Raw genomic sequence first — 56563 nt, forward strand, 5'->3', positions numbered from 1 at the left:
GATCATGGCCATCGTCGACGGCCGGGGCACCTGGCTCGAGCTGCTGCGGCTGTGGGGCGTCACGCTGGCCACGAACCTGCTCGGCGGCTGGGTCACGGTCGGGCTGATCGCCTTGGCGTTCCCCCAGCTCCACCCGGACCTGGCCGAGACCGCCCACCATTTCCTCGAGATCGGCCTGAGCTGGCAGGGCGCCGCCTTGGCCCTGCTGGCGGGGACGGCCATCACCCTGATGACCCGGATGCAGGCCGGCGCCGAGGACGCACCCACGAGGGTGGCGGCCGCCGTGGCCGGCGCCGTGGTGCTCGGCGGCGGCTCGCTGTTCCACTCGGTGCTGGACTCGGTGATCATGTTCGGCGCCATCCACTCCGGGGCCGCGGGCATCGACTACCTCGACTGGTTGGGGTGGATCTGGTGGGTCATCCCCCTGAACATCCTCGGCGGGCTGCTCCTGACCACGGGGCCGCGCGTGCTGCGCTCGGTGGAGGCGAGGGACTGAGCCGCTCCCCCGACGACGACGAAGCCCCGCGGGGATCACGCGGCAGGTCCTCCTGCGGCGTGTTCGGCGCCACCGCCCGACGCCTGTCCAACACCACCGGACTCCGATCATCGAAACCACCCGTATGCCCGGCCCGCTCCCACGCCCGGTGATGCAGCACCTCGAACAACCCCGACTGAAGCGCCCTGGGTTTCGTTCCGATCCAACTGAAGGAGAATCGGAACATGCCCAAGAAGTACACCCCCGAGCTGCGTGAGCGCGCTGTGCGGATGGTCCTCGAGCGCCAAGTGGCCGAGGGAGGCCCTCGCTCACACTCGATCCGGGCTGTGGCCCCGCAGCTCGGCGTCGGCGAGGAGACCCTGCGCATGTGGTGCAACCGCCACGGCCACGAGATCACCCAGGCGCCGGCGGGAGAAGATCTGCAGCAGGAGAACAAGCGCCTCAAACGTGAGCTCGCTGAAGCCAGGCGCGCGAACGAGATCCTCAAAGCCGCCTAGGCTTTTTTCGCCAGGGAACTCGACCGCCCCACGACGAGATGATCGCGTTCATCGACGAACACCGCGATCAATTCGGGGTCGAGGCCATCTGTCGCACCCTGCGTGCGACGGAATGTGGGTTCATCACCTCCCGCGGCTACCGCGCCGCGAAGACACGACCCAGGTCTTCGAGAACGCTGCGGGACGGGATCCTCGTGGAGGAACTCCGCCGGATCCACGCGGAGAACTACAGCGTCTACGGTGTCCGAAAGATGCACCACGCGATGCGCCGCGCCGGGTGGGAGATCGGCCGGGACCAGGTCGCCCGACTGATGAAGCTCGCCGGCGTGGAAGGGGTGCGGCGCGGACGCACGCCGATCACCACGAGGCCGGCAGATGAGCCGGATGCTCGTCCTGACCTCGTGGAGCGCTGCTTCACCGCCCAGCGGCCGAACCAGCTGTGGGTCGCTGACATCACCTACGTCAGGATCCTGGGCGGGTTCTGCTATGTCGCTTTCATCACCGACGTCTACTCCCGGCGCATCGTGGGATGGGCGGTCTCGGGCAACCTTCACACCGCGGGGCTGCCGTTGCTCGCCCTCGAGCACGCCCTCGTGAGCACGGGAGCCAGCCGTGGCCGGCAGGGCCTGGTGCACCACAGTGACAGGGGCAGCCAGGGTGGATTCAATCGGTCGTCGCAACACCCCCAGAATCATTGGAGGTATGGGCGATGGCCAGCAAGGACTGGGCGAGGAAGATCAGTGACGTGCCGGAGGGGACACGGCGGCAGTGGAGAGCGGATCGGGCCTTGCGGGCCCCGATGCGTTCTCCTGGCAGGCCGCAGCCCTCACGGGAGGTCCAACGCCAGTTCTGGCGGGTGATCGCCACTGGCGTCACCACGGTCGAGGCGTCCCTGAGTGTGGGCGTGTCCTGGCCCGTCGGGGCGCGCTGGTTCCGTCACGCTGGCGGGATGACCCCACTACCCCTGGTCGAGCCCACCGGCCGGTACCTGTCCTTCGCTGAGCGTGAGGAGATCGCGATCCTCCACGCCCAGGGCCACGGGGTGCGCCAGATCGGGCGTGCCCTGGGACGTGACCCGGGCACGATCAGTCGTGAGCTGCGCCGCAACTGCGCCACACGTTCCGGGGGGAAGGAGTACCGGGCCACGGTGGCGCAGTGGAAGGCCCAGCAGGCGGCCAGGCGCCCCAAGCCGGCGAAACTGGCCACGAACCAGCGGCTGCACGACTACGTCCAGGCACGGCTGAACGGGGTGGTTCTGGGCCCCGATGGCGTGGCCGTGCCAGGACCGGTCGGGCCCGGGTTCAAGGGGCGGAAGATGAAACCGCGCCGGGCGGACCGGCGGTGGTCTACGGCGTGGAGTCCTGAGCAGATCAGCCACCGGCTGCGCGTGGAGTTCCCGGATGATGAGTCCATGCGGATCTCTCATGAAGCGATCTACCAGTCGCTGTTCATCCAGGGGCGTGGGGCGCTCAAGCATGAGCTCGTCGCGTGCCTGCGTACCGGGCGGGCTCTGCGCGAGCCGCGGGCACGCACCCGGAACAAGCCCCAGGGCCACGTCACCGAGGACGTGGTGTTCAGCAAGCGCCCACCCGAGGCCGCTGATCGTGCTGTGCCCGGGCACTGGGAAGGGGACCTGATCATCGGGACCGGGCGTTCAGCGATCGGGACTCTGGCCGAGCGCAAGAGCCGGGCCACGATCCTGGTCCACTTGCCCCGCCTGCAGGGATGGGGTGAGCAGCCGCCGGTGAAGAACGGGCCCTCGCTGGGCGGGTACGGGGCCGAGGCGATGACCGCGGCCCTGATCAAGGCGATGGCGGACGTGCCGGAGCAGCTGCGGCAGAGCCTGACGTGGGACCGGGGCAAGGAGCTGGCCGGGCATGCCAGGTTCACGATGGACACGGGCACGAAGGTGTTCTTCGCCGACCCGCACTCACCATGGCAGCGGCCGACGAACGAGAACACGAACGGGGTGCTGCGGCAGTACTTCCCCAAGGGCACGGACCTGTCGAGGTGGTCGGCCCAGGACCTCGCAGCAGTCGCGTACACGCTGAACAACAGGCCCAGGAAGGTCCTGGACTGGAAGACGCCAGCGGAGGTCTTCGCCGAGCAGCTACGCTCGCTCACGACGAACGGTGTTGCAACGACCGGTTGAACCCGCCCAGTACGTCAGCTTGGCATATTCAGACGCGCTCATCACCGCCGGGGTGAGCGCTTCGGTGGGCACCGTGGGCGACTCTTACGACAACGCCCTGGCCGAGACCGTGAACGGGCTCTACAAGGCCGAGCTCATCCACGCCAAGCGGATCTGGGAGTCCGTCGAGGCGGTCGAGCTGGCCACCATGGGGTGGGTGCACTGGTGGAACACGCAGCGTCTCCACGAAGCGCTCGGCTACCGCACTCCAGTGGAGGTCGAGGCGGCCTACACTCACGACCAGGATTCAGCGCCCGTTGCGTCCTGACCTCGGAACGAAACCCAGGGCGCTTCAAAACGACCGTTTGTGCCTCAGGCCAGCCGCGGGGGAGGCGACATCTCTGGCGCACCCCAGGGGAACCTCGTTGAGGACTCGGCCATACGGGCCCGGATCAGGTCTGGGTTGTGGGTGGGGAGCGGGCCGGGCAGGTCGGACATGGTGACCGGCACCGCGTCGACCACGTCCGCGGGGGTGGTGCTGGTCCACTGACATTCGGTGATGACGGCACCGATGTCAGAGTCCAGGTAGGGCGGTTGACGAGTGAAGGCTCCGGCATTGAGGACGTAGACCGTGCCGGCCTGCACGGGAGCGGTGCCGTCGGGGCGGCGTCCGTAGGAGTAGAACAGGCGCCGGTCGCTCGCGGCGCCTGCCCGCTCTCCGGGGTAGAAGCAGGCGTTGAGGAACTGCGGGCAGTCCGGTGCCCGGAGGGCGTAGGCGATGGCCCAGGTGGGGTCCTCAGTGGCGAACACGGCGGTGCGCTTGGACCAGTCGTCGGGGCTGTGGTCCAGCGGCGCGCGGGGTTCGAGGCGGAGCAGGCCGGAAGTGCCCGACCCGTGGAGCAGGTGGCGCCCGTCAGCGGTCCACTGGGCCAGGCGTGTCCAGGCCGGGCTGCCCTGAGTGGGTGCCGGCCAATGCCCTGAGGTCACGAAGGTCTCCCTCTGTCCGACTGGTCTGGCGGTTCGCACTGCCGCTGGCGGAGCGCCCACTCCTTACAGAGCCGAACCATCACCTCCGTGCATGTCAAGGTTCCAGGCGCTCTGGGGCGTATGTAGAGATGCAGCGAAGATTTCACACGACACGCGGTGAACCCTTCTCGGAGCAAAACCTTCAGCGGGGTCTGTGAAATGTACCCCTCGGCCGCCGAGAGAGTCATCAACGCCCAGGGTCAGTACATCTAGGGCATGTCTGACAATCGTTTTGACCATGCGAGCACAGCATTCAGGACCACAGCGGCCCTGTAGATGATCGCGTACTTGTCATACCGGGTCGCCAGACCCCGCCACTGCTTCAGGTGAGCGTACTGACGCTCGATGACGTTGCGGCCCTTGTAGGCGTCCGCGTCGAGGCTGACGGGGCGCCCGCCGCGGGCACCGCGCCGTCTGCGGTGGCCCTGCTGGTCGGCCGGTTCGGGGATGACCGCTTTGATCCCGCGGGCACGTAGGTGGGTGCGGATCGCCCGGGAGGAGTACGCCTTATCGCCCAGCACGGCCTCGGGGCGGGTCCGGGGCCGCCCTACTGGCCGGGTCACGCGCAGCTGCTCCAGAAGAGGAAGCAGCATCGGGGAGTCCCCTGCCTGGCCGGGGGTGATCAGGCTGACCAGCGGCAGCCCGGTCCCATCGACGAGCTGATGGATCTTCGTGCTCAGCCCGCCACGGGAGCGCCCGATGCCGTGATCGGCCGGCTCCTCACGCGGATTCTTGTAGTTCGATCCATCCCCCTGTGTGGCGGGTGATGTTCGTCGCGTGCTGGTGGGCGCGGGCGATCGTGGAGTCCACCGAGACCGACCAATCGATCAGGCCTTCGGCGTCAGCGGCGGCGGTCAGCGTGGCCAGCACCGTGTCCCAAGTTGAGTCCCTGATAGTGGTGTAACCCTCCCCGGCCGCCAACACCGTCCCCAGCATGGACGCGGTCACCGTGGGAGCCTTCGAGTGAACCTTCCACAGCACTCTCGAAAGGGACATCACCACGATGACCGCTCCTCACATTGTCGACCCTGAACGCCTGCTACGCGAAGCGATCGGCGAAGCCTCGCCGGACTTGTTGCGCCACCTGCTGCAGACCGTGATCAACGCCCTGCTCAGCGCTGACGCAGACGCGGTCTGCGGCGCCGAGTACGGCACCGCTTCTGATACCCGCACCGCACAGCGCAACGGGTACCGCCACCGGCCCCTCGACACCCGCGCCGGCACGATCGACGTGGCCATCCCGAAACTGCGCGCCGGCACGTACTTCCCAGAGTGGCTGCTCGAGCGACGCAAGCGGGCCGAGTCCGCGTTGATCACGGTCGTCGCCGACTGCTACCTCGCTGGGGTCTCCACCCGACGCATGGACAAGCTCGTGCGCCAGCTGGGCATCGACTCGCTCTCGAAGTCCCAGGTCAGCCGGATGGCCGCCGAGCTGGACGAGCACATCGACGCGTTCCGGCACCGCCCGCTGGGGGATGCCGGCCCGTTCGTGTTCCTCGCCGCGGACGCCCTGACCATGAAGGTTCGCGAGGGTGGTCGGGTGATCAACGCGGTGGCCATGGTCGCCACCGGCGTCAACGCTGACGGGCGACGTGAGGTACTCGGGCTGCGGGTGGCCACCACGGAGTCAGGCGCGGCGTGGAACGAGTTCTTCGCTGATCTGGTCGCCCGCGGCCTTCACGGGGTGAGACTGGTGACTTCGGACTCCCACCGTGGCCTGGTCGAAGCCATCGCGGCGAACCTGCCCGGGGCCGTGTGGCAGCGGTGCCGCACGCACTATGCCGCGAACCTGATGGCGGTGACCCCGAAGGCCATGTGGCCGGCGGTGAAGGCCATGCTCCACAGCGTCTACGACCAGCCTGACGGGCCCGCGGTGCACGCCCAGTTCGACCGGCTCTTGGACTACGTGGCCGAGCGGTTGCCCGCCGTGGCTGGGCACCTCGATGCTGCTCGGGAGGACATCCTCGCGTTCATCTCGTTCCCGAAGGACGTGTGGTCCCAGATCTGGTCGAACAACCCTGCCGAGCGCCTGAATCGGGAGATCCGGCGCCGCACGGACGCGGTGGGCATCTTCCCGAACCGGGATGCCGTGGTGCGGCTCGTGGGGGCCGTGTTGGCTGAGCAGACGGATGAGTGGGCCGAGGGCCGCCGGTACCTCGGTCTCGAGCTGCTGGCCCGCTGCCGCGAGCCCCTCACGCAAGAACCGGGCACCGTGATGGGCACGGAGGTGATGCCGGCCCTGGCCTGATTCTCATGCCTCGAAGACGGTTACACCACTTCCAGGGACTTGACCGTGTCCCAGGTGCCTTTCTCGGCCAAGCGCCGATGCCAGGTCCACACGGTCTGCCAGGGCCCGTAGACCTCGGGCAGATCCCTCCAAGCGATTCCGCACCGGTACCGGTAGATGATCGCCTCCACCATGGTGCGGGCGTCGGCGAACGGCCTGCCGGCGCGGCCGGTCCGGGTCGGGAGCATCGGGGCGATCAACTCCCATTGGGCGTCGGAGAGCATCTGGAACCGGGACATGTCCCCAGGGTCTCAGCTGACTCGTGCATCTATTCTCAGACACGCCCTAGCCGACCACCCTGACCGCTGCGTCGCGGACATGTCCCAGGCGCGCGCCTGACAGTGCGCTCATGCCGGGAAGGCGATTCTGAGGCCGTGCCACCTGCCGCTCGACTTCCGCCTCAGGCACCGGGTGCAGAGGAGTCACCTCTCGTGGTCGACGGCGGGCTATCAGTCGGGGATGCTCTCGCGTGCAGCCTTGCGAATCTGTGCTGAAGCGTGCTGCGAGGCAAAGGTCAGCAGTTGAGAAACAGCTGGCGGGCGTGAAGCAGGAACTGGTGACAGCTGATCGTTAGTGCCGGGAGGCTGAGGATGAGTCGTTGGCGGCCGTGCATCCGGTGAGCAGGAAAGCACCGACCACGACGGTGATTGCAGCGGTTTTCGTTCCGCCGTACTTCGGGAATGGCCTGAAGTTTTTCATGGGATTCCTTCCCGTGTCTGCCCGTGGTGCCAATTGGCCTTACTACCCCATAGGGGTAGTGCCTACCTGCGTGACGCGGAAGCGCCCCCGCCCGGAACGAGCCCGGGAGGGGCACTGCGTTCAGTCGTGCTTGCTGATTTCCGGTTCATGTTCGGCAATGTGCTCGGTCTCGATCTGGAAGGTCGAGTGATGGATGGAGACCTCGAAGTGTCCTGCGACGCAATCTTTGATCTCGTGGAGCGTCTGCGCGGCACGACCGTCGGTGAAACACTCGTCCTCGACGACGACGTGGGCGGTCAGGATCGGCAGGCCGGTCGCCACAGTGGAGGCGTGCAGGTCATGGACATCTTTGACATGGTCAAGTTCGAGGATGTGCGAACGCACCTTGTCGAGGTCGAGGCCCTTGGGAGTGAACTCCATAAGGACGCCAGTGGTCTCGCGCATGAGCTTGAACGCGCGAGGCACGATCAATGCGGCGATAAGCAGTCCGGCGATGGCATCGGCCTGCATGAACCCGGTCGTGGCGATGACGATCGCCGCGATGATCACTCCGAGCGACCCGAGGGCATCATTGAGAACTTCGAGGAACGCGGCACGCATGTTGAAGTTCGAGCCGCGGCTGGAGGCGAGGATGGTGATGGCGATGATGTTCGCGACCAGGCCGATGATGCCGAATATCAGCAGTTCGCTTGCGGGCACCTCCGGCGGCTCGAACAGTCGCCGGATGCCTTCGATGGCGGCGTAGGTGCCCACCGCCAGCAGCAGTGCCGACTGTCCGAGGGCTGCGATCACTTCGATACGCCGGAACCCCCAGGTGCGCTTGGAGTTGGCGGGCTTGAGCATCAGCGTCGCGGCGATCAGTGCGACCAGCAGCCCGGAGGCATCGGTAATGGCATGGGCGGTGTCGGTCAGCAGTGCGAGGCTGCCGGTGATGATCGAGCCGATGGCCTGGGCGACGACGATCGTCGCGGTGATCGAGAATGCGATCCAGAGTTTCTTGCGGAAATCTCCGGGGTGACCGGTCTCGCTGGCGGCGGGGCCGTGATTGTGTCCTGCGCCCATGACTACTTCTTGTCCGTATCTGTCGCGTGGTGGGTATGTGGGAGTCGCAGGTGCGTGCAGAGCAGGGTCTGCGTGCCGGTGGCATCGAGGAGGCGTTCGGCAGCGGCGATGAGGGTACGCAGGAGCTCGGACTGTGCCAGCGAGTACCAGGTGGAGCGCCCTTCCGGGCGCATCGTCGCCAGGCCGCACTCGACGAGGAAGCCGACATGCTTGCTCACCGTGGACTGGGCCAGGCCCATGTGCTCGACCAGGTCCCGGACCCGGTGCTCCCCGGAGGCGAGGTGCTGCACGATCGCTAACCTCGTCGGCTCCGCAAATGCCTGGAACAGGTGGGCGTACGCTACTGTCGCCACTTCGTCGAGGGTTGCCCCCTCCTCTTGAATCATCGTCATAGGGCGATCATATCGCGCTAGAGCGATATTGTCGAGTGTGATCTGTTGCTCCGACACGGAATGAAGCTCAGGGGTCCCGTCGCACCCGAGGATGGGCTACCTGGGGGATGGTCGGTCGCATAGCTGCAGTGGGGAGCTACGTCAGCTGACCATCGGCCCCGGTGGAGAGCAGGCGGGGTGGGGAGCCGATGTCGATGAGTCGGGTGAAGTAGTCCTGTGCGCAGGTGGCGACGACCCCCACCTGCGGGTGGCTCCTCCTCTGCCCTGGCCAGGTCAGCGCCACGGTCACCCGTGGGGCATCCTCGATGGGCAGATAGACCACCTCCGGCGCGCGGTGATTGTGCGTTGTCGCCTCTGCAGTGATGCCGATGGCGTCGCCGACAGCGATGCGGGTTAACCACTCGTCCGTGTTCGCCACCGAGATCGTGCGCGGCATGCGAGCAGTCGTACTCCACAGCTCCCCGGTGGCCGTCGGAGCGGTCGCCCAGACCGCCACCGGCCCGTCAGCGAGATCGGCTAGGGTCACCGACTCCTGCCGGGCACGCGAGTCGGTACTCGTCACCGATGCAACCAGGCGTTCGGTGAACAGCGGTAACCGCTCCAAACCCGGACCAATGGCACGTTTGGGTGAAGAAGAGCGGATGAGTGCGGCATCGATCGCCCCCGTCGCGCAGGGCCCAGATCGGGTCCGTCGGGCGACTGTATTCGATGAGCTCAGCGTGCCCACGCTTCCATTCCTGGAACAGAGGCAAGGTGTGACGGCCAAAGCCGGCCCAGGCGCAACGGCACCAGGATGCGCAGTGAGGCCGTGGTGCGATCTTCCAGGTGAAAAGGTAGGTTTGAATCCGGTTCCGAGAAGGGCACATGGGCCTGGGTCCGACGATCAGACTCTGTTGTGAGCCGCGGCCCGCCCTCGCCCTCGCAACGTTCAAGTGAGTAGATCCTGGAACGGCCGAACTTCAGACGGATGCCGTAGCCGCCGTTGGGTCCGTCAGGCAGAAACTCTGCCCCCAATTCTTCGAGGGCGGCCCGCACACGCTCCTGCTTCTTCTCCGACAAGTCGTGTCGCCCCTTCTCGAAGTCGCGCAACTCTTCCTTGGTCACGTTGGCTTCGCGGGCGATATATTGGGCGCTCACCTTCACGAGGATGCGCGCGGCGCGTGTCATGTCACCGTTGAAGATGTGCTGGCTCTCCATCACTCGCCTCCTGCGACGTGTGTCCTATTGGGCTCAGCGGGAAGTGGAGGTGCCTACGGGATTCGAACCCGTGTAAACGGTTTTGCAGGCCGCTGCCTATCCTCTCGGCCAAGGCACCAAGTCGCCGGCGAAGTCAGTCGCCCGGCGTGAGGCCAGCAACCAGGTTGAAGGCGCCGGTGAGAATGTTCAGCGACACGACCCCGACGACATCAGAGATCTCACGGTCGCTGTACCCGTATCCCCGAAGCTCGTCAATCTGCTCGTCGGTGATCGACGTAGGCTCACGGTAGACCTGGAGGCCGAGCGCGATCATCGCCGCGACCGGGCTGGTCATCGCCGTACCCTGCTGGGCGAGTGCGATCTCGTCATCGCTGACCCCGAGCGATCGTGCCGCGCTGATGTGCGAGGCCAGGCACATTCCGCATCCCTGCTTCGACTGCACGGCGATCGAAACGAGCTCGCTGACTTTACGGTCGAGCTTGGCGCGACGCATGGCTTTGCTCAGGTCGAGATAACCGCCGAGCACCGCCGGGGAGTGCGCCATCGTCGAGACCATGTCTCCGACCTGGCCGTGCCGCTCGACGAGATCGCCGAGCAAGTCTCGTGAGGCCCCCACTGCGGTCTCAGGGGTTAATCGGGAAAAACGGGGCATGATGCCTCCTCTGTCAGTTCGGTCGCAAGTTCGAGGTGGGAGAACCTGCACGAGTGCGTTCCTGCTGCTGATGTTCGGCATGGAAGATCGCAGCCTCAGCCAGCGCCCCGGCATGCACACCGTTCAATAGGTAGAAGTCGCGGGACTCGCGTCGCTGCCGACTCACGATCCCGGCCGACTCCAGGCGGTGAAGCTCGTGGGAGGTCTGGTCGACGGGAAGGTCGACGATGTCCGCCAGATGATTGGCAGAGACCTCGATGTCGCGAATGGCGAGGATCATCTTCACACTCACCGGATTCGCCAGCAACGCGAAGACTCCGACCGCCGCATTCAGATGCGGTGTGTCATACGTGGCGTGCACGTGCTCAACCTTCTTCATAGTCATCAATACTACCCCATACCCCTATAGGGTATCAAGGGTTATTCAATCGATGTGACGGACTCGGAAACGCGTGGCCGGGTGCGGCGGATCGGGGTGAGGCCAGAGGCGACGGGTCCGCGCAGGAGCACGTGTCCAGTCGGGAGGGTCAACCGCGTCCAACGGCCGGCGGTTGAGATCGTGGCCCCGTTTCCTCGGCTGAGGAACCCGAAGACGTAGGCGGCGAACGCAACGCCTTGTGGCAGCGATGCGAGTGCCGTGTCCGGGGTACCCCAAACCGTGCCCCGGATCTTGCGGACGACATCGTCGCCGGGTTTGTCGGGAAGTGCTTGGGCGACGGCCTCGATGCCGGCACGGGCGCTGCGCATCAGCGTCAGGCTGGACACATCCGCAATAAGTCTCCACCCGTGTTGCGGGGGTTCGACGCTGGTCCAGGCGGGTGCCAGCGCGGTTTCCGGCAACGCCAGGGTCAGGGGGTCGGCGGTCGCGGTCAGGGTGTCGACGGTGACGTCGCACTGCAGCTCGGGGTCGGAGCGGAGCGTGCGAAGGACGAGGATCGTAGGAGTGCGGTCGAGCGGACCACGGGGCGTTAGCGCGGCTGCGCTCATGCGCAGCAGCCCGGCCGCGGCCTGCAAGCGCACGCCATGGGCACCGGCCTGCGCGGCCCGCTTAGCGAAGGTGAGCGCGTCGCGGGCGGACGGCGCGTCGGCAAGGAGCAAGCGCGCTGGCATCCTGAGGGTTTGTGCCCGCCGTGTCCTGGAACGCGGTGATCGGGGTCCGGGTTCAGGAGCGAACGAGCCGGTTGATGGCGTCGGTGGCTTCCTGGATCTTCTCGACGGCCGCCTCGTCGCTGAGCTTGGCGGCATCAAGCACGCAGTGCTTGAGATGGTCGTCGAGCAGACCAGTCGCAACCCCCTGGAGGGCACGGGTCAGAGCGGAGACCTGGGTGAGGATGTCGATGCAGTACTTCTCCTCATCGATCATCTTCGCGATCCCACGCGCCTGTCCTTCGATGCGCTTCATGCGGCCGAGATAGCGCTCCTTGTCGCTGATGTAGCCGTGCTGGTGGGAATCGGTATCGACAGACATGGGCATGTCCTTACTTCTGGCGCTCCAGGACGGAACGCGTGCTGGCTTCGGGTGTGAGGTCGATGCGCCGCAGCAGCTGGGCGTTGAGCGCGACAACCACGGTGGAGGCTGACATCAGGATCGCGCCGATCGACATTGGCAGGACGAATCCCACCGGTGCCAGGATACCGGCCGCCAACGGCACCGAAAGAAGGTTGTAGCCGGCGGCCCACCACAGGTTCTGCTTCATCTTGCCGTATGCGCGTCGCGACAGCTGGATGATCGAGAGCACGCTGCGTGGGTCGGAACTGGCCAGGATCACCCCGGCCGAGGCGATGGCGACATCGGTGCCCGCGCCGATCGCGATGCCGACATCGGCCTGCGCCAGAGCCGGGGCGTCGTTGACGCCGTCGCCGACCATCGCGACCCTCTTGCCCTCTTCCTGCAGCTGGGAGACCTTCGCGGACTTGTCCTCCGGGCGCACGCCGGCGAAGACGCGGTCGATGCCGAGCTCCCGTCCGACCTCGTTCGCGACCGCCTCGGCATCGCCGGTGATCATGACGACCTCGACACCGAGGGCGTGGAGGGCGTCGACGGCGTCGCGGGATTCTGGCCGGACCTCGTCGGCGAGCCTCAGCCCGCCGACCACCTGGCCGCCGCGGAGAACGTGCAGAATGATCGCGCCCTCGGAGCGCCATGCCTCGGCCGTGCCGACCTCGTGCTGACCGGTCTCCTCGAGCAGCCGGGGCCCGCCGACGCGGACCTCCTGGCCGGAGACGGTCGCGGTGACGCCGACGGCGGGCGAGGATGAGAAGCCGCTGGCCTGCTGGAGGGCAAGGCCCTTGTCCTTGGCGGCGGTGACGATGGCCTTGGCGAGCGGGTGCTCGCTGTCGGCCTCGGCCGAGGCAGCGAGGGCGAGGACCTGGTCGGCGTCGAGTTCGCCGGTCGGCTCGACGCCGGTGACGGTGGGCTCGCCCTTGGTCAGCGTGCCGGTCTTGTCGAACAGCACCGCGTCGACCTGCCGCATGGACTCCAGCGCCAGGCGGTCCTTCACTAGGACGCCTCCGCGGGCGGCTCGCTCGGTGGCGATGGAGACGACCAGCGGGATCGCCAGGCCGAGGGCGTGGGGGCAGGCGATGACGAGCACGGTGATGGTGCGCACGACGGCCTCGTCGGGCATGCCGATGAGCGTCCAGACGACCGCAGTGACCAGCGCCGCGCCAAGAGCGAACCAGAACAGCCAGGCCGCGGCCTTGTCGGCGATCCGCTGGGCGCGGGAGGATGAGTTCTGCGCCTCGGCGACGAGCCGGTTGATGCCGGCCAGGGCGGTGTCGTCACCGGTGGCGGTAATCTCCACCCGCAGACCGGAGTCGGTGGCGACGGTGCCGGCGGTGACGGTCTGGCCCTCGCCGCGAGAGACCGGGCGGGACTCGCCGGTGATCATGGACTCGTCCATGTCGGCGCGGCCGTCGACGATGGTTCCGTCGGCCGGGACGCTGCCGCCGGGGCGCACGATGACCACGTCGCCCACGTCGAGGTCGGCTGGGGCCACCTTGACGACGTTCTCGCCCTCGACGCGCTCGGCCTCGTCTGGCAGCAGTGCCGCCAACGAGTCGAGCGCCGAGGTGGTCTGGGCCAGGGAGCGCATCTCGATCCAATGGCCCAGCAGCATGATGACGATCAGCAGCGCCAGTTCCCACCAGAATTCGAGCTCGTGATGGACGAGCCCGAGCGTGGCGGCCCAGGAGGCGAAGAAGGCCACCGTGATCGCCAGAGCGATGAGTAGCATCATCCCGGGCTTGCGGGACTTCAACTCGCTGACGGCACCGGTGAGGAAGGGCCTGCCGCCCCAGACGTACATGACGGTGCCCAGTGCCGCGGCGACCCAGCCCGCCCAGCCGGGGACCTCGTAGCCCAGCAGCATGGCGAACATCGGTGAGAGGGCAACCGCGGGGATGGCGATGACGAGGTTGATCCAAAACAGCCGGCGGAACTGGCCAACGTGGTCCCCGTGCCCGCCATGGCCGCTGTGATCTCCGTGCCCACCGTGCTGGGCATGCTCATCGTGGCCGCCGTGCTCGTCGAGGCCCGTGTGGCCTGAGTGCTGCCCGTGGTCCATGGCGTGGCCCTGATGCCCGGTGTGCTGACCCTCGCGCGTGCCGTGCGCATCCGCCGAGGCGTGCGCGGACACAGACCCGTGGTGATGCTCGCCGTGGGCGGGTGTATCGGTTTCATGGCCGTGGTGCTGGTGTGAGTTCGGGTCCGTCATGATTCCTCTCCTCCGTCATCGAGCCAGGCCGATTGCCGCTCACCCGGTGGCCGGGCAAGCGAACGTCGGCTCAGGACGCTGGTTGGATCTCGCTCTCGACGACCCACTTGTGGTTCGTCATCTTCATGCCGTCCGTCTCGTAGTCGACCATGTAGACCGTCTCATCGGTGGACGAAGCGATGGTGGCCTTTACGCCTTCCATGCCTTCCATGTGCTCGGCGAGCAGAGTCACCTCTGTGCCGTCGGCCAGACGCTCGTCGCCGGCATCCTCAATTTCTTCCTGCACGACCCACTTGTGATCAGTGACGGGGTCGCCGCCACCTGCGGGCGTGTAGTTCACGGAGTACGTGTACGTGTCGAATGCGCCGGAAATCGTTGCTGTAGCCCCTTCCATGCCTTCCATGTGGTCGGCCGTGAGCTGCACCTCGGTACCGACAGGGTAGGTGGGCTCACTGGCTTCGGCGATACCCTCGGGTGCCGGTCCGCCGTCCATCGGGTGCTCCATCTCCTCATCACCGCTTTCTGCGTTGTTGCCGCCGTGGCCCTGATGCTCCTCAGTAGCCGAAGGGTCGGTCTGCTGGTCGTCGTCTGCTCCGCTGGCGCAACCGGCGAGCACGAGCGCCACTCCGAGCGCTCCCGCTGCCAGTCCTGTTCGCAGTCTCCTCTGCATGTCATTTCCTTTCATCAATATGCCTACCCTATACCCCTAGGGGGTACTAGTCAAGACTTGTGTGTTGTGTCGGTATGGATCAATCGGAAACCCCTTCTCAGAGGGTCTGCTCGTGTTGGATGGGCAATGCGGCGATGAGGGGATGGTCGAAGCCCGTCGGTCCGATCTTCGCGGCTCCTCCGGGAGAACCCAACTCGTCGAAGAACTCGACGTTGGCCTTGTAGTAGTCAGACCATTCGTCGGGCAGGTCGTCTTCGTAGTAGATGGCCTCGACGGGGCAGACCGGTTCGCAGGCTCCGCAGTCGACGCATTCGTCGGGGTGGATGTAGAGCGAGCGTTCGCCCTCGTAGATGCAGTCGACAGGACATTCGTCGATGCAGGCGCGGTCCTTGACGTCCACGCAGGGAAGCGCGATCACGTAGGTCATGGCTGCTCCTCTCGGTCGGGTGCGGATCGGCGGTGAGAGCCGGTGGGAGGCTCGGGGAAGTCGTCAGTCTCTGCCGGGCCTGCGGCCGGGTGCGGGATGCGCAGGCGCAGGACGGTGGCGACGAGGCTGAGGGCGATGATGATCGCACCGAGGATCGTCATCGTCCCCGACAGGGTGAGCACCGGCACGAGCAATCCGGCGACGATGGTGGGCACGCCGAATGCCAGGTAGGCAACTGTGTAGATCACAGCCATCACGGCGGCGCGTTCCGACGATGCCGTGTGGGGCATGAGTGTGCGCAGTACCCCGAGGAACGCTGTGCCGAACCCGGAACCGACGATCGCGACCGAGGCGACATAGGCTGAGTAGGAACCGAGTGCGAGGGCGCCGATGCTCACTGCGGTGCCGAACGCCAGGGCACTGGTCGCATACAGGCTGATGGTGCGGGCGGAACGCCGCTGTAGGACGGACGAGGCGGTGACTCCGGAGATCGCCAGTGCGAAGATGACGATCCCAGCTTGGGTGTGCGTGGAGCCCCCAAGCTCACTGCCGACGAGGTCGGCTCCGAGCGCGAGGAAAAGCCCGTTGGTCGCCCACCCGGCGATGATCACGGGCACTCCGGCGGTGAACATGCGGCGCAGGTGCGGTGGCACGGTGAACCGCGGACGGAGGTCGCCACGTCGTATCTGGGTCTTCGGGACCAGTTCCGGTGTGCTCCACACGACCGTTGCCACGATGAGGAAGGCAAGCACGAGCGACCCGAAGACGGCAGTTGTCGGTTCGGAGGTGAGATCGAGGAGAAGTGCAGCACCGAGAGCCCCGGCCCCAAGGCCAATCATCGGGCCGATCGTGTTCCACAGGGCTGCGATGTTCCGATGTGACGGGGACTCGAAGTCGATCATCATCGCCGACAGCGCCGGGATCAGCAGACCCGCTGCGAGCCCTTGCAAGGCTCGGGCGACCAGGAGCGCCGCGAGGCTACCGGCGAACCAGAACATGGCCACGCTCAGCGCCAGCGCCAAAGAACCGGCGGCCACGACCGGACGTCGGCCGACGTGGTCGGAGAGTGGTCCGAGGTAGAGCAGCGCGGCCAGGAGGGTGAAGGTGTAGACCGCGAACACGAGTGTGGTGGCGACGGGGATGAGTCCGAGCCGTTCGGCGATCTGGGGATAGAACAAGGACGGCGCGCTGGCAGCGGCCATCATGAGAATGGTCGCTGCCAGCGAGAGCACGAAGCCCCACCGTGGGATCTGCCTAATACAGTCTCCCGCCATTGCCTATGCCCGCACGCCGTGGAGCTGCTGCCCCCACTGGTAGACGGTGCCGACTGCGTCGATGCCAGTGACGCCGACGACGATGCCGTCGATCTCGTGGCGGACGATGAACTCCTCACCCGCTTCCAGGTGGGCGTCTGCGCCGGCTGTGTACCCGACTCCGGAGATCATCTGACCGTAGACCATTGCCATGTAAGGGCTGCGTGGCAGGTAGGCGCCCGGATCGTCGCTAACGCCGAGGTCGTGCAATGCGGCCCGCGCGGCATGCGCACCCTGTGCGGCGGCGTCTTCCCAATGGTCGATGCGCCAGGCGTCCAGTGCTTCGTCGTGGTGCGTGGCCACGCCTCCGGCTGCGTAGACGTGGTCTGCCGCGGCGCGGAGGTGATCGTCGACGTCGATACCGTTCGTCCACGGTGACGGGGCTGCGGGCGTCGTGCCGAGCGCGAGGAGAAGGAAGTCAGCCACGACGGGATTTCCGTCGTTGAGGGTGATGGTGACACCGGATTCTGTTTCGTCGACATGCTGGAGAGTGCGACCGAATCGGGCCTGCACCTTGGCGGCATGGTCGGCGGCGAGGCGCTCAGCCACGGGCGCCCCAAACGCTCCGACGCCGGGAACTGAACTGCGGGAGACCAGCGTGACCATGTGTCCGTCGGCTTGCAGAGACGAGGCTGTCTCGGCTGCGATGATTCCACCGCCGTAGATCGCTACCCGCGCGGGTCGCCCCAGTCCGGTCAGCAGCTTTCGGATGCCCAGGGCATCCTCCACGGAGTGAAGAGCGGTGACCCGCCCTTGTCCGGCGTCGTCGCCGCCGAACACGTCAGCGGGCAGGGAGCGGGGCATGCTCCCGGTCGCGACGATGAGCGCGTCGTAGGAGACTTGTGCGCCGGAGGTCAGCTGGACCTGCTTCGCCGAGGTATCGACTTTGAGCACGGTGTCGGCGATGACCTCGATCTGAGGCAGCGGGAGCTTGATCATCTCCGGCGGTGTCTGACCGAACGCGATTCCCTTGATGAGCATCCGCGTATAGGGCGTCTCCCCGGTGCGGGTCACCAGCGTCACCCGGACATCGTCGCGTGAGGCGAGAGTGCGGGCGGCTGCGGCCCCGGCTGCTCCCGATCCGAGGATGAGGACGTGCTGTGGGGTCATAGAAGAACTCCTGGATGCTGGTCGTGATCGAACTGATGCGCCGGCGTCAGGAGCGCACGAGGCGGGCGATGGCCTCGGACGCCTCGCCGAGCCTCTGCTCGCTCACTGGTCCGCCGGCGAGTGCGGCGTCGAGGACGCAATGCTTGAGGTGATCGTCGAGCAGGCCGAGGGCGACGTTTTCGAGTGCCCTGGTGACTGCGGAGATCTGGGTGAGGATGTCGATGCAGTAGCGGTCCTCGTCGACCATCCGATCGATGCCGCGGATTTGGCCTTCGAGGCGGCGCAGGCGATTGCGGTACTTCGTCTTATCGCTGATGTATCCGTGGACGGACGCGTCGCCGTCGCCTCCTGCGGGGCAGGTGTCGAGGTGGGTTTCGGTGGTGGGAGTCGTAGTGGTCATGTCGGTTCGCTCCGATCAGGTGGCGGGGTGCCGCAGCGGTGCCGCGGCACCCCGCACGCTGGTGGATTACGCCATGTTGGCGGCGTACTTGGCTGGGTCCGAATCGAACGCGGGCCCACAGCCAGCGCAGCAGAAGTAGTAGCGCTCATCCTCGAAGTCGCGGTAGAGGCCGGCGGCCTCGGCGGTCTTCTTGCTGACCGGGGTGCCGACCATGACCGGGCAGGTGGTCATGTCATCGGCGCCCCCGCCAAGAAGGTTCTCGCGTCCACCGTTCTCCACGGCCGGGTTGGTCTCGTTCGTGCTGCAGCAGCTGCTCATTCTCTGGTGTTCCTTCGTTATTGGATTCGTGTGGATGGGTGGGTTCTCGTACGTCACTTCGAGGCGACGCTCGTGAACCCGCGCAGGCGGAGGCTGTTGCCGACGACGAAGACGCTGGAGAACGCCATCGCCGCACCTGCGAGCATGGGGTTGAGCATGCCGAGCGCAGCGACCGGGATCGCGGCGGTGTTGTAGGCGAATGCCCAGAACAGGTTGGTCTTGATCGTCGACAGGGTCTTCCTGGACAGGCGGATCGCGTCGACGGCGGCCCGCAGGTCACCGCGCACGAGCGTGATGTCGGAGGCCTCGATCGCGACGTCCGTGCCGGTGCCCATCGCCAGGCCCAGATCAGCCTGCGCGAGCGCGGGGGCGTCGTTGACGCCGTCGCCGACCATCGCGACGATCTTGCCCTCTTCCTGGAGGCGAGTGACGACGTCGACCTTGTCCTTGGGTAGCACTTCGGCGATGACCTCGTCGATGCCGACCTCGGACGCGATCTGGCGGGCCACGGCCTCGTTGTCACCGGTGAGCAGCACCGGGGTCAGGCCGATCTCCTTGAGCCCGCGGATCGCCTCGGCGCTCGTGGGCTTGACGGTGTCGGCGACGACGAGGATGCCGCGCGCAGCACCGTCCCAGCCGATCGCGACGACCGTCTTGCCCTCGCCCTCGGCCTGGGCCTTCGCCTGTGCGACCTCCGGAGAGAGCTTCTGCGACCAGTCCGCCAGCAGAGACTCGCGGCCGACGACGACCGGGGTCCCCTCGACGATGCCCTGCACGCCCTTGCCCTCGACATTGGCGAAGTCCTCTGGAGTAGGCAGCTGGCCGACTTCCTGGGTCGCGCCCTTGGCGATCGCCTGCGCAATCGGATGCTCCGAAGAGTCTTCCAGTGCACCGGCGAAACGCAGCAGCTCCGCACGATCCACACCGGGCTCAGTGATCACGTCGGTCAGAGTCATCTTGCCGCTGGTGACGGTGCCGGTCTTATCGAGCACGACGGTGTCGACCTTGCGAGTGGACTCCAGCACCTCCGGGCCCTTGATGAGGACGCCCATCTGCGCACCGCGCCCGGTGCCGACGAGCAACGCGGTCGGGGTCGCCAGACCCAGCGCGCAGGGGCAGGCGATGACGAGCACAGCGACCGCTGCGGTGAACGCGGCAGCGACGGGGAACCCGCCTCCCAGCCAGGCGCCGAGGGTGATGAACGCGACGACGATGACGATCGGCACGAAGATGCCGGAGATACGATCGGCCAGACGCTGCACCTCGGCCTTGCCGGTCTGCGCGTCCTCGACGAGCTTCGCCATCTGTGCGAGCTGTGTGTCCGAACCCACACGAGTCGCCCGCACGACCAGGCGGCCGCCGGCGTTGACGGTGGCACCGGTGACCGAGTCGCCCTCGCGGACCTCGACCGGCACGGACTCGCCGGTGAGCATCGAGGCGTCCACCGCGGAGGAGCCGGAGGTCACGAGACCGTCGGTGGCGATCTTCTCGCCTGGACGGACGATGAACTCGTCGCCGACCGCCAGCTCAGAGGTGGGGATCTTCACCTCTACGCCGTCGCGGAGTACGGCGACTTCCTTCGCGCCCAACTCCAGGAGGGCGCGCAGCGCGGCCCCGGCCTGGCGCTTGGATCGCTTCTCGAAGTAGCGGCCGGCGAGGATGAACATCGTCACGCCCGCGCCGACTTCGAGATAAATGTTCGCCGCGCCATCCGACGGAGCGATCGTGAACTCGAAGGGGTGCGTCATGCCGGGAGTGCCGGCAGTGCCGAGGAAGAGCGCATAGAGCGACCACAGCAGCGCGACGGAGGTACCCATCGAGATGAGCGTGTCCATCGTCGCCGCACCGTGCTTGAGGTTCGTCCACGCCGCCTTGTGGAACGGCCAAGCTCCCCAGATGATCACCGGTGCGGCCAGGGCGAGTGAGGCCCACTGCCAATACGTGAACTGCAGCGCGGGGATCATCGCCATCGCGATCACGGGAACAGTGAGCACGATCGCGCCGATCAGCCGATGCCGCAGCGAGGTGAGCTCACTGTCTTCCTCCTCCCCGGCCTCGGTCTCCGACATGTTCGCCGTAGTGTCCTTGGGCTTGGGCAGTGCGGCCGTGTACCCGGTCTTCTCGACCTCGGCGACCAGCAGTGACGGATCGTAGCCGGCAGGCACGGTGACCTTAGCCTTCTCAGTGGCGTAGTTGACGGTGGCCGCGACGCCATCGAGCTTGTTCAGCTTCTTCTCGATCCGGTTCGCGCAGGAGGCGCAGGTCATCCCGCCGATCTCCAACTCGATGTCCGGCCCACCCGTTGGGGGCGCTGATGTGCTCATCCTCTTCCTTCTTTCTCAGCTCTCGTGCGACGCCGGGCCCTGCGGGTCAGTGGCCGTCGGAATGCGAATCGTCTGTCTTCGTGCCGTCACCATGCTCGGCGTCGATCACGAACTCGGCGGTGTGCACCTGCCCGTCGACCTGGAAGTCCAGGTAGAGCAGGTAACGGTCGGCGGTCGGGGCCTCCGCTGCGAATCCGATGTCGGGTCCGGCCGTGTCCCCGGCCTGGGGCTGGTCGCCCTCGGCGTGGACGTGCAGGTAGGCGAGGTCACCCTCGCGCAGCGCCACTAAGTGGCCGAACGCGCCCAGGTAAGGCTCCAGCGTGGTCACCGGCTGACCGTCACGCTCGACCGAGATGGTGAGCTCGCTTGAGGTGCCCGCAGTGAGGTCGCCGTTGAGGGAGACGGTGTATCCGTCGACCTCGTCGGTGGGCTGCGCCTCGGTCTCGACAGGGGTGAAGTCGCCCGCGACCTCGATTGCGCGGGTGAGAGTGATGCCTTCGGCTTCCTCGCCCGCGGGTGTGAAGTCGGCGTACACGCGGTAGGTGCCCGCCTCGTCCCAGGTCCACGGCACCGACCAGGTGCCTGTGCTCGTGTCGAGTTCGGGGTGCACGTGCTGGAAGCCGGCGCCGTCGGTGCGCACGGCGATCAGGTGCAGGTCCTTCTCGTGCGCGGTGGTGTATTCGGTCACCGGTTCGCCGGACTCGTCGAGGATCTGGAAGCTCAGGTCTCCATCCTCGCCTGCGGCCGTGGGGGCCTGGACCGGAGAGAGCACGAAGCCGTCCGCGCTTGCGGAGACCCCGTTCAGAGCGGGCTCCGCGGTTTCCTGCGCAGCGTCGCCGTGCCCTTCACCGTGTGCGTTCACGCCGCTTCCTTCTGCCCATGCTGCTGCGAAGCTATCGGGAATGACGGCGCCGGCGAGGCCGAAGGCCCCGCCGAACGCCACCACCAACCCGGCCCCGTAGAGCGCGAGCCGTCCTCCGGCCTTCATCAGACGCGCACCGCCGAGTAGCCGGCCTCCTCGACCGCCGCGAGGACCTTGGCGTCGTCGATCTCGCCCTCGGCGGTGACGTTGAGCTTGCCGGTCTGCGCGCTGACTTGGATGTCCTGGACGCCGGGGATCTCGCTGACCTCCTCGCGGATCGACATCTCGCAGTGGCCGCAGGTCATGCCCGTCACCTGGTAATCGTTCGAAGCCATCAGGTGTCCTCCTTGTATGTCGGGTTGTACGTCGGGAGTACCCCTACCGGGTACGTGTACTAGTCAAACGTATACCCATGTCAGGTATTCCGCAAGGAGGGAGGCGATCGTGTGAGCTGCATTGCGCAAGTGCTGCAAACAATGGTTGGAGCGTCCGAGGTGTGCCTTGTGGTGCACCGATGCTGCGGGGCGATCCGCTGGGTTCTGGCGCTGCGCGTCGGAGAGTAGTGACCCCTCGGCTCATCAGAACCGTGGACTGCCTTGCCGCATCGACGAAGGCAGCGAAGACTGGTACGAAACCGACTCGCGCCCAGACCCGTCAGTGAGTGGGGTCAACGCTCGGGAAGCGCGGTGCCGGAGACCCCAGGCAGGGGTCTCTGACGGTGACCCTGGTGAAGGCGCGCGGGCGCAGCAGCACGGGGACAGTCAGTGGCCGGGCCGATCCCGTGGAGGACGTCGTCACCCTCGGGGTTGTCGAGATGCAGCAAAGACTGCACGCGACTCGCCGTGAACCGTTCGGAGAGGGGGCGGGATCCGGTGTGTGAGGGAGCCTGGCCGGACGCCCCTGCCGTGCTGGGGCGGGGAGCAGGCTGGGGTATCGAGTCGACAACTCTAGGCTGTCACCGTGACCACTGTTTTAGATCACCTCCGCGCTGATGACCGCGAGCACGTCGGGTACATCGAGATGACCGACGAAGGCCTCTTCATCCCCTACGACCTCCTGCGTCGGCGATGCGGTGAACCCATGGAGTCGACCGAGGCCGAAGAACTGCTTGACACCGTCGGTTTGCAGGCGTTGGGCGAACAGTGGCTGCTTCGCACCGAGGGTGACGCATGGGTGCCCGTGGGCATCCAGGAGTTCTCACGAGAGGCCGTCACAGTGGCGCCGCGGCTCGATGACAGGGCGGTGGCCAAGGCGCCGGATCTCACCGCGACGGTGATGTTGTCGTTGCCGACGGATCGGCTCCGTTCCGCCGAATGAGGCTGGGCGGTTCCCTTCTCAGGCGAAGATCTCCCGCAAGGGTGTCCACCCCACGGGAAGCGGCCCGCAGATGGCGGCTCGTTGCCTGTCTGCCTCATGGGACCAGCCCTGAGCTTGTCCCGGGCTGCCGACCAGACCCCGGGCCAGGCGGAGTCCCACGTCCTCCAGGACGGCGTCCGGGGCGCTGCCCCGGCGCACTGAGGCGCGCACGCTCCAGGGTTCATCCGCCCAGCCACCCCCGCGCAGACTGCGGTAGTCGCCGTAGCGGGCGGGATCGGCGTAGTCCCAGCACCATTCCCAGATGTTGCCGAGCATGTCGTGCAGACCGTGCGGGTTGGCTTTCTTCATGCCGACGGGCTGGGGGCCCTCAAGGTGGTCGAGGCTGGTCCAGGCGATGTCTTCAAGCGGCCCGTAGGTGGGCGAGGTCGTTCCGGCGCGGCAGGCGTACTCCCACTCGGCCTCGGTGGGCAATCGGTACCCGTCAGCGCTCGTGTTCCAGGTGACGGAGCGTCCGTCCCCAGCATGCGTGTAGGCCGGCTGCAGCTCTTCAGCATTGGATAGCTCGTTGCAGAGGTTGATGGTCTCGAACCATGTCAGAGGCGTGAGCGGGCGTCCGGTGCTCCGGTCACGGAGGGGGTGCACGGCCATCTCGAAGGGCTCCAGTTCCACATCCCGTGTGGTCCCGCGACGGGCGTCACGCAGGGTGATTTTTCCCGAAGACAGGGTGGCCATGGAGGGCTGGTTCATGGCGTCAGCGTCGCACACGGGCTGACTGGAGAACCACGAGCTGCACCCGGACAGGGTTCAACTGTCAATACCTAAGTGGCTCGTGGTCGTATGAAACATATTTGCGCGTTTGTGAAATCTTCGCTGCATCTCGACAGCTGCACCCGGACAGGGTTCAACTGTCAATACCTAAGTGGCTCGTGGTCGTATGAAACATATTTGCGCGTTTGTGAAATCTTCGCTGCATCTCGACATCAGGCGCTTCCTGGCGTATGAAACATATTTGCGCGTTTCTGAAATCTTCACTGCATCTCGACAGCCCGGGAGCGCACCCCGGCCGCCCTCACCTCCGCCCCTGCAGTAGACTCCTGAACACTGTTCAACTCGTCGGGCACTCGCCATGCGCCCAGCGCCTCGGCTGAGCGCCCCCTCGCACTCGCTTCCGCACCAGGAGTCCCTCCATGAGCACTTCCGTGCCCTCGTCCCACGACGGCCACGTCCGCCCCGCGGCCACCACGCCGGCGGACCGCCCCACCGACGCCGGCCGCCCCCGTCGCGGTTCCGCCGGCGGCAGCCTCGCGCGCATCGCCGTCATGACCGCGTTGATGGCCGTCCTCGGTCTGGTGCCGCCGATCGCCGTCGCCGGTGTGCCCGCCCCGATCGTGCTGCAGAACATCGCCGTGATCCTGGCCGGTGTGATCCTCGGCCCGTGGCGCGGGGCCGCCTCGATGGCGCTGTTCGCCGGCCTCGTGGCGCTCGGCCTGCCGCTGCTCAGCGGTGGCCGCGGCGGCCTGGGCGTGTTCGCCGGCCCGACGGCCGGCTTCATCCTCGGCTGGATCCCGTCCGCGCTGATCGTCGGCCTGATCTTCTGGGCCCTCACCTCCCGGGCCCGTCCCGGCCTCGGCGCCGGACGGGTCGCGCTCGGGGCGGCCGTCGCCGGGCTGATCGGCGGCGTCGTGATGGTCTACTTCTTCGGCGTGCTCGGCTTCGTGGGGCTCGCCGGGATGGAGTTCGGCGCCGCCGTCCTCTCCATGGCCCCGTTCGTGCCCGGTGACCTGATCAAGCTCGTCGTGGCCGTCATCCTCATCGTCGGCCTGTGGAAGGCCTACCCCCGCGCCTTCCGATGAGCCCGGACCGCTCCGTCACCCTCACGGGCGTCCGCGTCGAGGCCGACGGCCCCGAGGGCGTCGTCGTGCTCCTCGACGGCGTGGACCTCACCCTCACGGCCCCGCGCGTGGCGGTGATCGGGGAGAACGGCTCCGGCAAGTCCACGCTGGCCCGCGCGATCGCCGGACTGGCCGACGTCGTCGCCGGGGAGGTGAGCGTGCACGGGGTGGACGCCGTCCGGGACGTGAAGGCGCTGCGCCGCACCGTCGGCTTCGTGTTCGCGAACCCGGCCGCACAGATGGTCATGCCCACCGTCCGGGAGGACGTGGAGCTGACCGTGAAGTCGCTCAGGGACGACGCCGGCCGCCGCCTGACCCAGGACGACGTCGCCGCGCGCGTGGCCGCGGCGCTTCAGGAGCACCGGCTCACCGCGCTCGCGGACCGGGCGTGCCTGTCCCTGTCCTCGGGGCAGGCGCAGCGGCTGGCCATGTGCTCGGTGATGACCGCCGGGCCGTCCCTGGTGATCGCCGACGAGCCGACCTCCCTGCTGGACGGCCGGCACCGGCGGATCGTGGCCGACCGGCTGCTGGCCGCAGACCCCTCCGCCCCGGACGGGTTCCAGCTGCTGCTGGTGACCCACGACCTCGAGCTGGCCCGTGCGTGCGACGAGGCCGTGTGGATCCACGGCGGCCGTGTGGAGCGGACCGGCCCGGCCGAGGACGTGGTCGAGGCGTACGAGCGCTTCCTGGACCACGCCGTGGCGGCGGAGCTGCGCTGATGCTCTCCCTGTACATCCACGGCGACTCGCCCCTGCACCGCGCCCGCGCCGGCCTCAAGACGGGCCTGTTCGCGGTGTGGGTGCTGGCCCTGACCCTGCTGCCGCTGTCCCTGTGGACCGCGGGCGCCGCCGTCGTGGGCGCCGTGACCGCGTATCTCGTGGGCTTCGGGCTGCGGCGCGGTGCGGCGATGATCGCCTCCGACCTGCGCGCTCTGTGGCTGTTCTACGTGGTCCTGTTCGCGGCGCAGTGGATCTTCACCGACGCGTTCGCCGCCGGACTCATGGTGGCGCGCGTGCTCGGGCTCGTGCTCACCGCGCAGGTGTTGACGCGTACCACCCGGATCGCGGACATGACCGGGGTGGCCGAGGCGGTGCTGCGTCCGGTCGAGCGGATCCCGTGGGCGGGGCCGCGCCTGGCGCGGGCGGGGTTCCGCGCCGACCGCGTGGGCCTGGCGATGGGCCTGGTGCTCTCCTCGATCGGCCACCTGCGCGCCCTGGCCACCCAGATCCGGCATGCACAGGCCGCACGGGGGGTGCGGATGGCGCCGTGGGCCTGGGTGCTGCCGCTGCTGGTGCTCAGCTTCAAGCACGCCGACGACGTCGGGGACGCCCTGGCCGCCCGCGGCATCGACTAGAGCCGCCCGTCCTCCCGCGTTGGGGGCGGCGGGCCGGCTCAGAGGGGGTTGTCCAGGGGCAGACGGTCGCGGTCGTAGGTGATCTCGGTGAAGCCGTGGGGCACGGGCTTGCCGTCCTCGCCCAGGGACACGAACACGATCTTGTCGATGGTCAGGATCATCTCGCCGGTCACGATGTTCCGCACCTTCGCCCGCATGCTCAGGGACGTGCGCCCGAACTCGGTGGCGCGCAGGCCCATCTCGATCATGTCGCCCTGCTTCGCCGAGGCCAGGAAGTTGATCTCCGAGATCAGCTTCGTCACGCACCGCGGGTTGCCCAGCTGCAGGGTCGCGTAGATGGCCGCCTCCTCGTCGACCCAGCGCAGCAGCGAGCCGCCGAAGAGGGTGTTGTTCGCGTTGAGGTCCTCCGGCTTGACCCACTTGCGGGTGCGGAAGTTGACGTCGTCGTGGGCGGCGCGGTCGGCCGAACGGGTGAAGAGCGTGGAGTCCATGGCCCCACGGTAGAGCGACGCCGACGCCGGCACGAGGGAGGGCGCCCGATGCGGAGATGCGCTCGACCAGGCCGTAGGGTCGCCGACAGGGATCCGCAACGGAGCACACAGGAGGGACCCGACCGACGACCATCCGCCCCCACCCCGACCCCGCCACACCCGACGCCACCTGGCGCGATGTGCCGGTGCTCGGCTTCACGGTCGCCGCCGGCGTCGCCGTCCTGTTCTGCCTGGTCTGGCTGCTCCGCGACGGGCTCACCACCGACTACACGTGGGGGCTGCTGCTGTCCCCGGTGCTCATGGGTGTGGCCGGGGTGGCGGTGATGGTGCTCTGGGAGCGGCTCCTCGCCCGCGTCCCGCGGCTGGCTGCCACGCTGGTGGCCGCCGTCGCCCTCCTGGCCTTCGTACTGGTGCTCGCCTGGTGGCTCGTCGAGGTGAACGCGCAGACGCACCTGTTCACCGGGAGCACGCTCTGGCTGCTCGCCGTCGCCCCGGTCTGCGCGGCCCTCGCCTGGCTCGCGCACCGGCTGCTCCCGGCGGCCCGCCGGCCCGTGGGGGAGCCCCCCGCCGCCCTCGACGACGACGCCTGGGCCCGCCGCCTCGCCGGCGTCCTGCGGCTGCGCAAGGACCTGCCCGACGCGCGGGTGGCCGAGATCGTCCGTGACGCGCGGGCACGCGGGGCCGCAGCCGGGCGCCCGCTGGCCGAGGAGCTCGGCTCCCCGGAGGCGTACGCCGCGGGCTTCCGGAAGGACCGGGTCGCCGCGCCCCGCCGGCGGGCCTGGGCGGTCACCGCGCTCGTCGTGCTCATCCTGGCCACCCGTCTTCCGGGCGTGGTGGCCGGGGAGCGGCTCAGCGCGTGGGACGTCGCGTACCTGCTGGTCGCCGTCGTCGTGCTGGTGTGGGAGTGGCGCGACTACCGGGCGGCGGTGCGTCGGGCCCGTGCCGACGTGCCCGCCGAGGAGGGCCGGTGACCGCCCCCGGCGTCCACCGCGCCGTGCTGGACTTCGCGGACGCCCGCGGCGTCCCGGCGGACCGGGACTGGGCGCTGCGTGCCCGCGAGGCCCTCACGGCGGACGGCGTGGAGGACGCCGCCGCCGCGTCTGCGCTGGCCGAGGCGTGCGCCGCCGTCGCGCGGGCGGGGGAATCCCCCGAACAGCTGCTCGGCGCGCCCGAGGCGTGGGCGGCGCAGGTGCGGCTGGACGCCGTGGACGAGGGCCGGCTCCTGCAGGAGATCGGCCGGATCCGGGGCCGCGACGTCCTGCCCGGCGCCCTCGGCCATGCCGCCGTGCTCGCGCTGCTCCTGGCCGTCGGCGGGGTCGCCGCGCAGGAGTGGGTCCTCCCGCTCGACCGCCGGCTGTTCCTGCTGCCGGGCCTCGTCGCCGGGGCCACGTGGTGCTGCGCCTGGGTCTGGGACGCCGCCGCCCGGCGCCGATCGCGGGCCGCCGCCCACGCCCGGGCCTGGCCGACGGCCGCCCTGCTGTTCGGCGGGATCGCGGCGGCCTGGGCCACCGTGGACCTCGGCGCGCCCGTGCTGCACCGCGCCTGGCTGCTCCTCGCCGTCCCCGGCTACGGCCTCGCCTGGCTCCTGACCGCGTGGGCCGCGCGCCGGGACGCCGTCGAGCCGGCCCTCGCCGTCGACCTGCCGGACGAGGCCTGGGCGGCCGAACTCGGCGGCGTCCTCCGCGCGGACCTGGGCCTGCCCGACGCGCGGGTGCGGGGCGTCGTGCGCGAGGCGCGCGCCCACGCGGCCGCGGCCGACGCGTCCCTGGCGGAGGAGTTCGGCGCCCCGGCCGCGTACGCGGCCCGGTTCCAGCGGCGGTCGGTGGCCCGGACCGACGCCCTGCCGTTGCTCAGCACGTCGGCGGCGGTGCTCTTCGCCCTCGTCGTGGCGGAGCTGGCGGCCCGGCCCGTGGCGGGCCCCACGCGATCCGGCCCTGTGCTGGGGGCGGTGGTCTTCACGGCCGCCGCCGCCGGCGGCTGGTGGCGGTACGCGCGCGGTCGCGGGGCAGGATGGGGCACGGCGTCTGCGCCCCCGGCGGACGCGACCGGTGAGCCGCCGCACCTGTCCCGTGCCCAGGTGGCGGGCACCGCGAGCCCGTGGGCGCTGCCCGCCCTGGCCCTGGCCGCGGCCGCCGCGTGCGCGCTGGTGACGGCCGCGTCGGCGGCCGCGGAAGGGCATGGCGAGCTCACGCTCACCGCCCTGCTGCTCGCGGCCCCCGTGCTGGTGGCCGCGGCGCTCGTGGCGGGGCTCCTCGCGAGGGCGGGCCTGGCCCGGGTGACCGGCGGCTGGGGCGCGGCCCTCGGCGGTGTCCTCACGGCGGGGTTCGTGGCGGGCCTGCCGCTGTGGGCGCTGGACCGGGCCGGTCGGGCGCCGCTGGGCTCGGTGCCGGTGTGGGCGGTCCTGCTCGTGGGCCTCGCCCTCACCGCCGCCGCGGTGCGGACGCACCTCGCCCTGCGCGGGCGGGCCCGGGCGTGGCACGCCGCCGCGGGCGCCGGCCCAGACCGGGCCGACGTCGTCGGGAGGCTGCGGGCACCCGTGCTGCAGTCCGTCCTCTGCGCCGCCTTCGCCGGGGTGGCCGTCCTGCCGGCCGCCGCCGAGGGCGGGGCCGCCGCGCCGCAGACCTGGGTGGTGGGCGGCCTCGCCGTGTTGATCGCGGCGCTGGGCTGGGCGGACTGGGCGCGCGCCCGCCGCTGACGGCGGGGCCGGTCCTGCGGGCCGCCCTCACGGCCCGCCCCGCCCTCACGCCCCCGCGGCGGTCAGCACCCGCGCCACGTGGCGGCGGTGCACCTGGTGGATCAGCTCGATCAGCCCGCACCCGAGCGCGGCGATCACCAGCGCGGCCACGAGCACGTCCGTGGGCGGGACCTCCATCTGGTGGTACCAGCGGGAGACCGGCACCAGCACGACGGCGGCCAGCACCGCGTACATCGCCAGGATGAGGACCACCACGCGCGCGCTCAGCGGCCGGGACATCACGCTGAGCACCCACAGGCCCAGCAGGGTCAGGGTGATCATGAATGCGGCCTGCTGGCGGGCCAGGTCGACGTCGCCGGCGGTGAGGCGCACGTACGTCTGCAACGCCACCATGGACAGCAGGATCACCGCGCCGGAGGGGATCGCGAACCGCAGGGCCCGCCCCAGGAACCCGGGCACGTAGCGGCGCGGGTTCGGCAGCAGGGCGAGGAAGAACGTGGGCGCGCCGATCATGATGAAGTCCACCGTGGAGGCCTGCCGCGGCAGCAGTGGGAACTGCCACGCGAACAGGGAGAACACCACGCCGAACAGCAGCGCGTACGTCGTCTTCGTCAGGTAGATGTGGGCGAGCCGCTCCATGTTCGCGATCACCTGGCGGCCCTCGCCGAGCACGCGCGGCAGGCGGTCGAAGCGCCCGTCCAGCAGCACCATCCGGGACACCGCCTTGGTGGCCGGGGCGGCGTTGCCCATGGCGATGCCCAGGTCCGCGGTCTTCAGGGCCAGGGCGTCGTTCACGCCGTCGCCGGTCATGGCCACCACGTGCCCGCGGGACTGCAGTGCCTGGACCATCGCCTTCTTCTGGTCCGGGCTGACGCGGCCGAACACGCTGTGCTCCGCCATCACGGCGGCGAGCTCCCCGGGCTCGTCCGGCAGGGTGCGCCCGTCGTAGGCCTGACCCGCCACCTCGAGGCCCACCTCGCGGGCCACGGCGGCCACGGTGCGCGGGCTGTCCCCGGAGATCACCACGGTCCGCACGCCCTGCGCGTGGAAGTAGTCGAGGGTCTCGGCGGCGTCCGGGCGCACATTCTCGCGGAACGTCACGACGGCGACCGGGACGCCTCCGGCGGGCAGCGCATCCCCGATCAGGGGCTCGTCCGTGCGGGCCAGCAGCAGCACGCGGCGACCGGCGTCCGCGTCGGCGTGGACCTGGGCGCGGACGGCCTCGGCGGCCTCGGGGCCGAGGAGCCGCTCGTCCACGAGGGCCTCGGGTGCGCCGAGCAGCCACGTGCCGGCCGCGGCCCCGGCCTCGGGGCCGAACGCGACCGCCGACCACCGGCGCGCGGAGGAGAACGCCACCTGGGCCGCGGGGTCCACGGCCGGGACGGCCGTGAAGGGCTCGCGCAGGGCCGCCGCGGTGGGGTTCACGTCCGGGTCAGCGCCGAACCAGGCGAGCACGGCCCGAGCCCCGTCGCCGACCTCGGCCGGGGCGCCGTCGTCGTGGGCGTCCGGGGACGCGTCCGCCGAGGCGGGCGCGGTGAGCCGGTCGAACCGGACGCCGCCCTCGGTGAGGGTGCCGGTCTTGTCCAGGCAGACGGTGTCCACGCGGGCCAGGACCTCCACGGCGGGCTGCTCCTGGATGAGGACCTCCTGCTGGGCCAGCTTGAGCGCGGACACGGCGAACGCGATGGTCGTCATGAGCGCCAGGCCCTGCGGGATCATGCTGGTCACCGCCGCCACGGACGCGATCAGCGCGGGCTCCAGGGCGGCCTCGCGCGGCTGGGACAGGGCGTGGGACCAGCCGCCGACCGCCGTCATCTGGCCGTGCACGATCACCGCGATGATCGGCACCAGGGCGATCGTCAGCCAGCGGGCCACCTTCTCCAGGGCGCCGCGCAGCTCCGAGCGGATGGCGGAGTAGCGGCGGGCCTCGGCGCTGAGCCGGGCCGCGTGCGAGGCCGAGCCCACCGCCGTCGCGCGCACCAGGCCCGCGCCGGCCACGACGGCCGAGCCCGAGAGCACGGCGTCCCCGGGGGTCTTGGGCACGGGGTCGTTCTCGCCGGTGAGCAGCGCCTCGTCCATGTCCAGGCCGTCCGAGACGAGGACCTCGCCGTCCACGGGCACCTGGTCGCCGCGGCGCAGCACCACGACGTCGTCCCGCACGATCCGCGCCATCGGCAGGGGCACGCGCGCCCCGTCCCGGATGACGAGGACGTCGTCCTGGTGCAGCAGCGCGATCCGGTCCAGCTTCCGTTTGGCCGAGTACTCCTGGACCACGCCGATCACCACGTTGGCCACGGCCGCCAGCGAGAACAGCAGGTCCAGCCAGCGGCCCATCAGGATCACGACGACGGCGCACAGCGCGATCGCCAGGTTGAACAGGGTGAACACGTGCACGCGCAGGATCTGCCCCAGCGAGCGGGACGTGTCCCGCGACTGGACGTTGACCAGGCCCGCGGCCTCCCGCTCGGCGACCTCGGCGGCGGTGAGCCCGGTGATCCCCGCCGCGCCGGTGAACCCCAGGCCCGTCCCGCTCTCGGGGGCGGACGGGTGCGCGGACGCAGGGGAGGGGGAGGCCATGGCACAGAATCTACCCAGCCGGCGCGGGGCCGGGCATCCGACGTGGGGATGAACCCGGGTGCGACCGTGGGCGGCACTGCGGGTGGGGCGGGCTCACTCGCCGGCCTGGCCGTCGATCCCCTCGCGCAGCAGGTCGGCGTGGCCGGCGTGGCGGCCGTACTCCTCGATCATGTGGGTGAGGATCCACCGCAGCGAGGCCGGGTCCCGCCCCTCCCGGATCCGGTGGGCGCGGGCCAGGGCCGCGGCGCCGTCGTCGCCGTCCGCCGCGAGCAGGTCCACCACGATCTGCCGGGACCGCTCCACCTGGCCCTGCCAGAGGGCGCGCAGGTCCGCCGCGGAGTCCTGCGCCGCGCTGTTCCAGTCCCAGTCGGGGTCCGCGTCGAAGTCCGCACCCACCCAGGGCTCCGAGGTGGGCTCGCCGAGGGCGACGGCCTCGAACCACCAGAACTCGACGAACGCGAGGTGCTTGAGCAGGCCGCCGAGCGTCATCGCGGACGGGTGCCCCGGCAGGCGGCGGTGCAGCGCGGCCGTGTCCAGGTCCGCCGTCTTCCACTCGATCGTGGCGCGCAGGAAGTCGAGGAAGCCCAGCAGGGTGGCGGCCTCGCCCGCGGCGAAGGGCGGCTCGGGGCGGCCCTGGTCGTCGTAGAACACGGTGGTCATGGCGGCCAGGCTACGCCCCACCCGCGTTGTCGTTCGGGATACGGCGCGTCCGGGGGCGGGGCGCTCGCGGACCTGGAACGCGTGCTGTCGCTCTGAGCCTGCAAAGTGCGCTCATACCGGCCGCAGGCGTTCCCAGAAGGGGCGGGCCGGCGTCGTCGGGACCCAGGAGGACCCGGAGGAGCTCTGCGGGGCGCCCGAGGACTGGGCTGCGCAGGCGCACGCGGACGCCGCCGCGGTCGGCGGCGCTCCTGCTCACCGCGGCGGATCCACCACGAGCCGCGCCCGCGGGCTCGCCTGCTCGGCGGCGTCCTCCTGGGTCTCGGCGATCCGGCGCCAGATGCGGTCCGCCGACGGGTCGACCAGGAGGTGCCCCATCTGCCGGATGACGGTGCCGAACACGGACGTCGGCATGCTGCGCCGCGGAGCGAAGCCGGAGCGGCGCAGGCGCTCGGTCTGTTCCGTGGTCAGGTCGACGAGGCGCTCCAGCAGGGACTCGGTCTCCCCGCCGGCCTCCAGCAGCGAGCGGCGCACATAGGCCCCCACCACCGGGTGCTCGGCCAGCAGGGCCGCGAACGCCGCGTCGCGGGCCGCGGACACCTCCTGTGGGGTGCCCACGAGCGGGACCTCGTCGAGGGTCGTTGCGATCAGGCGCAGCACGTCGTCGTCGACGGCCCGGGTCAGCCCCGCCTTGCTGCCGAAGTGGTGCCGCACCAGCCCGGGGGCGACGCCGGCCCGTTGCGCTATCTCGCGGACGCTGGCCATCTCGACCCCCCGCTCGGCATACAGCTCGAGGGCCGCCAGGCGCAGGCGCGCGGGGGAGGAGAGGTCGTCCTGGTCGAAGGGCAGGAGGGTGTTCATCGGGTCCTCGGGGCTGGGTCGGCGGATGGGATGGCCCGTGGTCGGGAGACGAGGATGCGGGGGCTTGCTGAACCCTACGGCAGAGATCGAAACGCCCCCCGCGCCCTTCTTGCACGCTAGTGCAACATCGTGCTTGAGTGTGCAACATACGCCCCGTGAGGCACGTCACAGATGACTGCCGCCCGCCTCCGCGACCACCACACCTCCCAGGGGGACCCATGCAGACCACCGCCACCGTCCTCGGCACCCCGTCCACCATGGGCGACGACGAACAGCTCACCACCACTCGCCTCCTGCGGGACGCCGCCCGGACCTTCGGGGATCAGCAGATCATCCACACCCGCGGCGGCGGCTCCCCGTGGCAGAGCACCACCTACGCGGCCGTGTGGGAGCGGGTGCGCCGCATGGCCGCGGCCCTGCGCGCCGAGGGCGTCGGGCCGGGGGACCGGGTCGGCCTGCTGCTGTGGAACGACGTCCGCCACCTCGAGTCCTACTTCTCCGTCCCGCTGCTGGGCGCGACCATGGTGCAGCTCAATCTGCGCCTGGCGCCCACGGACCTGGCCTACGTGATCACCCACGCGCAGGTGGGGACGATCGTCGTGGACGAGACCCTCCTGGAGCTCGCCGCCGCGCTCGAACCGCACCTGCCCGGCGGCGTCCGCTGGATCGTGGCCGGCGACGGCGAGCTCCCCGCCGACTGGGCCGGTCGCGACGACGTGCTCTCCTACGAGGCCCTCCTCGACGGGCACGAGCCGCTGGAGACAGCGGGCCTGCCGAACGTGAGCGAGCGCTCCGCCTCCGGCGCCTGCTACACCACGGGCACCACCGGCCGCCCCAAGGGCGTCTTCTACTCGCACCGGGCCACCTGGCTGCACGCGCACGCCGTGGTGTCCACCCTGGGCATGACCATGGCGGACACCGCCCTGCTGCTGACCCCCATGTTCCACGCGCAGTGCTGGGGCCTGCCGTTCGCCGCCGTCGCCGTGGGCGCGCGCCTGGTGCTGCCGGGCCGGTTCAACCTCACGGACACCCCGTGGCTGACCTCCACCCTCGTGGACCACGGCGTCACCGTGGCCCCGGCCGCACCCGCGATCCTCATGCCGATGCTCCAGCACCTCCGCACCCTCGAGACGCCCCCACGGATGGACGGCGTGCGCCTGCTGTGCGGCGCGACCGAGCCCCCCGTGGCCATGATGCGCGGCTTCGACGAGCTCACCGGCGCGGAGGTCATCCACGCCTACGGGGCCACGGAGACCTCGCCCATCGTCTCCCTCAACCGCATGAAGCCGAGCCTCATGGACACCCTCTCCGAGGACGAGCGGTGGAACCTCAAGCGGTTCCAGGGCCTCGTCGTCGTCGGGGTGGACGTGAAGATCACCGACCCCCTGGGCGAGCTGCTGCCGCCCGGCGAGGAGAACGTGGGCGAGATCCGCCTCCGCGGGCCCTGGGTGACCACCTCCTACGCCGACAACGCCGAGGCCACCGAGGCCGGCTTCGACGACGAGGGCTACTGGCGCTCCGGGGACCTGGGCTACCTCTCCCCGGAGGGCTACCTCAAGGTCACCGACCGCCTGAAGGACGTGGTCAAGTCCGGGGGCGAGTGGATCTCCTCGATCGACCTGGAGAACCACATCATGACCGTCCCCGGGGTCCGCGACGCCGCCGTGATCGGCGTCCCCCACCCCCAGTGGGAGGAGCGCCCCCTGGCCCTCGTGGTGCGGGACGAGGACTCCGGTGTCGACCAGGACGCCGTCCTCGCCGCACTCGCCGAGCGCTTCGCCACCTGGCAGCTGCCGGACGAGGTCCGCTTCGTGACGGAGATCGACCGCACCGGCGTCGGGAAGGTCAACAAGCGCAAGCTGCGCGCCGACTACGCCGACGCCCTCACCTCCGGCCGCTGACCGGCCCGCCACCTCCCCAGACCCACCCCGACCCCAGGAGACCCCGTGACCCAGGACGCCTTCCTCTACGACGCCCTCCGCACGCCGCGCGGTGCCGGCAAGCCCTCCGGCTCCCTCCACGAGGTCAAGCCGATCGACCTCGTCGTCGGCCTGACCCACGCGCTGCGCGACCGCCATGAGGGGCTCGACCCCGCCGACATCGAGGACATGATCCTCGGCTGCGTGAGCCCGGTGGGCGACCAGGGCGCGGTCCTGCCCCGCGTGGCCGCCCTCAAGGCGGGCCTGCCGCAGACCGTGGCCGGCGTGCAGGTGAACCGGTTCTGCGCCTCCGGGCTCGAGGCCGTGAACCAGGCCGCCGCCCGCATCCGCTCCGGCTGGGAGTCCCTGCTCGTGGCCGGCGGCGTGGAGTCCATGTCCCGCGTACCCATGGGCTCCGACGGCGGCGCGTGGGCCATGGACCCGGCCACCTCCCTGGCCACCGACTTCATCCCGCAGGGCGTCTCCGCGGACCTGATCGCCACCCGTGAGGGCTTCAGCCGCGCAGAGCTGGACCGCTTCGCCGCGCAGAGCCACCGCCGTGCTGCGGCGGCGTGGCAGGAGGGCCGGTTCGCCCGCTCCGTGGTCCCGGTGACGGACATGAACGGGATGACCGTGCTGGACCGGGACGAGACCATCCGCCCCGACTCGTCCGTGGAGACCCTGGCCAAACTCAAGCCCTCCTTCGAGGCGCTGGGCCGGGAGGCGGGCTTCGACGCCGTGGCGCTGGAGAAGTACAGCTCGCTGGCGGAGATCGAGCACCGGCACCACCCCGGCAACTCCTCGGGCATCGTCGACGGCGCCGCGCTGACGCTGATCGGCTCCGAGGAGGCCGGCCGGCGGGCCGGGATGAGCCCGCGGGCACGGATCGTCTCCGCCGCCGTCGTCGGCTCCGAGCCCACCATCATGCTCACCGGCCCCACCCCGGCGTGCCGCAAGGCCCTCGAGGTGGCCGGCATGACCGCCGCGGACATCGACCTCGTGGAGATCAACGAGGCGTTCGCGGCCGTGCCGCTGCTGCTGATGAAGGAGATGGGCTGGACCGAGGAGCAGACCAACGTCAACGGCGGCGCGATCGCCATGGGCCACCCCCTGGGGGCCACCGGCGCCATGATCCTCGGCACCCTCGTGGACGAACTCGAGCGGCGCGACCTGCGGACCGGCATCGCCACGCTCTGCATCGGCGCCGGCATGGGCGTCGCCACGATCGTCGAGCGCGTCTGAGCGCCCCACCCACCCGACCGACCAGCACGGCAGGAAGAGCACCGGCATGAGTGAGCACATGATCACCTGGGACCAGGACGCCGACGGCGTCGTCACGCTGACCATGGACGACCCGCAGGCGCGGGTCAACACGATGAACGAGCGGTACCAGGACGCGATGGACGCCGTCGTGGACCGCCTGGAGGCGGAGCGGGACACGGTGACCGGCGTCGTCCTGACCAGCGCGAAGACGACCTTCTTCGCCGGCGGCGACCTGGACTCCCTGGCCCAGGCCGGCCCCGAGGACGTGGAGTCCGTGTTCGCGCTGACGCAGCGGGTCAAGGGCCAGCTGCGCCGCCTCGAGACCCTCGGCCGCCCCGTGGTCGCCGCGATCAACGGCACGGCGCTCGGCGGCGGGCTGGAGATCGCGCTGGCCTGCCACCGGCGCATCGCCGTGGACGACCCGGGGCTGAAGGTCGGCCTCCCGGAGGTCACCCTCGGCCTGCTGCCCGGAGGCGGCGGCATCACCCGCCTGGTGCGCATGGTGGGCGTGGAGCGGGCCCTGATGGACTGGCTGCTGCAGGGCACCGCCCGCGACGCCCGGGCCGCGAGGGAGAAGGGGATCCTCGACGAGGTCGTGACCGACCCCGCGGACCTGGTGCCCGCCGCCAAGCGCTGGATCCTGGAGCACCGCGACGACGCCGACGCCGCCGTGAAGCCCTGGGACGTCAAGGGCTTCAGGATCCCCGGCGGCACCCCCGCCCAGCCCTCCTTCGCCGCCCGTCTGCCCGCGTACGCCGCCACCCTGCGCCGGCAGCTCCACGGCGCGGACCTGCCCGCCCCGAAGGCGATCCTCAGCGCCGCGGTGGAGGGCTCGCAGGTGGACTTCGACACCGCCTCGCGCATCGAGACCCGGTACTTCGTGTCCCTCGTGACGGGCCACACCTCCTCCGCCATGATCCAGGCGTTCCACTCGGACATTCAGGCGCTGCGCTCCGGCGCGGCCCTGGGCGGTCCCTTCCGCGAGCGCAGCACGATCACCACGGCGGCGGTGCTGGGCGCCGGGATGATGGGCGTGGGCATCGCCCACGCGCTCGCACTCAACGGCGTGGACGTGATGCTCAAGGACGTCAGCCTGGAGGCCGCCGAGCGCGGCCGTGAGCGGGTGGGCGCCCTCCTCGAGGGGCGCGTGGCGAAGGGGCGCATGAGCCGCGAGGACGCCGACGCCGTCCTGGCCCGCGTGCAGCCCACCGAGGACTATCAGGACCTCGCGCACGTGGACGCGGTGATCGAGGCCGTGTTCGAGGACGTCGAGCTCAAGGACTCGGTGTTCGCGGAGGTGGAGAAGGTGGTCGGCCCGGACACCCTGCTGTGCAGCAACACCTCCACGCTGCCGATCACCCTGCTGCAGGGCCCGCGGGAGCGGCCCCAGGACTTCATCGGCCTGCACTTCTTCTCCCCGGTGGACCGGATGAGGCTCGTGGAGATCATCCGTGGTGAGCAGACCTCCCAGCGCACGGTGGAGCGCGCCTACGACCTGGTGCAGCAGATCCGCAAGCTGCCCATCCTGGTCAACGACGGGCGCGGCTTCTACACCTCCCGCGTCTACGGCACGCTCGTGCTCGAGGCCGCGGCCCTCGTGGAGGAGGGCGTGGACGCGCAGCGGATCGAGCGGGCGGCCCGCCACGCCGGCTTCCCCGCCTCCCCGCTGGCCATGATGGACGAGGTCTCCCTGACCCTGATCCAGCACATCCGCCGCGAGGAGGAGAAGGCCGTCGCCGAGGCCGGCGGTGAGCGTCCGGTGCGTCCGGGCGAGCGCCTGGTGGAGCGCATGGTGGACGAGTTCGGCCGCCCGGGCCGCGCTCAGGGCGCCGGCTTCTACGAGTACCCGGAGCAGGGCCCCAAGCACCTGTGGCCGGGCCTGGCCGAGCACTTCGCCACCGGGGCGGACGTGCCCGAGCAGGACCTGCAGGACCGCCTGCTGTACCGCATGGCCATCGAGACGGCCCGCTGCTTCGACGACGGCGTCCTCACTGACGCCCCCTCGGCGAACCTCGGCGGCGTGTTCGGCATCGGCTTCCCGCCGCACACCGGCGGGCCCGTGACGTTCATGACGCACCGCGAGGGCGGACCGGCCGCGTTCGTGGCCCGCGCCGACGAGCTGGCCGACCGCTACGGCGAGCGGTTCCGTCCCGGCGACGCCCTCCGGCGGCTGGCCGAGCGCGGCGAGGGGCCGGGCCGATGAGCGCCGCACCGCTGGCCGGGGTGCGCGTGGTGACCATCGCCCTGAACCTGCCCGGGCCCGTCGCCGCGGCCCGCCTGCAGGAGCTGGGCGCCGACGTCGTCACGGTGCTCCCGCCCAGCGGGGACCCCGTGGCCACCCTGGTGCCGGCCCTCTACGAGGAGCTGCACCGCGGGCAGTCGGTGCGCACCGTGGACATGAAGTCCGAGGCCGGGGCCGCCGAGATGGAGCAGATCCTGGCCGAGGCGGACGTGTTCCTCACCTCCCACCGCTCCGGGGCGCTGCGCCGGCTGGGCCTGGACGCCGACGCCGTCCGCGCCCGCCACCGGCGGATCTGCCAGGTGGACATCACCGGATACGACGGGGACCGCACGGACGTGCCAGGCCATGACATCAACTACCAGGCCGCGGCGGGCCTGCTGGCGCCGGGGGCTCCACCGCGGATCCTCGCGGCGGATCTGCACGGTGCCGAGCGGGCCGTCTCCGCCGCGCTGGCCCTGCTGTGGGCCCGCGGCGCGGACGGGGACGGCGGGCACGCCACGGTGGCGCTCGCCGATGCCGCGCACGCCCTGGCCCTGCCCAACCGGCACCGCATGACGGGCCCGCGCAGCCCCCTGGGCGGGGCCCTGCCCCACTACGGGGTGTATCCGGCGGCCGAGGGCCATGTGGCCGTCGGTGCGCTCGAGCCGCACTTCGCGGCCGCGCTCGTGGCGGGCCTCGGGCTGGACGCGGACGGGGACGTCCGCGCGCAGCTCACCGAGGCCCTCTCCCGGCACGACGCCGCCCACTGGCAGGCCTGGGGGGAGGAGCGGGGCATCCCGCTCACCGCCCTGGCCAGCCCCACCGCCTGACCCCCACGACTCAGCACCACCCACGAACGACCTCAAGGAGCCCCTGATGACCACCACGGATTCCCGCACCCGCTCGCTGACCGACGTCGACGTCCTCGAGTACCACCGCCTCCTGCCGCCCGAGCAACAGGAGAAGCTCACGGAGATCCGCGCCGCCCTGGCCGAGATCGTCACCCCGCACGTGGCCGAGGCCTGGAGCCGGGACGAGTTCCCGCACGAGATCGCCCGCCGCGTCGGCGAGCTGGGCTACAACCACATCAGCGGCATGACCGAGGACCCGCTGTTCCGCGGGCACCTGATGGCCGAGCTGGCCCGCGCGGACATCTCCCTCAGCGTGTACTTCGCCCTGCACAACGACCTCGTCGGGGCCACCCTGGAGGCCCTGGGCTCGGAGGAGCAGAAGCAGACGTGGCTGCCGGGCCTGTACGCGATGGAGTACACCGGCTGCTTCGCGCTGACCGAGCCGGAGCACGGCTCCGACGTCGCCGGCGGCATGGCCACCACGGCCCGCCGGGAGGGGGACGAGTGGGTGATCAACGGGGCCAAGCGGTGGATCGGCAACGGCACCATGTCCCGCATCGCGATCGTGTGGGCCCGGGACGAGGAGGACGACCAGGTCAAGGGCTTCATCGTGGAGACCGACACCCCCGGCTACGAGGCCACCAAGATCGAGCACAAGACCGCGGTGAAGATCGTCCAGAACGCGGACATCACCTTCACGGACGTGCGCATCCCGGCGGAGAACAAGCTGGAGAAGGCCAACACCTTCGCGGACACCAACGTGATCCTGCTGGGCTCCCGCAACGGCCTGGGCTGGCAGGCCGTGGGCGCGCAGCAGGGCATCCTCGACGCCGCCCGCCGCTACGCGCTGGCGCGCACCCAGTTCGGCCGGCCGATCGCCGGGCATCAGCTGGTGCAGTCCCTGCTCGTGCAGATCGCGGCCAACCTGGCGGCCACCCTGGGCATGGCGCACCGGGCGGTGCAGCTGGAGGCCGCCGGGGAGGTGTCCATGACGCAGGCCTCCCTGGTGAAGCTGAAGACCTCCCAGATGTGCCGTGAGTCGGCCGCGCTGGGCCGGCAGATGATGGGCGGCAACGGCATCCTCGCCGACGCCGGACTCGGCCGGTTCTTCTGCGACGTCGAGGCGATCTTCACGTACGAGGGCACCTACGAGGTGAACTCGCTGATCGTGGGCCGCGGCCTCACCGGACACTCCGCCTTCCTCTGACCCCCGTCTGACGTCCGTCCCCACCAGATCAGGAGCCACCGTGACCACCTCCGAGACCCCCGACACCTCCGCGACCACCCATGGCCGGCCCACCGAGCGCCGGGGTCATGTGGCCGAGCTGCTCTCGGCCACCGTGGCCCGGCAACCGGATGCCGTGGCCCTGCGGATCGGCGAGGCCCGCATGACCTACCGCGAACTGGACCAGGTCACGGCCGCGACGGCCGGCTGGCTGCGCCACCGCGGGGTGGGCCCGGGGGACCGGGTGGCCGTGCTGCTGCCCAACGTCCCGGCCTTCGTGGCGGTCTACGAGGCGCTCATGCGTCTGGGGGCGGTGATGGTGCCGCTCAACCCGCTGTTCACCGCCCGAGAGCTGGGGTACTTCCTCGAGGACTCCGGTGCGCGCATGCTCTGGGCCATGCCCGGGCTGCCGGCCGTGGCCGAGGTGGCCGGGAACGTCGACGTCGAGGTGGTCACCCTGGACCTCGAGGCGGTCGGGCGGGAGTGCGCCGCCGAGGGCATCGCCCCGGTCACAGAGGTCACCCCGCGGGACCCCGACGACGACGCCGTCCTGCTCTACACCTCGGGCACCACGGGGCGGCCCAAGGGTGCCCGCCTGACGCACACGAACCTGCGTTCCAACGCCATGGCGACGGCGACCGGCCTGGGCCGGCTCGGCCCGGACGACGTCGTGTTCGCGGCGCTGCCGATGTTCCACGTGTTCGGGCTCTCGGTGGTGCTCAACGGTGCGGTGTTCGCCGGGTCCACGCTGTCCCTGATGCCGCGGTTCGAGCCGGAGGCCGCCTACGACCAGCTGCAGGACCACGGCGTCACGTTCCTGCCCGGCGTGCCCACCATGCACGGGGCGTTCCTCACCGTGGCCCGGGCCCGCCGTGAGGCCGGGGCCGAGCCGGCGGACTTCTCGAGGCTGCGCATGCCCCTCTCCGGCGGTGCGAGCCTGCCGGTGGAGACGCTGCACGCCGCCGAGAAGCTGTACGGCGTGCCCGTGTTGGAGGGCTACGGGCTGTCCGAGAACGCGGGTGCGTGCTTCTTCAACCCCGTGGACGCTCCGACCCGCCCGGGCACCGTGGGCCGGCCGGTGGACGGCTTCGAGTTCCGGATCGTCGCGATGGACGGCACCGAGGTGCCCGAGGAGGACCTCGAGACCTCCGGTGAGCTGCGCATCCGGGGCGAGGGCATCATGGCCGGCTACTGGGGCCGCCCGGAGGACACGGAGGCGGCGTTCGACGAGGACGGCTGGTTCCTCACCGGGGACATCGCCCGCCGGGACGAGGCCGGGTACGTGATGATCGTGGACCGGCTCAAGGACGTGATCATCCGCGGCGGCATGAACGTGTACCCCCGCGAGGTGGAGGAGGTCCTCTACGAGCACCCGGACGTGGTCGAGGCCGCCGTAGTGGGTGTGCCGGACGAGCGGCTGGGCGAGGAGATCGCCGCCTTCGTCTCCCTGGCCCCGGGCAGCGCCGCAACGGGGGAGCAGCTCCAGGCGTTCGCGGCCGAGCGGCTGGCCCGCTACAAGCAGCCGCGGGAGGTGACCGTCCTGGACGGGCTGCCGAAGAACGCCACGGGCAAGATCCTGCGGCGCGAGCTGCGCCAGGGGTGAGGGGAGAGGGCTACGTTTCGTGAGGGGCGGGCGTCAGCGGAAGACAGCAGGGCGTTGTTACGCTGCGCCCATGTGATGGCCGACGAGAGGCCTTCACGGAGAGGGAGCTCGAATGGCTGAACCACTGGGACTGCGGCACGCGGCGATCACCTGGTTGGAGGAGCGCACCTTTGACCGGCAGATTCCCCTCTCCCGCGAGGATATTGCCGAGTTCCGGTGGGAGGGGGCGCCGTTCCGCTTGATTCCGTCCATGCAGGGGATTTGGAAGCCGAGGGCGTTTGAGGCCACGCTGTCGATCGTCACGACGTACCGAGCCCCGGGGCACAAGCGGCCCTATGACGATGAGGTGGGTGTCGATGGACTCATCCGGTATAAGTGGCGCGGAGACAATCCCCAGCATCCTGAGAACGTGGGGCTCCGCCGAGCGATGCAGTTGCGGCTGCCGATCATCTGGTTCATCGGCATCGGGGGAAAGCCCCCGGAGTATCAGGTGGTGGCACCGGTCTATCTGATCAACGAAGAGCCCGAGAACCAGCAGTTCGTCATGGCCCCGCTGGCGGAGGAGGACTTCGCCGTTGAGGAGTTTGAAGAGGGATGGGCGGTGCCCGCCCTGAAGCGCTACCTCATGCGCCAGACGAAGGTGCGCCTGCACCAGCCTGTCTTCCGCTCCACGGTGTTGCTGGCGTATGAAAACCATTGCGCCGTCTGCAACCTGGCTCATCCGGAACTTCTCGATGCAGCGCACATTGTGGATGACAGCCATGAGCTGGGCACGCCGACCATCGGTAACGGCATGGCCTTGTGCAAAATCCACCACGCCGCTTTTGACCGGCGGTTCCTCGGAATCCGGCCCACCGCCCGTACGCCGATTGTCGAGATCCGCCAGGACCTGCTTGATGAGGTGGACGGGCCGATGCTGCGCCATGGCCTCCAGGACCTGCACGGCAAGCCGCTCATGATGCTGCCGAAGGCTCGTGCGAACCGGCCGGACCACGACAAGCTCGTATGGGCCTACGAGCGGTTCCGGACGGCTACCGTCGCTGACGCTGCGTAACGCCAATAGATTCATGATGCCAAAAATGTATCAAAGCGGTTCTATTTGGCTAATCCGAAGGAATTTACCCATTCCCACATGCCGCCTGCAAGAGAAAGATCCAGCCACTCGAACTTGCGGCACTACCCCAATCAATAATTGGAGGGATTCAGAATAGTGTTTTTAACTGTTAGTGTTTTGGCAACAGACGCCGGTGCGGGGCCTGACTGGGTCGACGTTGGAACCCTTGCTCTCGCTGCTCTAGCGGTGATAATTTCATTGTTTGCATACTTTAGTGCGCGCAAGGCAAACGGAATTGCACGGGAGGCAAACGAAATAAATCGAGACATCGAGAGTGGCCAAGCGGGCCGGAGGGAGCTTCTAAGGCAGAAGCTTTACAGGCTTAGAGCTTCCCTCGTGGATCAGTCTCGCGTTCTAGAGTTTGAAGCGAAAGTTCTAGGCGATGAGCCTGCCGTCGGGTCTATCTCGGGTATCCCTGGTGTCGTTGCGAAACTTCGTGAGGCGATGCCGCCCATTGATGACGTTTGGACTGAAGCAAAGAATTTGAGCAACCAAGAAATTCGTACTAAAATCGAGAGGGCGCTGGACTTGGCTAGAGCCCAGGAGTCATTAATTGACTCAGCCGTCTACGTGGCTGCGCAACAAGTGCACGTCCAGCATCCTGGGCATGAGACGGGTCGGGACCTTTTGGCTATGGACTTCGGCCGCAAGCGGCGTGAGGTGTGGGACCGGCTCGGTGCCCTCGGGGGCGCGTTCGATCAGGCAATCGAGGCCATTGAACGAGCCAATGCAAATAACGCCCGTGGCTGACTGGATTACGTGGAGATTTCTTGTAGATCGGGATCAAATTTGGCAGAGGCCCCGGCGAACCGCCGGGGCCTTCTGACACGGCGTCAGCGAAAACGCTCCGCCCGCGCGTGTTGCGCGAGCGAAAACGTCTCGCCCTCGGGTCACCGCTTCCGGTACAGCCCCTTCTTCTGGAACTTCGGCTCGCTCGTCACGAGCATCCCCAGGGACCGGAAGATGCCCTCGTCCACGGAGCCGAGGATCGTCGTCGTGTGCACGTCGCAGCCCTCGAGGCTCGCCAGCTGCTCGACGGCCGCCCTCGCGTTCGCGTCGGTCGCCGCGGACACGGACAGCGCGATCAGCACCTCGTCCGTGTGCAGCCGCGGGTTCTTGGAGCCCAGGTGCACGGTCTTGAGCGTCTGGATCGGCTCGATCGAGGCGGGGGAGAGCAGGTGCACGTCGTCCTCGATGCCGGCCAGCACCTTGAGGGCGTTGAGCAGCACCGCGGCGGAGCAGCCCAGCAGCTCCGAGGTCTTGCCGGTCACCAGGGTGCCGTCCGCCAGCTGCACGGCCGCGCCGGGCTCACCGGTGCGCTCGGCCACCAGCTGCGCGGCACCCACCACCGGGCGGTCCTCCGAGCTCAGGCCCAGCTTGGACATCACCAGGGCCACGCGCTCGGACTCGGTGTCGTCCGCGCCCTCCAGGGCCTCGTTGACCTGAGCCTTGTAGTAGCGCCGGATGATCTCCTGCTCCGCGGCCTCCCGGCACACCTCGTCGTCCACGATCGCCGCACCGGCCATGTTCACGCCCATGTCCGTGGGGGACTTGTACGGGGTGGTGCCCGTGACCTTCTCCAGCAGCGCGGACAGCAGCGGGAACACCTCGACGTCGCGGTTGTAGCTCGTCACCCGCTCGCCGTACTCGGCCAGGTGGAACGGGTCGATCAGGTTGATGTCGTCCAGGTCCACGGTGGCGGCCTCGTAGGCGGCGTTGACCGGGTGCTCGAGCGGCAGGTTCCAGATGGGGAACGTCTCGAACTTCGCGTAGCCGGCCGGGATGCCCCGCTGCCGATCGTTGTACACCTGGCTCAGGCACGTCGCCAGCTTGCCGGAGCCCGGGCCGGGGGCCGTCACGACGACGAGGTCCCGCGTGGTCTCGGACCACTCGTTGGCGCCGAAGCCCTGCTCCGAGACGATCGTGGACATGGCGTGCGGGTAGCCGGGGATCACGCGGTGGCGGGCCACCTTCAGGCCGAGCCGCTCGAGCTTCTCGAGGAACGCCAGCGCACGGTGGTTGGCGTCCTCCAGCTGCGTGACCACCACGTGCTCCACCAGGAACCCGCGCTCGCGGAACACGTCCACGAGGCGCAGGACGTCGTCCTCGTACGTGATGCCCAGGTCCGCGCGGACCTTGTTCCGCTCGAGGTCCTTGGCGTTGAAGCACACCAGGATCTCGGTCTCGTCCTTGATGCGGTCCAGCATCGCGATCTTGTTGTCCGGGGTGAAGCCGGGCAGGACGCGGGAGGCGTGCAGGTCGTCGAAGAGCTTGCCGCCCATCTCCAGGTACAGCTTCCCGCCGATCTGGCGGCGGCGTTCCTGGATGTGCTGGGACTGGAGCTCGATGTACTTCGCGCGGTCGAATCCGACGCGGTGGAGGGGGCCGGAGGCCGCGGCCTCCGTGGTCGTGCTGGCGGGGCGGGCGGTCTCATGCGTGCCGGTCATGGACTCTCAGCATAGACCTGTTCGCGGGGTGCGCGGCCCGGCGTCGGGCCCACCGCATCCCTCAGTCCCTCGGGTCCTCCGGGTCGTCCGCGATCCAGTCGTGCTCGGGGTCGTCGAAGCTGCGCGTGCGCCCGGTGCGCAGGTCGGTGACGTCCATGACACCGGTGCCGCGGTCCAGGCGCACCTGCTGGTGTGAGGCGGGGTCGATGACGGTGATCGTCTGGGTCTGCGGGTCGTAGTCGTCCACCCGCACCTGGTCCTCGTATTCCTCCCGCGGTCCGTAGGATCCGTGCGTGTCGTCGTCGGGGAAGGCGGGGGCGCCGGGGGAGCGCAGCCGGCGCTCGAGGGTGCGCTCCACCCGGCGTGCGGCCGCCTCCTGCGCCTGCGTGGCCAGGCGCCGCAGACGTTCGAGGGACTCCTTGTCCTGGGAGATCTCCGCGCCGAAGAACCGCCACTGGTAGCGGTAGGCGATCATCCGCACCGCGAAGATCAGGAACGCGATGAGGAAGCCCGTGAACGCGTTGAGCGCGCCGTTCATCGCCACCACGGTCGCCAGCACCGCGCCCAGGAACGTGGGGAGCACGTAGACGCCGCGGGGGTCGAAGATGGACGGGACCTCGTTGGCGACGATGTCCCGCAGCACGCCGCCGCCGAGCGCCGTGACCATCGCGATCACCACCGTGGACACCGGGTGCACGCCCATCGAGTGCGCCAGCAGCACGCCGGACACCGTGAACAGGGCGAGCCCGGCGGCGTCGAACAGGGTGATGGTCAGGTTCAGCCGATTCGGGTGGATCACCTTGACGTACACGAGCAGGGACACCAGCACGGGCGGAGCCAGGTAGACCGGGTTCTCCAGGGACGCGGGCAGACCGCGGTCCAGCAGGATGTCCCGGGTGAAGCCGCCGCCCAGCCCGGCCAGCAGGGACAGCGCCATCGAGCCCACCAGGTCGAACTGCTTGCGGGCCGCCAGCAGCGCCCCCGAGGTGGCGAAGAAGAAGATCCCGATCAGGTCCAGGGTCGTGAGCAGCCACGGGACGTCGGTGAGGGTGGCGAAGAACTGCTGCACGTCCACGGCGGCTCCTTCCGTTGGGTCCGGGGATTCACCGGCCATTGTCCCGGGCGGCCCGCGCAGTGGCTCGTTTGTTCACCCGGGTGTCCCCGGAGGTGTGACGTCTTCGTCGGTTCCGGGCGTCTCCTCGTTCGCCGGGGGGCCGTCCTCGCCGGGGTCGGCGGGCGGCCCGTCCCTGCCCTTGCGGTCGCGGATGTCCGGCACGGGCGGCTCGTCGTGCGGATCCAGGCGCTGGCGCTGGGTCTCCCCCGAGATCTCGGCCCCCGGGGCGAGCCACTCCCTGCGCAGCGACACCACGCGCAGGGCGAGCACGAGCACCATGACCGCCGCTGAGGTCAGCGGGCCGAGGAGCTCCGCCTGGCCGAGGGCCGCCGTCGTGCCCGCGCCGAGGATGGCCGGCAGCGCGTACCAGCCGCGCCCGCCGAACACGGCGGGCGGTTCCCCGGCGACGACGTCGCGCAGGATGCCGCCGCCGACGGCGGTCACCAGGCCCAGCACCGCGGCGGCGACCGGGCTCAGGCCGGCGAGCAGGGCGATGCGCGTGCCCACCACGCAGTACACGGCCAGGCCGATGGCGTCGAAGGCCATGACGGCGTGGTGGCCGCGCTCGCCGTCGAAGATCCGGAGGAACACCGCCAGCGACGCGACCGCCGGCAGGATCAGGTACCAGGGATTGTCGAACGCGGCGGGCACGTCCCGGCCGACCACGAGGTCGCGGACGACGCCGCCGCCCGTGCCCACCATGAGGGCCAGCAGCAGGGAGCCGACGATGTCGTAGCCCTTGCGCACGGCGAGGACGGCGCCCGAGATCGCGAAGAAGAACACGCCCACGAGGTCCACGGCGGTGATCGCCGCGGTGATCGCATTGGCGAGCTCGCCGTGCGCGTCGATCGGCTCGGGCACGTCCCGTTCCAGTTCGGCGGGGTCCTTGGGGGCCGCGGACAGCAGCCACACGGGGAGAGACGGAAGCAGCACCCGCCCATCGTCCCCTGTCGGGCGGCACCCAGCCACCGACGGGCGACCGGGGCCGGGGGTGCGGGGCGGCGCGTGGGGGAAGGGCGCGCCGCCCCGCGGTCTCAGCGGGCCAGGCCGAAGCGGCGCCGGCCGGCGACCAGGGCGCCCGTGCCCGCGGCAGCGACGGCGGCCAGCCACCAGGCCTGGCCGGAGCCGGTCTCCACGGTCTCGGGGACGGTGTGCTCGCCGGCGGGCTCCGAGGGCTCGGAGGCCTCCCGGGCGTCCGTCGAATCCGGGGCGAGGGTCGCCGGGGACTCCGGTGCGGGTGCCTCGGACGCGTCGTCCTCGCCCTGGGCCTCGAGGGCCTCCCACACGCGGGCCTCGTCGAACGGGAGACCCGTGCCCTGGACCCCCAGGTGGGGGTCGGCGGCCCGCGGGTCCCCGATCGAGAACGTCACGACGAGCGTCTTCTGCTCGCCGGTGCTGCCGTCAGTGAGGGTGAAGACGGCCTGGTCGGTGCCGGTGAAGCCCTCGTCCGCCACGTAGACGGTGCTGGCCCAGCTGCCGCGCTCCTCGCCGGGAGTCCAGACCGTGGGGTCGCCGACGCGGGGCAGCTCGACGAGGGTGCCGTGCTCCGGCTGCTCGACCACCGTCATGGTGGAGTCCTCGATGGGGCCGCCGCCGGCGACGTCGCCGCTGGAGTTGCCCTGCAGGCGGACCAGGCGGGATCCGGGAGCGGCGAGGTGGGTCTGGTGGTCCACCGTCGGGCGTCCGCCGAACTCGTAGGCCTGCGGGCCCCTGGCGTCCAGGAACATGCCGGGGACGTCGTCGCCGAGGTTCCGGTCCTCCCCGAACACCAGAGTCGCGGTGGCCTTCCCGTCCACGTAGAGGGTGAAGACGGCGCCGGCGGTGCCCTCCTCGCCGAGGACCCGACGCTGCTCCAGGACGTCCACGTAGCCGGTCTCGAGCTGGGCGTCGTAGGTGAACTCCACATCCGTCTCCGGGCCCATCTCACCGGGGACGTCATAGGAGATCTCCTCGAGATCCGTGAAGGACGGGTAGAACGGCGCCACGGTCACGCGGACGTCCTTGACGGCGTGCTGCGTGTAGAAGCGGCCCGTCAGGGGCGAGAGCTCCGTGGAGCCGAAGGTGCCCCCGACGAAGTGCCCGTTCTGCCACCCGTCCGTGGTCTCGGCGGGGGCGGCGAAGGCCGGGGTGGCCGCGGTGGCGGCGAGGCCGCCCGCCAGGACGGCGGCGGCGAGGGCGGTGGACAGCGGGCGGGTGGTGCGGCGAGCGGACATCAGGTCTCCTCGGGGCGTGCTCTGCGGCGGGTCGTGGCCGCCGGGTGGCGGCAACGCCCTCAGCCTGCCCGCGTGGCGCACGCCACACCAGAGGTGTGCTCAGGTCGTGACCATCCTGTCCTCGGATCGTGACCTGGGCGTCAGTCCTGCGCCGGCACGAACTCCTGGGCCAGCTGCGCCGCCGCGCCGGTGTAGCCCGCGGGGGAGAGGTCGAGGAGGCGGGCCTCGGCGTCGTCGGACAGACCCAGGCCCTGCACGAACTCGCGCATGCGGGCGGCGTCCACGCGCTGACCGCGGGTGAGCTCCTTGAGGCGCTCGTAGGGATTGTCCATGCCCGGCACGCCGGCGATCGCCTCGGCGCGCATGACGGTCTGGATCGCCTCGCCGAGGACCTCCCAGTTCGTGTCGAGGTCCTCGGCCAGCACGGGCTCGGCCACCTGGAGCTGGCCCATGCCCTTGGTGACGTTGGTGAGGGCGAGCACCGAGTGGCCGAGGGCCACGCCGATGTTGCGCTGCGACGTCGAGTCCGTGAGGTCGCGCTGCCAACGGGACTCCACGAGGGTGGCGCCCAGCGAGTCGAGCAGGGCGCAGGAGAGCTCGAGGTTCGCCTCGGCGTTCTCGAAGCGGATCGGGTTCACCTTGTGCGGCATGGTGGAGGAGCCGGTCGCGCCGGCCACGGGGATCTGCGCGAAGTAGCCGATGGAGATGTAGCTCCACACGTCCACGCAGAAGCCGTGGAGGATCCGGTTGAAGCGCGCGACGTCGGCGTACAGCTCCGCCTGCCAGTCGTGGGACTCGATCTGGGTGGTCAGCGGGTTCCAGGTGAGGCCGAGGTGCTCCACGAAGGACCGGGACAGGGCCGGCCAGTCCGCGTCCGGGGCGGCGGCGAGGTGGGCGGCGTAGGTGCCGGTGGCGCCGTTGATCTTGCCCAGGTACTCCTGGCCGGCGATGCGCCGGGTCTGGCGGGTCAGACGGTGCACGAACACGGCCATCTCCTTGCCCAGCGTGGTGGGCGTGGCCGGCTGGCCGTGCGTGCGGGAGAGCATGGGGGTCTCGGCGGCCTCGGTGGCCATCGCGGAGACGGTGGCCACGGCGGCGCGGGCGGCCGGCAGCCACACCTGCTCGACGGCGTCGCGCACACCCACGGCGTAGGCGAGGTTGTTGATGTCCTCGGAGGTGCACGCGAAGTGCACGAGCGGCTTCAGCCGGCCCAGGCCCAGCCCCTCGAGGCGGTCCGCGATGAAGTACTCGACGGCCTTCACGTCGTGCACCGTGACCTTCTCGGTGGCCGCCAGCTCGGCCACGGACTCCGCGTCGAAGTCCGTGACGATCGCCCGCAGGCCCGCCTGCTGCTCGGCCGTGAGCGGCTCGAGACCCGGCAGCACGCGGTGCTCGGCCAGGTGGATGAACCACTCGACCTCGACGTGGATGCGGTTGCGGTTCAGCGCCGCCTCGGACAGGTGCTCCACGAGCGGCTCCACCGCCGCACGATAGCGGCCGTCCAGGGGGCCGAGGGCGATGCCGGCCTCGGCGAGGGAACGGCGGTGGGCGGTGGACGCGGGCGCGGGCTGCGAGGTCATGGCCCCCATTCTGGCAGGCGCCGCGGACGCCCGACGAAGGCGACGACCGGGTCCGTCCTCGACCGCGACGGGGTGGCGAGTGCAACATGCGGACGCGCCCGGTGGCCCGGGGCGCGGCGGACCTACCGTGGTTGACGTCGCCGTCGCCCGGCGTCGGCGTGCCGAGAGGGATGAGGAGACCGAGATGACGGAACGGACCGGGCAGGCCAGCGAGGCCGGGACGATCGACCGGCTGATGGCCGGGTGGGTCGCCGACGTCGAGACCCCGGACGCCTGCGCCGCCCACCTGCTCTGCGACCGCTGGCCGGCCGACGCCGTGGCGTTCCGGTTCGTGGCGGAGGACATGTCCGCCGTCGACCTCACCTTCGGCGAGCTGGCCGACCGCTCCCGCCGCCTCGCCGCCGGCCTCGCCGCCCGCGGCGTCACGCGCGGCGACCGGGTGCCCGTGATGATGTCCAAGCGGGAGGAGCTCGTCATCACGCTGCTGGCCCTGTGGCGGCTCGGTGCCGTGCACGTGCCGCTGTTCACCGCGTTCGCCGAGGGCGCCGCACGGATGCGCATCGAGGGCGCGGCGGCGCGGCTCGTCGTCGCCGAACCCGGTCAGGCCGAGAAGCTCACGGACATCCCCGGCATCGAGATCATCCGCACCGGCCCGGAGTGGGACGCGCTCGCGGACTCCGCGCCGCTGGCCGAGGACGTCGCCGTCGGCGGGGACGGGCCGATCGCCCTGCTGTTCACCTCCGGCACCACCGGCCGCCCCAAGGGGGTGCCCGTGCCGCTGCGCGCGGCCGCCGCGTTCGCCGTCTACCTCACGTGCGCGGTGGACCTGCGCCCCGAGGACCTGTTCTGGAATGCGGCCGACCACGGCTGGGCATACGGGCTGTACTACGGGATCGTCGGCACGCTGATGCTCGGGGCGACCTCGGTGCAGTACCGCGGCGCCTTCTCCCCGGCGACCATGGTCGAGGTGATCCGCTCGCAGGGCGTCACGAACCTCGCCGGCGCCCCCACGATGTTCCGCGCGCTGGCCAAGGCCGGGGAGGTCACCGAGGACGCCCCGCTGCGGCTGCGGCGCGTGTCCACGGCGGGGGAGCCGCTGCCGCCGTCCGTGCTCGAGTGGGGCCGGGCGGCCCTCGGCGTGGAGATCCGCGACCACTACGGCCAGACCGAGCTGGGCATGGTCATCTGCACCCTCGCGCACCCCGCGCTGGCCGCGCCGCCCCGCCCGGGCTCGATGGGTGTGCCCCTGCCGGGGATCGCCGCCCAGATCCGGGACGGGCAGATCGCGATCGACGCGGCCTCGCCCCTGTTCTGGTTCCCCGGCTACCTCGGGGAGCCGGAGAAGACCGCGGAGCGCTTCACTCCGGACGGCCGCTGGTATCTGACCGGGGACACCGCCCGGCAGGACGACGACGGCTGGTTCTTCTTCTCCTCCCGGGACGACGACGTGATCCTCGCCGCCGGGTACCGGATCGGCCCGTTCGACGTGGAGTCCGTGCTCATCGACCACCCGCGGGTGCAGGACGTGGCCGTCGTCGGCCTGCCGGACCCGGAGGGGGTGCGGGGCGAGGAGGTCGTGGCGTTCGTGGTGCCCGCCGGGGCCGTCGCGGACCCGGACGCCCTGGCGGCCGAGCTGCAGGCGAAGGTCCGCGACGAGTACTCCAAGCACGCCTACCCGCGCCGGGTGCACTTCGTGGATCAGCTGCCCAAGACCCCCTCCGGCAAGCTGCAGCGGTTCCTGCTGCGCCAGGGCGCCGCCGGCTGAGTCAGCGGTGCACGAGCCGCAGGAACGCGCCGATCATCGGCAGGTCCTCGGGGCGGGTGGGCAGCGCGTCCGCGAGGGCGGGGGAGTGGACGAGGTAGGCGGCCCACTGTCCGCGCGAGATCGACACGTTGAGCCGGTTCCGGTTCAGGAGGAAGTCCAGCCCGCGCGGCACCTCCTGCGGTGAGGACGCCGCCATCGTCAGGATCGCGACGGCGGCCTCCCGGCCCTGGAACTTGTCCACGGTGCCGACGGTGGTGCCCTCGAGACCGGCGACGTCGAGTGCCTCCCGGACCGTGGCGACCTGCGCGTTGTACGGGGCCACCACGATCACGTCGGAGGGCTCGAGCGGCCGGCCGGGGTCGTCCGGGCCGGTGGACCAGGTGCGGCCGAGCAGTGACCGGATGATCTCGACGACGGCCGCGGCCTCCTCCGGCGAGGACACCGCGTTGCCCGTGTGGGAGACCGGCCAGGGGTGCAGCCCGGGCTCCACGCCGTCGAGGCGGCGGGCGTCCGTCCGCGGGGTGTGCGAGCGCAGGCGGCTGGCGTAGGAGAGCTCGGAGACCGGCGCGCAGAGCGCCGAATGCATGCGCCACGAGGTGTCCAGGAAGAAGCCGCGGTCGGCGCGGAGCACGGGGGCGCCCTCCGCGATCCAGGTCAGGGCCGCGTCGCCGATGGGCTGGGGGTGCTCGCCCCTGCTGACCTGGGGGAGCTGCTGCGGGTCACCCAGCAGCAGCACCGTCTCGGCCAGGGCGCTCGCGCCCAGGAGGTGCGCGAGGGAGAGCTGCCCGGCCTCGTCCACCACCAGGAGGTCGACCGGCTGGGCCGCGGCGTTCGCGAAGGTCCACGCGGTGCCGCCCAGGACCCGGCCCGGTGCCAGGAAGGCATGGACCTCCGATGAGCCCAGGGACGTCCAGCGGTGCGGTCCGTCCGGGTCCTTGGGCTCCTTGCCCACGCGGTCGGGGTCCACACCGACGCCGATCAGCTGGTCGAGGAAGTTCTCCACCACCGCGTGGGACTGGGCCGTGACACCGACCGTCCAGCCCCGGTCCAGGAGTTCCTTCACCGCGCGGCTGCCCACGAACGTCTTGCCGGTGCCGGGAGGGCCCTGCACGGCCACGTAGGAGCCGCGTGCGGACTCGACCGCCTCGACCAGGCCGCCGACGCCGTCCCGCCGGCCGTCTCGTACGTCCGCCCCGATCGCGGCGAGGGTCCGGCCCGTGGTGCGCGGGGCACGGCGCGCCAGGATGTCGAACACCGCTCCGTCCGGCAGCCGGCCGCGGCGGGCGGCCTCGGCGGCCTGCTCCCGGATGCGTTCGAGGAGGCCGCCGGGCCGGACATAGTTGAGGTGGAACACCGCCATGGGCACCTCTGCGTGCGGTTCCGGCTCGTACTTGGCGCTGAGGCGCTGCAGCAGGCTGACGCGGAACCGGCCCGGTGCGATCTCCTCCACCTCGGTCACGTCCACGGGCGATCGGCTCTGCCAGCGGACGGCGTTGGGGGCCAGCTCCGCCCAGCGCGGCGGCTGCTCGTACAGGGCGTTGAGCTTGAACCTCTCCTTGCTGTTCCGACGCGGCCGGACCTCGGTGCCCGGCTCGAGGCGCCCAGTCACGGTCAGCGTCCGGGCGGGGTTGCTCCGCGGGGTGGGACGTTCCCATGCACCCACCGACTCGACGGTGTCGAACACCAGGTTCGCGCGCGGCTCCTGCCACTCGTCCGGGGCGGACACCGCCCGATCGAACATGGCCCACCACAGCGGCTTGTTCTCCCTCGCGAAGTAGCCCAGGCCAGCGGCCAGCAGGGCGACACCGCGCGGCCCGCCGTCGAGCTCCGTCTCCGGGGCCCCCGTCCCGCCCGCCTCGTCCCTCTCGACGCCCGCCAGCGCCTGCAGCGAGGCGGCGAGGGCCGCGTCCTGCTCCTGGAGCGACGGCGCGGCCTCGACCAGCGGCTCGTCCCCGGTCGCGGCGTCGTCGACGGGACGGTCCGCGACGGCCGCCTCCTCGGGCTCGACCTGTGCCAGCAGCCAGTCCCGCAGCCGCGCCGTGGAGACGCAGTCGTACCGGTTGTAGTCCTCGATGTCAGCGCGGATGGCCCTCGCGACCTCGGTGTCCCCGGCCTCCATCGCGGCGACGTACCGGTGGTACTCGGTGACGCTGTCCGCCGCCGTCGTGACGCCGTCCTCCGCCCGGTGCTCCGCCCCCATGTAGAGGGGCTCCAGCTTCTTGATGGAGTAGCTCGGCACACCGGCCCGCAGGGCGGCGCGGACCGTGGAGTAGAGGTCCACGAACAGCCCCGCGCGCAGCCAGTCGTCCAGCTCGCGCTCGCCCACGCCGTGGCGCACGGTCAGGCGTTTCAGCGCGGTGACCTCGTACGCGGCGTAGTGGTAGATCCGCATCCCCGGGTGGGTCGCGCGCCGCGCCTCCACGAACGCCACGAACTGCTCGAGCGCCGCCCGCTCGGCGGCACGGGTGTCCGCCCACAGACCCGTGAACCGGAAGTCGGCCGAGGCGGTCCGCGCGGTGTCCCCGCCCGGCGCCTCGACCCATCCCCACAGGTACTCGAGGCCCTCCATGCTCCCGTCCGCGGAGACCCACAGCGGGTCCCCCTCGAAGTCGAAGAAGACGTCTCCGGCGTCCGGCACGGGCAGCCCCGCCACGGCGCGCGGGTCCACGATCCGATGCGGCGGCAGCCCGTCCGCCCCGGCCGGCTCCAGCTGGATCGCCGCCTGGTCCCGCAGTGACTCCCACGTGCGGCGGGCCATGCCCTCCGGCGGTGCGACGGACGCCGCGAGCTGCTCGATGGTCGTGATGCCGGCCTCGCGCAGCCGGGTGCGCTGCAACCGCGTGGCCCCCGCCGTGAGCAGCACGTCCCGGTGCTCGGCGACGGCCTCCTCGCACGCCTCGCACGCGCCGCAGACGCTCAGGCGGTCGTCGCCCCAGCGGGCGGGCGCCCCGGCGGCCACGTGATCCTGCAGCAGCGCCTCCAGCCGGGCGCGCTGGTGCCGGTACACCGGGATCACCTCGTCCAGGTCCGCGACGTGCCGGGAACCGTCCCCGAGCCACAGGCTGCCCTGCCGCGCCCGCGGCACGCCCATGCCGTCCAGCAGGTCCGCGTACGCGGCGATCTGCAGCAGCGCCGTCACCCGCGCATGCCGGGCCAGCTTCGTGTCCACCACCTCGTACGCGCCCTCGGGGTGCTCCTCGTCCGTACGGAGCACGAGGAAGTCGGCCAGGCCGCCGAACGCGCCGTCGTGCAGCATCCCCTGGAACACGACGGCGGGACGCGCGGCCAACGCCGCCGCGGTGCGCTCCCGGGCGGCCCGCACGCCCTCGGGCGTGTAGCGCTCCGGGCGGGCGAGCCGGACCACCTGGTCCGCGCCGTGCTCCGCCTCGAGGCGCGCGAGCACGCGGGACTCGTGCTCGTCCCCGAGGCGGGAGACCCGCTCCAGGAACGCGTCCTCCACGCCGATCCGCTCGGCGCGACCGAGTCTCGGGTCCACCGTCCCGCGCAGCCACCCGTACGTGCACGTCGCGGCTGCGGTGATGTCCGAGGGGCTGAGCATGAAGGAGGCGCGGTCCGGCGCGAAGGTCACCATGCGGTCACCCTAGACAGGAGCCGCGGACACGATGGGCGGGGCAGTGTGCGTCACACACCGGACCGGACTTGACGTGGGTCACATCCAGAGAGTTACCTAATGATCGTTCAGTAATTCTCTGCGCCGCCGCGCCGGCGCGCCCGTGCCGGCAGGGAGGCCCGCCCATGACCGAGACCGCCCACCACCCCATGCTCGCCGACGACCGCGTGGCGCGGTGGCTCGGCGTCACCCTC

At 70.3% G+C, this 56563-nt stretch carries 51 protein-coding genes, 1 tRNA gene, 4 pseudogenes and 1 other annotated feature (2 of these 57 running past the window's edge); of the genes and pseudogenes, 23 read left to right on the forward strand and 33 right to left on the reverse strand.

Annotation, left to right across the window (positions count from 1 at the left end; all coding sequences use genetic code 11):
• The 5 genes and pseudogenes from AC0VX4_RS00810 to AC0VX4_RS00830 form a co-directional block, all read left to right on the forward strand.
• Nucleotides 1–496, forward strand: a pseudogene (locus AC0VX4_RS00810) (formate/nitrite transporter family protein); its annotated part reaches 215 nt to the left of the window's first position; the annotation flags it as partial.
• A 224-nt stretch (nt 497–720) separates the two neighbouring features.
• Nucleotides 721–993, forward strand: coding sequence for a transposase (locus AC0VX4_RS00815; protein WP_002856203.1), 273 nt, complete (start codon nt 721–723; stop codon nt 991–993).
• Nucleotides 993–1094: a sequence feature (AL1L pseudoknot), on the forward strand. Its footprint overlaps the gene before it by 1 nt.
• Nucleotides 1032–1853 carry an IS3 family transposase gene (locus AC0VX4_RS00820; protein ID WP_475464457.1) on the forward strand — a complete coding sequence of 274 codons (822 nt, stop codon included), beginning with the start codon at nt 1032–1034 and terminating at the stop codon, nt 1851–1853. It overlaps the preceding feature by 63 nt.
• Complete coding sequence (locus AC0VX4_RS00825) at nt 1793–3145, forward strand: IS30 family transposase (protein WP_475464458.1); 1353 nt, start codon at nt 1793–1795, stop codon at nt 3143–3145. Before AC0VX4_RS00820 ends, AC0VX4_RS00825 begins: the two co-directional genes overlap by 61 nt.
• Nucleotides 3146–3149: 4 nt before the next feature.
• Nucleotides 3150–3452 (forward strand): annotated as a pseudogene (locus tag AC0VX4_RS00830) (integrase core domain-containing protein); the annotation flags it as partial.
• A 44-nt stretch (nt 3453–3496) separates the two neighbouring features.
• Here the strand turns inward: AC0VX4_RS00830 and AC0VX4_RS00835 are convergent.
• Entirely contained in the window at nt 3497–4111 is a 615-nt protein-coding gene (locus tag AC0VX4_RS00835) for a hypothetical protein (protein ID WP_002856206.1), read from the reverse strand.
• 248 nt (nt 4112–4359) lie between these two features.
• Nucleotides 4360–5038: pseudogene (locus tag AC0VX4_RS00840) on the reverse strand (IS5 family transposase); the annotation flags it as partial.
• 115 nt (nt 5039–5153) lie between these two features.
• Between AC0VX4_RS00840 and AC0VX4_RS00845 the strand changes: the two are divergent.
• The gene (locus tag AC0VX4_RS00845; RefSeq protein WP_031943898.1) at nt 5154–6398 is read left to right on the forward strand and encodes an IS256 family transposase; all 1245 of its coding nucleotides are present in this window, start codon (nt 5154–5156) and stop codon (nt 6396–6398) included.
• 41 nt (nt 6399–6439) lie between these two features.
• Here AC0VX4_RS00845 and AC0VX4_RS00850 read toward each other — a convergent pair.
• From AC0VX4_RS00850 to AC0VX4_RS00900, 11 genes and pseudogenes are all read right to left on the reverse strand, one after another.
• Nucleotides 6440–6676 (reverse strand): annotated as a pseudogene (locus AC0VX4_RS00850) (transposase); the annotation flags it as partial.
• A gap of 580 nt (nt 6677–7256) precedes the next feature.
• Complete coding sequence (locus AC0VX4_RS00855) at nt 7257–8198, reverse strand: cation diffusion facilitator family transporter (protein ID WP_101966191.1); 942 nt, start codon at nt 8196–8198, stop codon at nt 7257–7259.
• Between the two features lie 2 nt (nt 8199–8200).
• The gene (locus AC0VX4_RS00860) at nt 8201–8590 is read right to left on the reverse strand and encodes an ArsR/SmtB family transcription factor (protein ID WP_061867931.1); all 390 of its coding nucleotides are present in this window, start codon (nt 8588–8590) and stop codon (nt 8201–8203) included.
• A gap of 136 nt (nt 8591–8726) precedes the next feature.
• Complete coding sequence (locus tag AC0VX4_RS00865; RefSeq protein ID WP_475464459.1) at nt 8727–9317, reverse strand: LysR substrate-binding domain-containing protein; 591 nt, start codon at nt 9315–9317, stop codon at nt 8727–8729.
• Nucleotides 9305–9787, reverse strand: a complete 483-nt coding sequence (locus AC0VX4_RS00870; protein WP_475464338.1) for a hypothetical protein — start codon at nt 9785–9787, stop codon at nt 9305–9307. Before AC0VX4_RS00870 ends, AC0VX4_RS00865 begins: the two co-directional genes overlap by 13 nt.
• A 44-nt stretch (nt 9788–9831) precedes the next feature.
• Nucleotides 9832–9905 (reverse strand) — tRNA-Cys (locus tag AC0VX4_RS00875).
• A 15-nt stretch (nt 9906–9920) separates the two neighbouring features.
• Nucleotides 9921–10439 carry a carboxymuconolactone decarboxylase family protein gene (locus AC0VX4_RS00880; RefSeq protein ID WP_088477527.1) on the reverse strand — a complete coding sequence of 173 codons (519 nt, stop codon included), beginning with the start codon at nt 10437–10439 and terminating at the stop codon, nt 9921–9923.
• Nucleotides 10440–10452: 13 nt separating this feature from the next.
• On the reverse strand, nt 10453–10818 hold the full coding sequence (locus tag AC0VX4_RS00885) for an ArsR/SmtB family transcription factor (RefSeq protein ID WP_475464337.1): 366 nt from the start codon (nt 10816–10818) through the stop codon (nt 10453–10455).
• A 41-nt stretch (nt 10819–10859) separates the two neighbouring features.
• Nucleotides 10860–11537 carry a DUF8185 domain-containing protein gene (locus tag AC0VX4_RS00890; RefSeq protein WP_475464336.1) on the reverse strand — a complete coding sequence of 226 codons (678 nt, stop codon included), beginning with the start codon at nt 11535–11537 and terminating at the stop codon, nt 10860–10862.
• A 64-nt stretch (nt 11538–11601) separates the two neighbouring features.
• Nucleotides 11602–11907 (reverse strand): metal-sensitive transcriptional regulator, encoded by a 306-nt coding sequence (locus AC0VX4_RS00895; protein WP_006214168.1) that lies wholly within the window; start codon nt 11905–11907, stop codon nt 11602–11604.
• A gap of 10 nt (nt 11908–11917) precedes the next feature.
• Nucleotides 11918–13819, reverse strand: a complete 1902-nt coding sequence (locus tag AC0VX4_RS00900; protein WP_259788409.1) for a heavy metal translocating P-type ATPase — start codon at nt 13817–13819, stop codon at nt 11918–11920.
• A 189-nt stretch (nt 13820–14008) separates the two neighbouring features.
• On the opposite strand from AC0VX4_RS00900, the gene AC0VX4_RS00905 reads away from it, so the two are divergent.
• Nucleotides 14009–14140: a hypothetical protein gene (locus AC0VX4_RS00905; RefSeq protein ID WP_270450537.1), complete on the forward strand. Its 132-nt coding sequence runs from the start codon at nt 14009–14011 to the stop codon at nt 14138–14140.
• Nucleotides 14141–14225: 85 nt separating this feature from the next.
• On the opposite strand, the gene AC0VX4_RS00910 is transcribed toward AC0VX4_RS00905, so the two are convergent.
• From AC0VX4_RS00910 to AC0VX4_RS00950, 9 genes are all read right to left on the reverse strand, one after another.
• Entirely contained in the window at nt 14226–14825 is a 600-nt protein-coding gene (locus tag AC0VX4_RS00910) for a YdhK family protein (protein ID WP_158493366.1), read from the reverse strand.
• 97 nt (nt 14826–14922) lie between these two features.
• Entirely contained in the window at nt 14923–15252 is a 330-nt protein-coding gene (gene fdxA, locus AC0VX4_RS00915; protein ID WP_006214165.1) for a ferredoxin, read from the reverse strand.
• Nucleotides 15249–16484 carry an MFS transporter gene (locus AC0VX4_RS00920; protein WP_475464335.1) on the reverse strand — a complete coding sequence of 412 codons (1236 nt, stop codon included), beginning with the start codon at nt 16482–16484 and terminating at the stop codon, nt 15249–15251. The genes fdxA and AC0VX4_RS00920 overlap by 4 nt, the downstream gene beginning before the upstream one ends.
• Nucleotides 16485–16529: 45 nt before the next feature.
• Complete coding sequence (locus tag AC0VX4_RS00925) at nt 16530–17675, reverse strand: FAD-dependent oxidoreductase (protein ID WP_475464334.1); 1146 nt, start codon at nt 17673–17675, stop codon at nt 16530–16532.
• Between the two features lie 46 nt (nt 17676–17721).
• Entirely contained in the window at nt 17722–18075 is a 354-nt protein-coding gene (locus tag AC0VX4_RS00930) for a metal-sensitive transcriptional regulator (RefSeq protein ID WP_006214162.1), read from the reverse strand.
• Nucleotides 18076–18141: 66 nt separating this feature from the next.
• Nucleotides 18142–18393 (reverse strand): YHS domain-containing protein, encoded by a 252-nt coding sequence (locus AC0VX4_RS00935; protein WP_006213356.1) that lies wholly within the window; start codon nt 18391–18393, stop codon nt 18142–18144.
• 53 nt (nt 18394–18446) lie between these two features.
• On the reverse strand, nt 18447–20717 hold the full coding sequence (locus AC0VX4_RS00940; protein ID WP_167560393.1) for a heavy metal translocating P-type ATPase: 2271 nt from the start codon (nt 20715–20717) through the stop codon (nt 18447–18449).
• A gap of 46 nt (nt 20718–20763) precedes the next feature.
• Nucleotides 20764–21579 carry a hypothetical protein gene (locus AC0VX4_RS00945; RefSeq protein ID WP_081304908.1) on the reverse strand — a complete coding sequence of 272 codons (816 nt, stop codon included), beginning with the start codon at nt 21577–21579 and terminating at the stop codon, nt 20764–20766.
• A gap of 125 nt (nt 21580–21704) precedes the next feature.
• Nucleotides 21705–21914 (reverse strand): heavy-metal-associated domain-containing protein, encoded by a 210-nt coding sequence (locus AC0VX4_RS00950; protein ID WP_006213359.1) that lies wholly within the window; start codon nt 21912–21914, stop codon nt 21705–21707.
• A 625-nt stretch (nt 21915–22539) separates the two neighbouring features.
• Between AC0VX4_RS00950 and AC0VX4_RS00955 the strand changes: the two genes are divergently transcribed.
• Complete coding sequence (locus AC0VX4_RS00955; protein ID WP_061873204.1) at nt 22540–22896, forward strand: hypothetical protein; 357 nt, start codon at nt 22540–22542, stop codon at nt 22894–22896.
• Between the two features lie 18 nt (nt 22897–22914).
• Here the strand turns inward: AC0VX4_RS00955 and AC0VX4_RS00960 are convergent, their stop codons facing one another.
• On the reverse strand, nt 22915–23643 hold the full coding sequence (locus tag AC0VX4_RS00960; protein ID WP_223246359.1) for a formylglycine-generating enzyme family protein: 729 nt from the start codon (nt 23641–23643) through the stop codon (nt 22915–22917).
• A gap of 440 nt (nt 23644–24083) precedes the next feature.
• On the opposite strand from AC0VX4_RS00960, the gene AC0VX4_RS00965 reads away from it, so the two are divergent.
• From AC0VX4_RS00965 to AC0VX4_RS00975, 3 genes are read left to right on the forward strand one after another with little or no spacing between them, the layout of a single operon-like run.
• The gene (locus AC0VX4_RS00965; protein WP_145032600.1) at nt 24084–24749 is read left to right on the forward strand and encodes a biotin transporter BioY; all 666 of its coding nucleotides are present in this window, start codon (nt 24084–24086) and stop codon (nt 24747–24749) included.
• Nucleotides 24746–25507 carry an energy-coupling factor ABC transporter ATP-binding protein gene (locus tag AC0VX4_RS00970; RefSeq protein WP_049147549.1) on the forward strand — a complete coding sequence of 254 codons (762 nt, stop codon included), beginning with the start codon at nt 24746–24748 and terminating at the stop codon, nt 25505–25507. Before AC0VX4_RS00965 ends, AC0VX4_RS00970 begins: the two co-directional genes overlap by 4 nt.
• Complete coding sequence (locus AC0VX4_RS00975) at nt 25507–26142, forward strand: energy-coupling factor transporter transmembrane component T family protein (RefSeq protein ID WP_145032603.1); 636 nt, start codon at nt 25507–25509, stop codon at nt 26140–26142. The genes AC0VX4_RS00970 and AC0VX4_RS00975 overlap by 1 nt, the downstream gene beginning before the upstream one ends.
• A 38-nt stretch (nt 26143–26180) precedes the next feature.
• On the opposite strand, the gene AC0VX4_RS00980 is transcribed toward AC0VX4_RS00975, so the two are convergent.
• On the reverse strand, nt 26181–26633 hold the full coding sequence (locus AC0VX4_RS00980; protein WP_051050163.1) for an acyl-CoA thioesterase: 453 nt from the start codon (nt 26631–26633) through the stop codon (nt 26181–26183).
• A gap of 185 nt (nt 26634–26818) precedes the next feature.
• On the opposite strand from AC0VX4_RS00980, the gene AC0VX4_RS00985 reads away from it, so the two are divergent.
• Nucleotides 26819–27604 (forward strand): hypothetical protein, encoded by a 786-nt coding sequence (locus tag AC0VX4_RS00985; RefSeq protein WP_145032606.1) that lies wholly within the window; start codon nt 26819–26821, stop codon nt 27602–27604.
• Nucleotides 27601–29328, forward strand: coding sequence for a hypothetical protein (locus tag AC0VX4_RS00990; RefSeq protein ID WP_145032609.1), 1728 nt, complete (start codon nt 27601–27603; stop codon nt 29326–29328). The genes AC0VX4_RS00985 and AC0VX4_RS00990 overlap by 4 nt, the downstream gene beginning before the upstream one ends.
• A gap of 45 nt (nt 29329–29373) precedes the next feature.
• On the opposite strand, the gene AC0VX4_RS00995 is transcribed toward AC0VX4_RS00990, so the two are convergent.
• The 3 genes from AC0VX4_RS00995 to AC0VX4_RS01005 form a co-directional block, all read right to left on the reverse strand.
• The gene (locus AC0VX4_RS00995) at nt 29374–31905 is read right to left on the reverse strand and encodes an HAD-IC family P-type ATPase (protein WP_060775418.1); all 2532 of its coding nucleotides are present in this window, start codon (nt 31903–31905) and stop codon (nt 29374–29376) included.
• Between the two features lie 93 nt (nt 31906–31998).
• The gene (locus tag AC0VX4_RS01000; protein WP_060775419.1) at nt 31999–32565 is read right to left on the reverse strand and encodes a DinB family protein; all 567 of its coding nucleotides are present in this window, start codon (nt 32563–32565) and stop codon (nt 31999–32001) included.
• Between the two features lie 252 nt (nt 32566–32817).
• A complete protein-coding gene (locus AC0VX4_RS01005) occupies nt 32818–33423 on the reverse strand; it encodes a TetR/AcrR family transcriptional regulator (protein ID WP_060775420.1) in 606 nt (201 codons plus the stop codon).
• A gap of 218 nt (nt 33424–33641) precedes the next feature.
• Here AC0VX4_RS01005 and AC0VX4_RS01010 point away from each other — a divergent pair, with 218 nt between their 5' ends.
• The 8 genes from AC0VX4_RS01010 (at nt 33642) to AC0VX4_RS01045 (ending at nt 44369) form a co-directional block, all read left to right on the forward strand.
• Nucleotides 33642–35324: a long-chain-fatty-acid--CoA ligase gene (locus tag AC0VX4_RS01010; protein WP_060775421.1), complete on the forward strand. Its 1683-nt coding sequence runs from the start codon at nt 33642–33644 to the stop codon at nt 35322–35324.
• A gap of 45 nt (nt 35325–35369) precedes the next feature.
• Nucleotides 35370–36584 carry an acetyl-CoA C-acetyltransferase gene (locus AC0VX4_RS01015; protein WP_060775422.1) on the forward strand — a complete coding sequence of 405 codons (1215 nt, stop codon included), beginning with the start codon at nt 35370–35372 and terminating at the stop codon, nt 36582–36584.
• A 46-nt stretch (nt 36585–36630) separates the two neighbouring features.
• Nucleotides 36631–38808, forward strand: coding sequence for a 3-hydroxyacyl-CoA dehydrogenase NAD-binding domain-containing protein (locus AC0VX4_RS01020; RefSeq protein ID WP_060775423.1), 2178 nt, complete (start codon nt 36631–36633; stop codon nt 38806–38808).
• Complete coding sequence (locus AC0VX4_RS01025; protein ID WP_020623933.1) at nt 38805–39656, forward strand: CoA transferase; 852 nt, start codon at nt 38805–38807, stop codon at nt 39654–39656. Before AC0VX4_RS01020 ends, AC0VX4_RS01025 begins: the two co-directional genes overlap by 4 nt.
• 46 nt (nt 39657–39702) lie before the next feature.
• Entirely contained in the window at nt 39703–40884 is a 1182-nt protein-coding gene (locus AC0VX4_RS01030; RefSeq protein WP_060775424.1) for an acyl-CoA dehydrogenase family protein, read from the forward strand.
• A 40-nt stretch (nt 40885–40924) separates the two neighbouring features.
• Nucleotides 40925–42505, forward strand: coding sequence for a long-chain-fatty-acid--CoA ligase (locus AC0VX4_RS01035; protein WP_230955767.1), 1581 nt, complete (start codon nt 40925–40927; stop codon nt 42503–42505).
• Nucleotides 42506–42617: 112 nt separating this feature from the next.
• Complete coding sequence (locus tag AC0VX4_RS01040; RefSeq protein ID WP_145032615.1) at nt 42618–43559, forward strand: HNH endonuclease; 942 nt, start codon at nt 42618–42620, stop codon at nt 43557–43559.
• 138 nt (nt 43560–43697) lie between these two features.
• A complete protein-coding gene (locus AC0VX4_RS01045; protein ID WP_136941089.1) occupies nt 43698–44369 on the forward strand; it encodes a hypothetical protein in 672 nt (223 codons plus the stop codon).
• Nucleotides 44370–44509: 140 nt separating this feature from the next.
• On the opposite strand, the gene AC0VX4_RS01050 is transcribed toward AC0VX4_RS01045, so the two are convergent.
• The 5 genes from AC0VX4_RS01050 to purB form a co-directional block, all read right to left on the reverse strand.
• On the reverse strand, nt 44510–46066 hold the full coding sequence (locus tag AC0VX4_RS01050) for a DUF1846 domain-containing protein (protein ID WP_081091305.1): 1557 nt from the start codon (nt 46064–46066) through the stop codon (nt 44510–44512).
• 61 nt (nt 46067–46127) lie between these two features.
• Complete coding sequence (locus AC0VX4_RS01055; RefSeq protein WP_145032618.1) at nt 46128–47141, reverse strand: trimeric intracellular cation channel family protein; 1014 nt, start codon at nt 47139–47141, stop codon at nt 46128–46130.
• 72 nt (nt 47142–47213) lie between these two features.
• Nucleotides 47214–48113, reverse strand: coding sequence for a trimeric intracellular cation channel family protein (locus AC0VX4_RS01060; protein ID WP_145032621.1), 900 nt, complete (start codon nt 48111–48113; stop codon nt 47214–47216).
• A gap of 101 nt (nt 48114–48214) precedes the next feature.
• Nucleotides 48215–49393, reverse strand: a complete 1179-nt coding sequence (locus AC0VX4_RS01065; RefSeq protein ID WP_145032624.1) for a hypothetical protein — start codon at nt 49391–49393, stop codon at nt 48215–48217.
• Nucleotides 49394–49533: 140 nt separating this feature from the next.
• Nucleotides 49534–50973 carry an adenylosuccinate lyase gene (gene purB / locus AC0VX4_RS01070; protein WP_145032627.1) on the reverse strand — a complete coding sequence of 480 codons (1440 nt, stop codon included), beginning with the start codon at nt 50971–50973 and terminating at the stop codon, nt 49534–49536.
• A 184-nt stretch (nt 50974–51157) separates the two neighbouring features.
• Here purB and AC0VX4_RS01075 point away from each other — a divergent pair, with 184 nt between their 5' ends.
• Complete coding sequence (locus tag AC0VX4_RS01075; RefSeq protein ID WP_145032630.1) at nt 51158–52738, forward strand: AMP-binding protein; 1581 nt, start codon at nt 51158–51160, stop codon at nt 52736–52738.
• Nucleotide 52739: 1 nt separating this feature from the next.
• Here AC0VX4_RS01075 and AC0VX4_RS01080 read toward each other — a convergent pair whose 3' ends face one another.
• Nucleotides 52740–56330, reverse strand: coding sequence for a TM0106 family RecB-like putative nuclease (locus AC0VX4_RS01080; RefSeq protein WP_145032633.1), 3591 nt, complete (start codon nt 56328–56330; stop codon nt 52740–52742).
• Between the two features lie 164 nt (nt 56331–56494).
• Between AC0VX4_RS01080 and AC0VX4_RS01085 the strand changes: the two genes are divergently transcribed.
• A protein-coding gene (locus tag AC0VX4_RS01085) for a PaaI family thioesterase (protein ID WP_145032636.1) crosses the window boundary here: on the forward strand, nt 56495–56563 show its 5' portion. Its footprint extends 348 nt past the window's final position; only the first 69 of its 417 coding nucleotides appear in the window; the start codon lies at nt 56495–56497; its stop codon lies beyond the right edge, outside the window.

This window comes from Micrococcus sp. 63XJN7_8_ISO-PGPR-S23-253 (assembly GCF_056173425.1).

Bases quoted from the DNA above. Each gene is read 5' to 3' on its own strand.
- AC0VX4_RS00975 (WP_145032603.1), top strand. From the start codon at position 25,507: ATGCTCTCCCTGTACATCCACGGCGACTCGCCCCTGCACCGCGCCCGC.
- AC0VX4_RS00825 (WP_475464458.1), top strand. From the start codon at position 1,793: ATGCGTTCTCCTGGCAGGCCGCAGCCCTCACGGGAGGTCCAACGCCAG.
- AC0VX4_RS00860 (WP_061867931.1), bottom strand. From the start codon at position 8,590: ATGACGATGATTCAAGAGGAGGGGGCAACCCTCGACGAAGTGGCGACA.
- AC0VX4_RS01075 (WP_145032630.1), top strand. From the start codon at position 51,158: ATGACGGAACGGACCGGGCAGGCCAGCGAGGCCGGGACGATCGACCGG.
- AC0VX4_RS00950 (WP_006213359.1), bottom strand. From the start codon at position 21,914: ATGGCTTCGAACGATTACCAGGTGACGGGCATGACCTGCGGCCACTGC.
- AC0VX4_RS00885 (WP_475464337.1), bottom strand. From the start codon at position 10,818: ATGAAGAAGGTTGAGCACGTGCACGCCACGTATGACACACCGCATCTG.
- AC0VX4_RS01010 (WP_060775421.1), top strand. From the start codon at position 33,642: ATGCAGACCACCGCCACCGTCCTCGGCACCCCGTCCACCATGGGCGAC.
- AC0VX4_RS00895 (WP_006214168.1), bottom strand. From the start codon at position 11,907: ATGTCTGTCGATACCGATTCCCACCAGCACGGCTACATCAGCGACAAG.
- AC0VX4_RS01025 (WP_020623933.1), top strand. From the start codon at position 38,805: ATGAGCGCCGCACCGCTGGCCGGGGTGCGCGTGGTGACCATCGCCCTG.
- AC0VX4_RS01065 (WP_145032624.1), bottom strand. From the start codon at position 49,393: ATGTCCGCTCGCCGCACCACCCGCCCGCTGTCCACCGCCCTCGCCGCC.
- AC0VX4_RS00870 (WP_475464338.1), bottom strand. From the start codon at position 9,787: ATGGAGAGCCAGCACATCTTCAACGGTGACATGACACGCGCCGCGCGC.
- AC0VX4_RS00820 (WP_475464457.1), top strand. From the start codon at position 1,032: ATGATCGCGTTCATCGACGAACACCGCGATCAATTCGGGGTCGAGGCC.
- AC0VX4_RS01080 (WP_145032633.1), bottom strand. From the start codon at position 56,330: ATGGTGACCTTCGCGCCGGACCGCGCCTCCTTCATGCTCAGCCCCTCG.
- AC0VX4_RS00855 (WP_101966191.1), bottom strand. From the start codon at position 8,198: ATGGGCGCAGGACACAATCACGGCCCCGCCGCCAGCGAGACCGGTCAC.
- AC0VX4_RS01030 (WP_060775424.1), top strand. From the start codon at position 39,703: ATGACCACCACGGATTCCCGCACCCGCTCGCTGACCGACGTCGACGTC.
- AC0VX4_RS00940 (WP_167560393.1), bottom strand. From the start codon at position 20,717: ATGAGCACATCAGCGCCCCCAACGGGTGGGCCGGACATCGAGTTGGAG.
- fdxA (WP_006214165.1), bottom strand. From the start codon at position 15,252: ATGACCTACGTGATCGCGCTTCCCTGCGTGGACGTCAAGGACCGCGCC.
- AC0VX4_RS00925 (WP_475464334.1), bottom strand. From the start codon at position 17,675: ATGACCCCACAGCACGTCCTCATCCTCGGATCGGGAGCAGCCGGGGCC.
- AC0VX4_RS01020 (WP_060775423.1), top strand. From the start codon at position 36,631: ATGAGTGAGCACATGATCACCTGGGACCAGGACGCCGACGGCGTCGTC.
- AC0VX4_RS00900 (WP_259788409.1), bottom strand. From the start codon at position 13,819: ATGTTCGCCATGCTGCTGGGCTACGAGGTCCCCGGCTGGGCGGGCTGG.
- AC0VX4_RS01005 (WP_060775420.1), bottom strand. From the start codon at position 33,423: ATGAACACCCTCCTGCCCTTCGACCAGGACGACCTCTCCTCCCCCGCG.
- AC0VX4_RS00960 (WP_223246359.1), bottom strand. From the start codon at position 23,643: ATGAACCAGCCCTCCATGGCCACCCTGTCTTCGGGAAAAATCACCCTG.
- AC0VX4_RS00880 (WP_088477527.1), bottom strand. From the start codon at position 10,439: ATGCCCCGTTTTTCCCGATTAACCCCTGAGACCGCAGTGGGGGCCTCA.
- AC0VX4_RS00980 (WP_051050163.1), bottom strand. From the start codon at position 26,633: ATGGACTCCACGCTCTTCACCCGTTCGGCCGACCGCGCCGCCCACGAC.
- AC0VX4_RS00965 (WP_145032600.1), top strand. From the start codon at position 24,084: ATGAGCACTTCCGTGCCCTCGTCCCACGACGGCCACGTCCGCCCCGCG.
- AC0VX4_RS00845 (WP_031943898.1), top strand. From the start codon at position 5,154: ATGACCGCTCCTCACATTGTCGACCCTGAACGCCTGCTACGCGAAGCG.
- AC0VX4_RS00930 (WP_006214162.1), bottom strand. From the start codon at position 18,075: ATGACCACTACGACTCCCACCACCGAAACCCACCTCGACACCTGCCCC.
- AC0VX4_RS00995 (WP_060775418.1), bottom strand. From the start codon at position 31,905: ATGGCCTCCCCCTCCCCTGCGTCCGCGCACCCGTCCGCCCCCGAGAGC.
- AC0VX4_RS01000 (WP_060775419.1), bottom strand. From the start codon at position 32,565: ATGACCACCGTGTTCTACGACGACCAGGGCCGCCCCGAGCCGCCCTTC.
- AC0VX4_RS01040 (WP_145032615.1), top strand. From the start codon at position 42,618: ATGGCTGAACCACTGGGACTGCGGCACGCGGCGATCACCTGGTTGGAG.
- purB (WP_145032627.1), bottom strand. From the start codon at position 50,973: ATGACCTCGCAGCCCGCGCCCGCGTCCACCGCCCACCGCCGTTCCCTC.
- AC0VX4_RS00815 (WP_002856203.1), top strand. From the start codon at position 721: ATGCCCAAGAAGTACACCCCCGAGCTGCGTGAGCGCGCTGTGCGGATG.
- AC0VX4_RS01050 (WP_081091305.1), bottom strand. From the start codon at position 46,066: ATGACCGGCACGCATGAGACCGCCCGCCCCGCCAGCACGACCACGGAG.
- AC0VX4_RS00910 (WP_158493366.1), bottom strand. From the start codon at position 14,825: ATGCAGAGGAGACTGCGAACAGGACTGGCAGCGGGAGCGCTCGGAGTG.
- AC0VX4_RS00935 (WP_006213356.1), bottom strand. From the start codon at position 18,393: ATGAGCAGCTGCTGCAGCACGAACGAGACCAACCCGGCCGTGGAGAAC.
- AC0VX4_RS00970 (WP_049147549.1), top strand. From the start codon at position 24,746: ATGAGCCCGGACCGCTCCGTCACCCTCACGGGCGTCCGCGTCGAGGCC.